This is a genomic window from Reichenbachiella faecimaris (assembly GCF_900176375.1).
In the GTDB taxonomy this organism is placed as follows: domain Bacteria; phylum Bacteroidota; class Bacteroidia; order Cytophagales; family Cyclobacteriaceae; genus Reichenbachiella; species Reichenbachiella faecimaris.
In genome coordinates, this window is sequence record NZ_FWYF01000005.1 from 1 (window position 1) to 57,671 (window position 57,671).

The 57,671-nt window shown below is 39.8% G+C and carries 52 protein-coding genes (1 of these 52 running past the window's edge); 28 read left to right on the forward strand and 24 right to left on the reverse strand.

Going from position 1 to position 57,671, the window contains the following annotated elements:
* Together B9A58_RS18795 and B9A58_RS20570 are read right to left on the reverse strand one after the other, a co-directional pair.
* Nucleotides 1–3,329, reverse strand: a 3,329-nt coding sequence (locus B9A58_RS18795; protein ID WP_176214845.1) for a M4 family metallopeptidase, incomplete at its 3' end; no start/stop codon positions are given.
* Between the two features lie 426 nt (nucleotides 3,330–3,755).
* Complete coding sequence (locus B9A58_RS20570) at nucleotides 3,756–4,163, reverse strand: integrase core domain-containing protein (protein ID WP_084374434.1); 408 nt, start codon at nucleotides 4,161–4,163, stop codon at nucleotides 3,756–3,758.
* On the opposite strand from B9A58_RS20570, the gene B9A58_RS18805 reads away from it, so the two are divergent.
* Entirely contained in the window at nucleotides 4,149–4,418 is a 270-nt protein-coding gene (locus B9A58_RS18805) for a helix-turn-helix transcriptional regulator (protein ID WP_176214846.1), read from the forward strand. The two genes, B9A58_RS20570 and B9A58_RS18805, sit on opposite strands and share 15 nt — an antisense overlap.
* A 167-nt stretch (nucleotides 4,419–4,585) precedes the next feature.
* Nucleotides 4,586–5,050, forward strand: a complete 465-nt coding sequence (locus tag B9A58_RS18810; RefSeq protein WP_139793981.1) for a hypothetical protein — start codon at nucleotides 4,586–4,588, stop codon at nucleotides 5,048–5,050.
* A gap of 18 nt (nucleotides 5,051–5,068) precedes the next feature.
* Here B9A58_RS18810 and B9A58_RS18815 read toward each other — a convergent pair whose 3' ends face one another.
* A complete protein-coding gene (locus B9A58_RS18815) occupies nucleotides 5,069–5,566 on the reverse strand; it encodes a hypothetical protein (protein WP_139793982.1) in 498 nt (165 codons plus the stop codon).
* A 139-nt stretch (nucleotides 5,567–5,705) separates the two neighbouring features.
* On the opposite strand from B9A58_RS18815, the gene B9A58_RS18820 reads away from it, so the two are divergent.
* Both B9A58_RS18820 and B9A58_RS18825 read left to right on the forward strand, forming a co-directional pair.
* The gene (locus B9A58_RS18820; protein WP_084374801.1) at nucleotides 5,706–5,918 is read left to right on the forward strand and encodes an RNA-binding S4 domain-containing protein; all 213 of its coding nucleotides are present in this window, start codon (nucleotides 5,706–5,708) and stop codon (nucleotides 5,916–5,918) included.
* Between the two features lies 1 nt (nucleotide 5,919).
* On the forward strand, nucleotides 5,920–6,228 hold the full coding sequence (locus B9A58_RS18825) for a DUF3817 domain-containing protein (protein WP_084374438.1): 309 nt from the start codon (nucleotides 5,920–5,922) through the stop codon (nucleotides 6,226–6,228).
* A 51-nt stretch (nucleotides 6,229–6,279) separates the two neighbouring features.
* On the opposite strand, the gene B9A58_RS18830 is transcribed toward B9A58_RS18825, so the two are convergent.
* From B9A58_RS18830 to B9A58_RS18845, 4 genes are read right to left on the reverse strand one after another with little or no spacing between them, the layout of a single operon-like run.
* Complete coding sequence (locus tag B9A58_RS18830; protein WP_084374439.1) at nucleotides 6,280–6,882, reverse strand: gluconate 2-dehydrogenase subunit 3 family protein; 603 nt, start codon at nucleotides 6,880–6,882, stop codon at nucleotides 6,280–6,282.
* Nucleotides 6,883–6,885: 3 nt separating this feature from the next.
* Nucleotides 6,886–8,604, reverse strand: a complete 1,719-nt coding sequence (locus B9A58_RS18835; RefSeq protein WP_221407884.1) for a GMC oxidoreductase — start codon at nucleotides 8,602–8,604, stop codon at nucleotides 6,886–6,888.
* Between the two features lie 27 nt (nucleotides 8,605–8,631).
* Nucleotides 8,632–9,573: a sugar phosphate isomerase/epimerase family protein gene (locus tag B9A58_RS18840; RefSeq protein WP_084374440.1), complete on the reverse strand. Its 942-nt coding sequence runs from the start codon at nucleotides 9,571–9,573 to the stop codon at nucleotides 8,632–8,634.
* 19 nt (nucleotides 9,574–9,592) lie between these two features.
* On the reverse strand, nucleotides 9,593–9,949 hold the full coding sequence (locus B9A58_RS18845; protein WP_084374441.1) for a c-type cytochrome: 357 nt from the start codon (nucleotides 9,947–9,949) through the stop codon (nucleotides 9,593–9,595).
* 578 nt (nucleotides 9,950–10,527) lie between these two features.
* Here B9A58_RS18845 and B9A58_RS18850 point away from each other — a divergent pair.
* The 3 genes from B9A58_RS18850 (at nucleotide 10,528) to B9A58_RS18860 (ending at nucleotide 13,837) form a co-directional block, all read left to right on the forward strand.
* On the forward strand, nucleotides 10,528–10,932 hold the full coding sequence (locus tag B9A58_RS18850) for an ATPase (RefSeq protein ID WP_245827119.1): 405 nt from the start codon (nucleotides 10,528–10,530) through the stop codon (nucleotides 10,930–10,932).
* On the forward strand, nucleotides 10,922–11,107 hold the full coding sequence (locus tag B9A58_RS18855; RefSeq protein ID WP_084374442.1) for a hypothetical protein: 186 nt from the start codon (nucleotides 10,922–10,924) through the stop codon (nucleotides 11,105–11,107). The genes B9A58_RS18850 and B9A58_RS18855 overlap by 11 nt, the downstream gene beginning before the upstream one ends.
* A gap of 561 nt (nucleotides 11,108–11,668) precedes the next feature.
* Complete coding sequence (locus B9A58_RS18860; protein ID WP_084374443.1) at nucleotides 11,669–13,837, forward strand: molybdopterin-containing oxidoreductase family protein; 2,169 nt, start codon at nucleotides 11,669–11,671, stop codon at nucleotides 13,835–13,837.
* Nucleotides 13,838–14,044: 207 nt separating this feature from the next.
* On the opposite strand, the gene B9A58_RS18865 is transcribed toward B9A58_RS18860, so the two are convergent.
* Nucleotides 14,045–15,070: an AraC family transcriptional regulator gene (locus B9A58_RS18865; RefSeq protein ID WP_084374444.1), complete on the reverse strand. Its 1,026-nt coding sequence runs from the start codon at nucleotides 15,068–15,070 to the stop codon at nucleotides 14,045–14,047.
* Between the two features lie 119 nt (nucleotides 15,071–15,189).
* Between B9A58_RS18865 and B9A58_RS18870 the strand changes: the two genes are divergently transcribed.
* The 5 genes from B9A58_RS18870 (at nucleotide 15,190) to B9A58_RS18890 (ending at nucleotide 20,202) form a co-directional block, all read left to right on the forward strand.
* Nucleotides 15,190–16,422, forward strand: coding sequence for a nucleoside permease (locus B9A58_RS18870; RefSeq protein WP_084374445.1), 1,233 nt, complete (start codon nucleotides 15,190–15,192; stop codon nucleotides 16,420–16,422).
* 2 nt (nucleotides 16,423–16,424) lie between these two features.
* A complete protein-coding gene (locus B9A58_RS18875) occupies nucleotides 16,425–17,558 on the forward strand; it encodes a Gfo/Idh/MocA family protein (protein WP_084374446.1) in 1,134 nt (377 codons plus the stop codon).
* A gap of 1 nt (nucleotide 17,559) precedes the next feature.
* Nucleotides 17,560–18,618, forward strand: a complete 1,059-nt coding sequence (locus tag B9A58_RS18880) for a sugar phosphate isomerase/epimerase family protein (protein WP_084374447.1) — start codon at nucleotides 17,560–17,562, stop codon at nucleotides 18,616–18,618.
* 34 nt (nucleotides 18,619–18,652) lie between these two features.
* Complete coding sequence (locus B9A58_RS18885; RefSeq protein WP_245827120.1) at nucleotides 18,653–19,462, forward strand: tRNA pseudouridine synthase A; 810 nt, start codon at nucleotides 18,653–18,655, stop codon at nucleotides 19,460–19,462.
* Nucleotides 19,463–19,524: 62 nt separating this feature from the next.
* Nucleotides 19,525–20,202: a hypothetical protein gene (locus B9A58_RS18890; RefSeq protein WP_084374449.1), complete on the forward strand. Its 678-nt coding sequence runs from the start codon at nucleotides 19,525–19,527 to the stop codon at nucleotides 20,200–20,202.
* Between the two features lie 161 nt (nucleotides 20,203–20,363).
* On the opposite strand, the gene B9A58_RS18895 is transcribed toward B9A58_RS18890, so the two are convergent.
* The 4 genes from B9A58_RS18895 to B9A58_RS18910 all read right to left on the reverse strand — a co-directional run bounded on the left by B9A58_RS18895 (nucleotide 20,364) and on the right by B9A58_RS18910 (nucleotide 25,281).
* Nucleotides 20,364–21,371 carry an SAM-dependent methyltransferase gene (locus B9A58_RS18895; protein ID WP_084374450.1) on the reverse strand — a complete coding sequence of 336 codons (1,008 nt, stop codon included), beginning with the start codon at nucleotides 21,369–21,371 and terminating at the stop codon, nucleotides 20,364–20,366.
* Nucleotides 21,372–21,630: 259 nt separating this feature from the next.
* Nucleotides 21,631–22,338: a hypothetical protein gene (locus B9A58_RS18900; RefSeq protein ID WP_084374451.1), complete on the reverse strand. Its 708-nt coding sequence runs from the start codon at nucleotides 22,336–22,338 to the stop codon at nucleotides 21,631–21,633.
* A gap of 44 nt (nucleotides 22,339–22,382) precedes the next feature.
* Nucleotides 22,383–23,273 carry a hypothetical protein gene (locus tag B9A58_RS18905; RefSeq protein ID WP_084374452.1) on the reverse strand — a complete coding sequence of 297 codons (891 nt, stop codon included), beginning with the start codon at nucleotides 23,271–23,273 and terminating at the stop codon, nucleotides 22,383–22,385.
* A 94-nt stretch (nucleotides 23,274–23,367) separates the two neighbouring features.
* The gene (locus tag B9A58_RS18910) at nucleotides 23,368–25,281 is read right to left on the reverse strand and encodes an ABC-F family ATP-binding cassette domain-containing protein (protein ID WP_084374453.1); all 1,914 of its coding nucleotides are present in this window, start codon (nucleotides 25,279–25,281) and stop codon (nucleotides 23,368–23,370) included.
* A gap of 101 nt (nucleotides 25,282–25,382) precedes the next feature.
* Between B9A58_RS18910 and B9A58_RS18915 the strand changes: the two genes are divergently transcribed.
* The 6 genes from B9A58_RS18915 to B9A58_RS18940 all read left to right on the forward strand — a co-directional run bounded on the left by B9A58_RS18915 (nucleotide 25,383) and on the right by B9A58_RS18940 (nucleotide 31,705).
* A complete protein-coding gene (locus B9A58_RS18915; protein WP_084374454.1) occupies nucleotides 25,383–26,555 on the forward strand; it encodes a PQQ-dependent sugar dehydrogenase in 1,173 nt (390 codons plus the stop codon).
* Nucleotides 26,555–27,214: an alpha/beta hydrolase gene (locus B9A58_RS18920; RefSeq protein WP_084374455.1), complete on the forward strand. Its 660-nt coding sequence runs from the start codon at nucleotides 26,555–26,557 to the stop codon at nucleotides 27,212–27,214. The genes B9A58_RS18915 and B9A58_RS18920 overlap by 1 nt, the downstream gene beginning before the upstream one ends.
* A gap of 135 nt (nucleotides 27,215–27,349) precedes the next feature.
* Entirely contained in the window at nucleotides 27,350–29,188 is a 1,839-nt protein-coding gene (locus B9A58_RS18925) for a M1 family metallopeptidase (protein WP_084374456.1), read from the forward strand.
* A 34-nt stretch (nucleotides 29,189–29,222) separates the two neighbouring features.
* On the forward strand, nucleotides 29,223–30,440 hold the full coding sequence (locus B9A58_RS18930) for a DEAD/DEAH box helicase (protein WP_084374457.1): 1,218 nt from the start codon (nucleotides 29,223–29,225) through the stop codon (nucleotides 30,438–30,440).
* A 139-nt stretch (nucleotides 30,441–30,579) separates the two neighbouring features.
* Entirely contained in the window at nucleotides 30,580–30,861 is a 282-nt protein-coding gene (locus tag B9A58_RS18935) for a hypothetical protein (RefSeq protein ID WP_139793983.1), read from the forward strand.
* 52 nt (nucleotides 30,862–30,913) lie between these two features.
* The gene (locus tag B9A58_RS18940; RefSeq protein WP_084374805.1) at nucleotides 30,914–31,705 is read left to right on the forward strand and encodes an XRE family transcriptional regulator; all 792 of its coding nucleotides are present in this window, start codon (nucleotides 30,914–30,916) and stop codon (nucleotides 31,703–31,705) included.
* A 59-nt stretch (nucleotides 31,706–31,764) separates the two neighbouring features.
* Here B9A58_RS18940 and B9A58_RS18945 read toward each other — a convergent pair whose 3' ends face one another.
* Nucleotides 31,765–32,958 (reverse strand): porin, encoded by a 1,194-nt coding sequence (locus B9A58_RS18945; RefSeq protein ID WP_084374459.1) that lies wholly within the window; start codon nucleotides 32,956–32,958, stop codon nucleotides 31,765–31,767.
* A gap of 116 nt (nucleotides 32,959–33,074) precedes the next feature.
* Complete coding sequence (locus tag B9A58_RS18950) at nucleotides 33,075–34,184, reverse strand: Na/Pi symporter (protein WP_084374460.1); 1,110 nt, start codon at nucleotides 34,182–34,184, stop codon at nucleotides 33,075–33,077.
* Nucleotides 34,185–34,365: 181 nt separating this feature from the next.
* Here B9A58_RS18950 and B9A58_RS18955 point away from each other — a divergent pair, with 181 nt between their 5' ends.
* Nucleotides 34,366–36,075: a Na/Pi cotransporter family protein gene (locus tag B9A58_RS18955; protein ID WP_084374461.1), complete on the forward strand. Its 1,710-nt coding sequence runs from the start codon at nucleotides 34,366–34,368 to the stop codon at nucleotides 36,073–36,075.
* A 91-nt stretch (nucleotides 36,076–36,166) separates the two neighbouring features.
* Here B9A58_RS18955 and dnaE read toward each other — a convergent pair whose 3' ends face one another.
* Both dnaE and B9A58_RS18965 read right to left on the reverse strand, forming a co-directional pair.
* The gene (gene dnaE / locus B9A58_RS18960) at nucleotides 36,167–40,381 is read right to left on the reverse strand and encodes a DNA polymerase III subunit alpha (RefSeq protein ID WP_084374462.1); all 4,215 of its coding nucleotides are present in this window, start codon (nucleotides 40,379–40,381) and stop codon (nucleotides 36,167–36,169) included.
* A 316-nt stretch (nucleotides 40,382–40,697) separates the two neighbouring features.
* Nucleotides 40,698–41,702, reverse strand: coding sequence for a glycosyltransferase family 2 protein (locus B9A58_RS18965; protein WP_176214847.1), 1,005 nt, complete (start codon nucleotides 41,700–41,702; stop codon nucleotides 40,698–40,700).
* Nucleotides 41,703–41,818: 116 nt separating this feature from the next.
* Here B9A58_RS18965 and B9A58_RS18970 point away from each other — a divergent pair, with 116 nt between their 5' ends.
* The gene (locus B9A58_RS18970; protein WP_139793984.1) at nucleotides 41,819–42,115 is read left to right on the forward strand and encodes a hypothetical protein; all 297 of its coding nucleotides are present in this window, start codon (nucleotides 41,819–41,821) and stop codon (nucleotides 42,113–42,115) included.
* A gap of 53 nt (nucleotides 42,116–42,168) precedes the next feature.
* On the opposite strand, the gene B9A58_RS18975 is transcribed toward B9A58_RS18970, so the two are convergent.
* Genes B9A58_RS18975 through B9A58_RS18985 form a run of 3 tightly spaced genes read right to left on the reverse strand, consistent with a single transcriptional unit; the run spans nucleotide 42,169 to nucleotide 45,568 of the window.
* Nucleotides 42,169–42,921: a succinate dehydrogenase/fumarate reductase iron-sulfur subunit gene (locus B9A58_RS18975; protein ID WP_084374465.1), complete on the reverse strand. Its 753-nt coding sequence runs from the start codon at nucleotides 42,919–42,921 to the stop codon at nucleotides 42,169–42,171.
* 8 nt (nucleotides 42,922–42,929) lie between these two features.
* On the reverse strand, nucleotides 42,930–44,852 hold the full coding sequence (locus B9A58_RS18980) for a fumarate reductase/succinate dehydrogenase flavoprotein subunit (RefSeq protein WP_084374466.1): 1,923 nt from the start codon (nucleotides 44,850–44,852) through the stop codon (nucleotides 42,930–42,932).
* 29 nt (nucleotides 44,853–44,881) lie between these two features.
* Nucleotides 44,882–45,568, reverse strand: coding sequence for a succinate dehydrogenase cytochrome b subunit (locus B9A58_RS18985; RefSeq protein WP_084374467.1), 687 nt, complete (start codon nucleotides 45,566–45,568; stop codon nucleotides 44,882–44,884).
* Between the two features lie 318 nt (nucleotides 45,569–45,886).
* Here B9A58_RS18985 and B9A58_RS18990 point away from each other — a divergent pair, with 318 nt between their 5' ends.
* From B9A58_RS18990 to fabD, 3 genes are read left to right on the forward strand one after another with little or no spacing between them, the layout of a single operon-like run.
* Entirely contained in the window at nucleotides 45,887–48,814 is a 2,928-nt protein-coding gene (locus tag B9A58_RS18990) for a T9SS type B sorting domain-containing protein (protein ID WP_084374468.1), read from the forward strand.
* Nucleotides 48,793–49,206: a thiol-disulfide oxidoreductase DCC family protein gene (locus B9A58_RS18995; protein WP_084374469.1), complete on the forward strand. Its 414-nt coding sequence runs from the start codon at nucleotides 48,793–48,795 to the stop codon at nucleotides 49,204–49,206. The genes B9A58_RS18990 and B9A58_RS18995 overlap by 22 nt, the downstream gene beginning before the upstream one ends.
* A 45-nt stretch (nucleotides 49,207–49,251) precedes the next feature.
* Nucleotides 49,252–50,124 carry an ACP S-malonyltransferase gene (fabD, locus tag B9A58_RS19000; RefSeq protein WP_084374470.1) on the forward strand — a complete coding sequence of 291 codons (873 nt, stop codon included), beginning with the start codon at nucleotides 49,252–49,254 and terminating at the stop codon, nucleotides 50,122–50,124.
* On the opposite strand, the gene B9A58_RS19005 is transcribed toward fabD, so the two are convergent.
* From B9A58_RS19005 to B9A58_RS19025, 5 genes are all read right to left on the reverse strand, one after another.
* On the reverse strand, nucleotides 50,121–50,912 hold the full coding sequence (locus tag B9A58_RS19005; RefSeq protein ID WP_084374471.1) for a M48 family metallopeptidase: 792 nt from the start codon (nucleotides 50,910–50,912) through the stop codon (nucleotides 50,121–50,123). The genes fabD and B9A58_RS19005 overlap by 4 nt on opposite strands.
* Complete coding sequence (locus B9A58_RS19010; protein ID WP_084374472.1) at nucleotides 50,909–51,400, reverse strand: DUF4870 domain-containing protein; 492 nt, start codon at nucleotides 51,398–51,400, stop codon at nucleotides 50,909–50,911. Before B9A58_RS19010 ends, B9A58_RS19005 begins: the two co-directional genes overlap by 4 nt.
* Nucleotides 51,401–51,402: 2 nt before the next feature.
* Complete coding sequence (locus B9A58_RS19015) at nucleotides 51,403–51,984, reverse strand: DUF4389 domain-containing protein (RefSeq protein WP_084374473.1); 582 nt, start codon at nucleotides 51,982–51,984, stop codon at nucleotides 51,403–51,405.
* 93 nt (nucleotides 51,985–52,077) lie between these two features.
* Complete coding sequence (locus tag B9A58_RS19020; protein WP_084374474.1) at nucleotides 52,078–52,500, reverse strand: RidA family protein; 423 nt, start codon at nucleotides 52,498–52,500, stop codon at nucleotides 52,078–52,080.
* 13 nt (nucleotides 52,501–52,513) lie between these two features.
* Nucleotides 52,514–53,803, reverse strand: coding sequence for an aminopeptidase P family protein (locus B9A58_RS19025; RefSeq protein ID WP_084374475.1), 1,290 nt, complete (start codon nucleotides 53,801–53,803; stop codon nucleotides 52,514–52,516).
* A gap of 151 nt (nucleotides 53,804–53,954) precedes the next feature.
* Between B9A58_RS19025 and B9A58_RS19030 the strand changes: the two genes are divergently transcribed.
* From B9A58_RS19030 to B9A58_RS19050, 5 genes are all read left to right on the forward strand, one after another.
* A complete protein-coding gene (locus B9A58_RS19030) occupies nucleotides 53,955–54,341 on the forward strand; it encodes an SRPBCC domain-containing protein (protein WP_084374476.1) in 387 nt (128 codons plus the stop codon).
* A gap of 17 nt (nucleotides 54,342–54,358) precedes the next feature.
* The gene (locus B9A58_RS19035; protein ID WP_084374477.1) at nucleotides 54,359–54,706 is read left to right on the forward strand and encodes a YciI family protein; all 348 of its coding nucleotides are present in this window, start codon (nucleotides 54,359–54,361) and stop codon (nucleotides 54,704–54,706) included.
* Nucleotides 54,707–54,788: 82 nt separating this feature from the next.
* Nucleotides 54,789–56,048, forward strand: coding sequence for an RNA polymerase sigma factor (locus tag B9A58_RS19040; RefSeq protein WP_084374478.1), 1,260 nt, complete (start codon nucleotides 54,789–54,791; stop codon nucleotides 56,046–56,048).
* A 70-nt stretch (nucleotides 56,049–56,118) separates the two neighbouring features.
* The gene (locus B9A58_RS19045) at nucleotides 56,119–57,351 is read left to right on the forward strand and encodes a M16 family metallopeptidase (protein WP_084374479.1); all 1,233 of its coding nucleotides are present in this window, start codon (nucleotides 56,119–56,121) and stop codon (nucleotides 57,349–57,351) included.
* Between the two features lie 66 nt (nucleotides 57,352–57,417).
* On the forward strand, nucleotides 57,418–57,671 hold the 5' portion of the coding sequence (locus tag B9A58_RS19050) for an EVE domain-containing protein (protein WP_084374480.1). Its footprint extends 154 nt past the window's final position; only the first 254 of its 408 coding nucleotides appear in the window; its start codon is at nucleotides 57,418–57,420; its stop codon lies beyond the right edge, outside the window.

Below are 57,671 nucleotides of genomic sequence, written 5' to 3' on the forward strand. Positions count from 1 at the left end.
GTATTGTCGATTTCGATAGCGTGATTGGAAGACTCACCTGTGTAAAGGTCATCGGAAATACTCTCTGGGGAAACGGAAATAACAGGAGGTTCAACAGCATTGCCAGTCAGCGCTACAATAAGCTCGGGATCTCCCGCATCATTGCTCAAAATGGTGAGTTGTTCACTATGTGTACCTACAGATTCTGGAAGATATGTGATAGTCACTTCTATTGATTCTGATGGATCAAGGCTAAATGTTGTTAAATCTGTGGTGAATACTTCATTGCTCGAATTTATTGCAGTCACGTCCAGCTGATCGGTGCCATTGTTACTGATATTGATGGTTAGATGGTTTTCTATGTTCACGTAGGCATCCACGAAATCAATTTCGTCAGTATCTAATTCAATGTTAGGTGCTCCAGTAACTTCAAGCGTATATGGAATGTTAATGGAAGGATTTTCTGGGTCATTACTTTCTACAACAATATCTACAGTATAGGTACCTCCATAGAGGTCAGCTGCATCAGCTACTACCACAATTTCTTGGGATTCACCAGCAGCAATGGAGCCACTTGAAATGTCAATATCCAACCAGGCTGGTGAGCCACCATATTGTACAGCATTTGAAATGATCTTGGCTGCGTCGTCGTCATACGCATAGAAGTCATAGCCTACGTAAATGAAATTTCCATTATCAATTGCTTTGCTGAGAACCGCCACATAGGATCCATATTCAACAGCTACTATGGCATCTTCGTCTGTAGTACTGACAAGGAATGTTGCGTCTTGCGCAATGATCGTAGACTCAAGATCAAGAGTGAGCGGATTCGTCGCATCTAAAACTGACATGCTTTCACCACTGATTATATCTTCTATAGACATTTCAATGAATTGACTAAAGATGAGATGAGCGCCAGTGCCGGTCCCACATAGAACAATATTTCCACCTCCATTTACGAATGTTTCTAAAGCACTTGCCCATGCTGTGCCTAAGTTTTCATAAAAACTGGTTGATCCACTTTCTTGTTCAGGTAATAAAAAGACGTCTTTATCAGCTAATAACGCTTCCAGTTCTGAAGCATCTGTAACATCAGTTTCGGTAATGGTATAGTCTTCATAATACTGGCTTATGGCATTTAGGGTATTTGGGTATTCTGTAGACATATCTGCATAATACGTCCAAACAAGTATTTCTGTATTACCTGTCATGGAAGCCATTGTGGTCATGGGAATTGGGCCATTGCTGCGATTGCCCTGATTGTGTTCATCCTCGAAATAACTGTAGCCTGCAAATTGTTTGTTGGCTTTGTAGGTTGCTGTTTCACCATATTCACCTACACTCATTTGCCATGTCAAAGAGCTAGTTCCAGTATTTTCAATGGTCAGAGTTTGTTCAGAGGTTTCTCCACTGAACAAATCAGCTTCTAAGCTCTCTGGTGTGACAGATATGACAGGAGGTTCTACACCTGTCCCAGAAATACTAATTACAGCATCTCCACCATTGCTTGTAATAGTGGCTTCAGCGTTAATTTCGCCTAGTTCTGATGGAGTAAATCCAAATTCAAGTGTTGTTGATTCCAAACTACCAAGTGAAAGGGTGGTTTCCGAAGTGCTGAAATCAGCATGATTAAATTCAATATTGTTGATGGTTAAAAGGCCATTTCCTTGATTTAAAATATCGACTTCAATAATTTGGGTATACCCTAATGGGACATCATTATAGGCGATATCATCTGTTACAGAAAGCACAGGATCAGCACTGGGTACGCCTACAGCATTCCAGGCCTCGACCACACTTTCGTATTCAGTACTTTCTTCTCCATATAAATCAATCGCAGCTTGCTCTGCGCCCGCTCTGGCGTCGATATATTGAGATGTAGAAGTTAGATAAGTGGTAAGATTTCTATAGGCAATTTGCTGTGCAGCCTCAAGTCCAATGGCAGAAACGTCATAGGTGTATCCTATATCATTGGTGCCTGTTCCTCCTTCAACTATTAAATAATACCAGAAATTTTGCACGCCACTGTTGTAGTGTACACCACCATTATCCCCAGACCCACTGTACCATAGGTCACCAAGATAAGTATCAGGTTGGCCTTGATCATTTGGGTTGCTCATGGAACGAATCATGCTTGTTCCGTCTGTATAAATTTGATCGGCCAAATTCCAGCTTGCAGTTTCAGGAAAATTTTCAAATTCAATGGATTGTCCGAAAATATCACTGAATGATTCGTTTAAAGCTCCCGACTCGTAGGAGTAGACCAATCCAGCACTATGCTCAGTGACTGCGTGGGCTATTTCGTGTCCCACTATGTCCAGAGAAACAAGGGCAGTAGCACTCACGCCATCTCCATCACCATAGGTCATTCTTGAGCCATCCCAAAAGGCATTAAAATAACCACTAGAATAGTGCACGTAAGAGTATATGCTGGCATCATCATCATCATAACTGTCTCTTCCGAAATTATTAAAAAAGTAATCATAAGTAGCAGCTGCCCCAAACTGCGCGCTTACACCTGCTTGGTTATCAGATTCGTTGACAAAATTGTCGTCTTCAGAAATCAAAACCGCAGAACTGTAATTGGTGCCATTCATTAAATCAAAAGTGTAAATGCCACCACCTCTTGAATTGTCGGCTAGACCATAGGCAGAGCCATCTAAATCTAAGGTAAGATCAACTACCCCGTCGTACAATGATTGCCCTGTTCCAGAAGCTTCAGTGGTGTGAATTCTACTTATATCATTCACTACCTCACCACTATGAGCATCTACTTCTACAAGTCTTCTTGACAGTGGGACAGAGGCATAAATGTCAAATTGATAGACTAGTTTCTCGGACTCTTCATTTTTATAATTTTTGCTGCTTATTGCCAAGGTGCCTTTAGGATAAAAAGTTGCCTTTTGGTCTCTTTTTTCATTCTTAATGAATTTCTCAGAATCAGATGATTGCCACATGTACTGTGTAGCATTTACGTGCTTAAGTGCATTTTGTAAGGCTGTGGTCTCTGAAATGGCAGGTTGAGTAGATACACTGATTGATGATCGAATCTTTCCGTTTGCGGATATCAATTGATTGCCTTTTTGATGAACAATATATTGGCTGCCTAATACTTCAAGTCCCTCATAGGTTTCCTGCAGCCGTATATGCTGATATCCTAGCTTGTCTTTGAATGATTTTTTTTGAATTAATTGTTTATGGGTAGGCAATCCAAGAATCTTGTCAAATGAATCATTCGAATTTATTCTCGTTCCTTTTTCAAAACTTATTTTAACTGGCAGATCATTTTTGTCGAGTCTAACTTCAGTTGCATTTGCTATTCTTTTTTTTGCTGCTTGATTTTTTAGCACTTTTTGATTTTGTGCTAAAACTGAAACAGGATCTAGTAAATAAAATAGGGAAAAGAGGAGTGCTAAGGCTGGTTTTGCAAAAAGCTTGAACATATAGTGTATCAAAAAAAAGTTTGTTTCTCTGCTGCAAATATTAACTCAGTAAAAATGTAAAAATTTAACTCGTTAATATGCCGACAAAATAAGTGATTTATTTGATATATAATTCCCTATTTAGGAGAAAACATAGAAAAGAATTAGTTTCCCAAGCTATTGGTTAATCAAATGTACGAGTGGTTTTTTCTGGAAATAGATGCTCTGAAAACTAACAGTTGATGGTTGTTTGATCATCCCCCAATGTATAGGACAGGTTTAGCTCTGATTTAAGTTCTGCAATAGTGTTGAATATTTCTTTCATTAACAATAAAACCAAAAATGAACAGTTCATCAGGCGGCCTGTTTTTGGGAGTGATAATATAGCTGGTGAGGTATCTGATCCTCTATGCCAGTATGCCTTCTTTCCATGTTGTAGTAGTTAAAGTATTCTGCCAAGAGTAGGTAGAGATTCGTGCCGTCCTTTGGTGGGTTTAAGTACAGTTTTTCGTACTTGACACTTCTCCACAACCGCTCGATAAAAGCATTATCAATAGCTCTTCCTTTTCCATCCATACTCAACTTTATGCCTTGTGATAAAACGTCATAGGTGTATCCTATGTCATTGGTGCCTGTTCCTCCTTCAACTATTAAATAATACCAGAAATTTTGCACGCCACTGTTGTAGTGTACACCACCATTATCCCCAGACCCACTGTACCATAGGTCTCCAAGATAAGTATCAATTTGGCCATTCTCAATTCAAGTAAAGAATACGAGACGATTCAATATGATAAAAAGAATGTGGAGCGACTCAAAACATTGACCAAAAGAGAACAAGAAATATTGTTTGTGTTTGCATTCGGAAAGTTGAGCAAAGAAACAGGCGATGTATTAAACATAGCTACTTCGACAGTGGAAAAACATAAGCAAAATATCAAGGAAAAGCTCAATCTCAAGACCATAGGTGAACTTGTCAATTTTGCACTATCAACTAAGACGATCAGTATGGATTAGTTGAGAGTTTGATTAGAAAAGTAGTTGTCCCTGAAATCTATCCGACCATAAAATTGAATTTCAGTAGGTCGTAATTGGTTGATTGTATAGGTGCACCAGTATGAGCTTGAAGTAAGGGATAATTCCTTTGTAGCTGTTTATAAAGCTCATACAAGCAGATACAATCTATGCAGTTATATAAAATACTAGGCGTGATAGTAATTTCCGCAATTATTATGTCATGTGATGATAGCTCAGATTCCAAAGAAATGGAAGATGAAATAGATGATCTAATATTAGCAGAAGGAAATTATAGAGGATCATGGACTTCTGAAACGGAATCTGCCTCATTCAATGGGTTGGCAATTAGTGCCAGAATTACAAAAACAAGCAACAATTCTTTCTCTGGAGAGTTTTTTATTAGTTCTAATTACACCTCATGCTGTGGAAGTGGTGATAATGATGGTACAATTGTATTTAAAGTAGCGGAGGAGAAAATAAATGACTTCGCCTGGTATGATATTATTCCTAGCTGCAATGGTCTATTTGAAGGTGCTGGTGAAATCACATCTTATAATAAATTTAGAATAGAATTTACGGGCTCAGATTGTGATGGCGACCATGTAGGTTGGCTTACCTTAAGTCATATATAGAGATTTGATTGAGCTTTGTTACAAGTTTTCTCTTCTAAAGTTTATCCCTTGAATAATGACGGCAATAGCATAAGCAAATAGCAAGTAACCAAGGTAATTTTGGGAGATCTCAAAAAATTGACAATTACAAATTTCTGAAATGGGACTAGTCTTTCTGATAAAGGCGGAAAAACTGAACTCCAATGCCTGAGTGAAGGGCAATTCAGTCACTTGATTGATAGTACCAAAATAGACCGCACCAAACAAAAAAATACTGGTCAGTGGGCTGGCGACACCCCATAAAATCAAACCTGGTAATCGAATGTACTTGCTACTGGAGGCTTTTGCCATGTTGAGTAGCATCCAAATGATGATGAATACAGCTAGTACGAAGCAAATCCAAATGACTGAATGGATATAAAAGAATCGTGGATAGACCTGGCTAATAAAAATAACAGCCAGAGGAACAGATATGCCAATCGCTAAATTAAGTATGGTGTACTTCTGTAAGAGTTTCTTTTGATTTGAATTAGGCAATTTGTCTGGTAGTGAAAGTGATGACTAAGTCGACACAGTTCTAAGATAAGAAAATATCTGAATACAACTATGGAATTAGACTGGGTATGCACCATTGTCGATTCTAAAATGATACTTTTGCAGCTCAAAAGAAATGAAAATGGAATCATTCAAATTACGATCAGACGAAGATTATATAGAGCTAAATAATTTGCTAAAGGCCTTTGGCTGGGTAGCTACAGGCGGCGAAGCCAAGATTAGAATCGACAATGGTGAGGTGAATGTGAATGATGAAGTAGAAACCCGCAGAAGAAAGAAAATAAAAGTAGGGGATGTGGTGACTTTTGAAGGGCAAACAGGCAAAGTAGAATAAAATGGAACTGAAAACACCAATAGGCAGATTAAGATTATTAGCAATACTCGAAGGGATTAGTTACTTACTCTTCGCGATTACCATGCCACTCAAATACATGATGGACATTCGCGAACCCAATTTTTATGTAGGTATGGCACATGGCTGGCTTTTTATTCTATATGGTATCTTTTGCCTTCAAAATATTTATATACACAAGTGGGGAATGAAGACTTCAGCTTTTGCGTTGGTTGCTTCTTTGATTCCATTTGGAACCTTCTATGCAGATACTAAAATTTTCAAAAGCGTGGATAAAAAAGAGGTAGACTAAATCATTTTTGATCCAATCTACCTTGCTTCACTAATCCGTATTTTTTTAACCTTATACCTTCCTAAGTGCTGTACCAGGATTCTGTTTCCAGTACATAGGTTTGGTGTCAGTTGTTGCAGGTACACAACCTTCATATTTGCCAGGGATAGGCAAATAGTTGAAACTGTTTTTTGCCACCAACTCTGAAGATAAATAAGCCCAAACAGACAATTGTTTAATCATGATATATGCTGGCCTTGTTTCAAAAGATTCACTCGTTTCCTGATTTGTGAAGGTGTAAATAGGGTTTTTATCCACATTCTTTTCTTCTTTCAATAAGTGGGCTTCTTTTTCTTTCAGTGTCAATGAATCGAAATCCATTTCCTTGTACTTAGCCAATGCTTCTAAGAATACTTGTTGCTCCTGACTAGTGTAAAAATCACTGACAATTCTGTTCATAAAAGCACCTACTTTGGCATCTTTAGCGCCTGGTGACTTTTCTGTATGTGGCAAGATCATCTCAGCTATTTCTTCTAGTAGCTGGATTTGGTCGTTGGATAATAGCCCCACTTGCTCCTCAGAGAAGGTACAACCACTTAGAAGAAATGAATCCGCTCCTATGACTGTACCACCAACTATTAATCCCACAGATTTTAATATCTCACGTCTATTCATGGCTTATAGGTTTCCTTTTTTCAATTCATCTACTGCATAATTGGCTGCCCGTGCCGTGATTGCCATATAAGTCAAGGATGGATTCTGACAGGCAGAAGAAGTCATACAAGCGCCATCACCTACAAATACATTCTTAGCATGGTGCACTTGGTTGTATTTATTGAGTATAGAGTCTTTTGGACTATGCCCCATTCGCGCAGTGCCCATTTCATGAATGCCCAGACCTACGTTCCATTCTGGGTTTTTGAATGCTTGAATGTCTTTAGCGCCAATAGCTTCGAGCATTTCTGAAGCACTATTCAAGGCATCGTCTAGCATAACATCTTCATTCTTTTTGAATTCTGCGTCTACCTCAATGAGTGGTACACCCCAGTCATCTGTCTGATCTGTATTCAAAGTTATTCTGTTTTCTTCGTAGGGCAGTTGCTCGCCCATGGGGCCAAATCTGACGCTCCAAGAGCCAAATTCAGTCAATTTATCCTTGAAGTCGGCTCCAAATTTTGGATCTTCTGATTTTAGATTTCCTGCACCCTTTCCAGCGCTCAATTGATAGGCATATCCCCTGAGAAAATCTGATTGCTTGTCTTTCTTGAAGTTTCTAAACCTTGGCATGTATAACCCAGTGGGTCTATGCCCACTGTAGTAGGTGTCTTCATAGCCTTCAATTCTGCCAGATACATTTCCTCTGAAGTCATGATCCATCAGGTAGCGACCCAGGATGTCATTTTCATTGCCCAGTCCTTCCTGGAATCTGTTAGATTTAGAATTGAGCATGATGGCTGTGGTGTTCACAGTACCTGCATTTAAGAAAATCACACGACTGAAGTATTCAGTCACTTCTTTAGTGTTGGCATCAATGACACGCACGCCTGTGGCTTTTTCTTTTGCATCATCATAGATGATGGAATGTACCACTGAGTGTGGACGCAAGGTCATAAATCCAGTCTTCTTAGCCGCAGGAAGCGTGGAACTATTAGAACTGTAATACCCACCAAAAGGGCAGCCTCTCGCGCATCTGTTCCTGGCCATGCAGGGCCCTCTTTCATTGTGACGTTGTGTAATGTTAGCTGATCGCCCTATGACCACGTTTCTAAAAGGGTAGGTGCCTTCGATTGTTTTTTTAATGTCTTTCTCTACACAATTCATATCAAATGGAGCTAGAAATTCCCCGTCAGGGATTTGATCCAGCCCATCTCTATTGCCACTGATACCAATGAACTTTTCCACATAGCTGTACCAGGGCGCTAAATCTGCATAACGTATGGGCCAGTCTATGCCATGACCGTCTTTAGCATTAGCCTCAAAGTCTAAGTCACTCCATCTCTGGACTTGTCTCGCCCACATGAGCGACTTGCCACCTACCTGATAGCCTCTGATCCAGTCAAAAGGTTTGATTTGAATGTATGGGTGTTCTTTGTCCTTGACGAAGTGGTGCTCATGTTCTTTGGTAAAAGCATAACACTTTCCAACCACTGGATTTTCTGCAATCACTTTTGGATCCATGGCCATGCCGTGTGGATCTGTCCAGGGTTCCATGCTGGCCGTAGGGTAGTCGCCATGTTCGATATTTCTTCCCCGTTCCAAAACGAGGGTGTTAAATCCCTTTTCGGTAAATTCTTTGGCTGCCCAGCCACCACTCATACCAGAACCAACCACAATGGCGTCAAAATGATTGGCCTTGTTTGAGTTGATATTGAAGGCACTATTATTTTCTTGGATCATTTTTATTGCATTAAGTGTTAAATGGTATTACAAGGAAGCGATCGTGCGATCCAACAGCGCTTTGGTGGCTTTGATGCCTTCGTATTCGCTGAGTTTTTCGCCTTCATATTCTACGCCTATATAACCTTTGAATCCAGCGCTCTTTACGATCTTCAGCATTTTGGCGAAGTCAGAATGAATCTCATTGCCCTCCTTATCAAAATCATGTGATTTGGCGCTCACGCCTTTGGCGAATGGCATGATGTCTTTCATACCTTGGTAGCGATCATAGTCTTCCAGACAGTTCCAGTTTTCGTCTCGGGTGATGCAGAAGTTTCCAAAATCGGGTAACGTACCACAGTTGTTCATGTCCACGGTAGAGATGACCTTGTTCAGCCATTGGCCATTTGAAGAATACCCACCATGATTTTCTACAATCACGTTGATGTCATAGTCTTTGGCGAATGTGGACAAGCTCCTTAATCCTTCAATGGCGTTTTGTTGAACTTCTTCTGCAGTGCCTAGTCCTGCTGCATTCACTCGGATAGAATGACAGTCTAACTGTTGGGCTGCTTCAATCCACTGATAGTGATTCTCAACAGCTTGAGTTCTTTTGGCTGTGTCATTGTCTCCCAATTCACCTTCACCATCTACCATAATCAACAAACTTTTTACACCATGGTCTGCAGCGATTTGTTTCATTTGATTGATGTAATCTTTGTCCTTGGCTTTGTCCTTGAAGAATTGACTCACATACTCTACGGCTGAAATTCCGAACTCTTTTTTTGCTACTTTGGCAAAATCCAAATGGCTCATTTTACCAGCAAACAGCGTTTTGTGTAAGGACCATTGGGCTAAAGAAATTTTAAAATCGACCGTTTTCATGGCGTTTGAACACGCACTCAATAAGGGTGAAGAAGCAATGGTAAGGCTTCCGGCTAATAGACCAGATTGTTTGATGAAGCTTCTTCTTGTAGTATTTGTTTTCATTTTTGTATCCTGTTTATGCTCAATTCAAGGAATTGATCCAATGAGCAATTTCTAATAATTCTTTTTGATCAAGGTGGGGTAATGCTACCATTGGTGCAGGGTATTCTGGCCAATTCTCTGGTTCAGGCTTATAAATGAGCTCCACGATGCGCTCATCACTATAGCTTCTCTTGGCAATCTCTGAATAGGAGGGACCAACCAATTTCTCGTCTTGCTTATGGCAGGCAAAGCAGGTGTTTTTCTCCAGGAGTTGTTTGATTTTGAATTTGTTTGCTACTGGTGTTTGTTCAGTGGATTGTTTGTTTGTTTTTCCTGATCCACAGCTTATGATGGCTAGACTCAAACAGCACAATATGAGGTGTTGTAGTATTTTCATTTAATCGTTGATAAAGTAGTATGACTAAGTGTATAAATTCTATCAACTGATAATTGATAGCATTCTATTTCATACAAAACTTTACCTAAAATATAGGATATGAATAAATGACTTGTTTAAAATCATTCAATGAATGAAATTGTACATCCGTGAGATGTCCGTCATTACTCGGCTCGACAATAGGAGAGTCCGGGTAATCTGTCAGAGTAGACTACAGCACTCATGATGTCTATAGTAGATCGTCTTTGATCTCATTCGAAAATGTCTTAACCCTGAGCAGTATCATTTCTTAGATTTTTTAATCATATAATTCTAGAAATGATACAGTGCAAATAAAGTGCACTGTGCACAAATGTTGTAGGGAATTAGGCAGGTGGTAACTGAACTGAATACTACTATATTTGCCACGTGAAAAAAATGTACATCATAGCAGGACCAAATGGGGCAGGTAAAACCACTTTGTCATAACTATTTTACCTGAAATTTTCGACTGTGAAGAATTTGTTAACGCAGATGAAATTGCACGAGGCATTTCTCCTCTCAATCCTGATAAAGCGGGGATTAAAGCTGGTCGTTTAATGCTAGAACGGCTTCAGGAACTGGTTTCACATGGAGAGTCATTTGCCTTTGAAACTACTCTTTCAACAAAGTCATATCGTGGATTTATTGATCGAGTCATGGAATTAGGATATGAAACCATCTTGCTATTCCTTACACTAGATTCGATCGAACTTGCAAAGCAAAGAGTTCAAACAAGAGTGCAGGAAGGTGGTCATAACATACCAATTCAAACTAGAGAAAGAAGATATTCGAGTGGACTTGTTAACTTTTTCAAAATTTATAAGTCAATTGTCAGCAGATGGATCGTAGTTGACAACTCAAGCGAGAGTTTTGAATTTATTGCCGAAGGATCCGGTTCTGACCTGATCGTTAGAAGCAAAAAATTGTGGTCTCAATTAAACGAAAAGTACAATGGAAATTAAGGAACAATTACGTGAACTAGAAGAGAAGGTAGGTTTAGGACTCAAAGAAGCTTATCGTAAAATGGCTGAATTTAAGAAAAAAAACAATAGCCCATTGATAGTGTCTCGAAATGGAAAAGAGGTATCTATTCCTGCTAGTGAAATACTCCCCACAACAAACGCCAAAAACCCATAGGCCAATCTACTACTTACAAAGGGTCATTGAGTCTGATACTTTTAAATATGCAAACAAACCGTCAGCCTACGGATTTCAGCTGATCGTTATGATCAACTAAATTTAGTGTCACTTATGCCTTGGGGTAAAATATCATGGAAGATGATTTATGGCTATAGATGGAGTAAACCTGACACTATGGATTTCTACCTTTTTCAGATGGCCTAAGGAAAGACCTTATAAATTCTTTTCGATAAGCAACTCAGCTACAAATCGTAGCTCCTCCTCATTTTTAGGACTTATGACTATTGAACTCATAAAGTAAAGATACAAAATTGATCATAACAAGCTGTATAGGTTACCCCAAGCTCTCTTGCCTAATCCATCCCAGAAACAGCACCACCGCTCCACGCTGAATCTTTAGAATAGCGATAACGCATTCGTGGTTTCCTTGCCAGTCTAAATCTAGGCTAATGGCTAAATAGATTTTTGTGGTTGTTCGCGGATCGGTTATCTTTCTGCCTTAATCAAGCTGTGAGGGCACATCGTCCTACAGGCGTTGAACATCATTAAGCATGGTGTATGAGACCAAAGAAAAATAACGGCATTGATCGAAGAGATTTTTTAGAAATTACCAGTAAAACTGCTGTTGGCATAGGTCTGACTTCTTTACCCTTTATCACGTCCTCTTGTAGCGAAAACATCGCCACAAAGACTACACAAGGTGCATGCTATCACGATTGCCCTGACAGGTGTAGTTGGAAAGTAACGACGACTAATAATAAGGTAGTTGGTTTTGAAGCAAGCCAAAACCCTTATACAGCAGGGAAATTGTGTAATAAAATGGAAGCATTCCCCAATGATGTGACCTACCACCCAAACCGCATTTTAACTCCGCTAAAAAGAACAGGCTTAAAAGGAAAAGGGGAATTTGAAAAAATCAGTTGGGAGCAAGCCATAAGTGAGGTGGCTTCTAAACTCCAGTCTATTATTGAGGAAAAAGGTGGGGAGTCAATTCTCCCGTATAGTTTTGGCGGTAATCAAGGCAAAGTCCAAGGCAAAGCAATCCCCAATCGATTTTTCGCACATATTGGAGCTAGCCAACTAGAAAGAACAATTTGCGGTAATGCCGCGGTAGAGGGAATTTTGGCAACAAACGGACAAACAACAGGTGTATTGCCCGAAGATTGCGTACACAGCAGATTCATCATTTTATGGGGAACTAACCCGGTACTTTCTAACCAACATCTCTGGCCATTTATTCAAAAAGCCAAAGACAATGGGGCTACAATTGTTGTGGTCGATCCTTTCAAGTCTGCTACGGCTGAAAAAGCCGACTGGCACGTTCAACCATATCCGGGTACTGATACGGCACTTGCTTTGGGGCTGATGCATGTGATATTAAAAGAAAATTTGCATGATCAGGAGTATGTTGATCTATATACTATTGGGATCGAAGAATTAACGGAACATGTCCAACAGTATGATCCAATTTCAGTTTCTCAAATTACAGGACTGGAAAAGGAAACAATCATTTCACTAGCTAAAACTTATGCACAGAGCGCTCCTTCCCTTATTCGAGTGCTTATTGGTATGGAACATCAGGTAAATGGAGCAAGTGCCTTTAGGGCTGTAGCCATGTTGCCAGCATTGACAGGTGCCTGGCGGCATTTTGGAGGTGGGTTGATGCACATGACCTATGAGTTGTTTGGAGCATCACTGAATTGGGAAAGCATAAACTTACCTAAAGAGTTGGCAAACAGGGAAACTCGGTCTATCAATATGATAGAGTTAGGGAAAGTCTTGACTAGCAAGGATCTAAATCTTGGTGTAGATGCATTATTTGTGTTTAATTCGAACCCGGCAGTTACTACACCCAATCAAAATCTGATTCTTAAGGGATTGGAAAGGGAAGACTTATTGACCATAGTATCAGAGCATTTTATTACCGATACAGCACGATACGCTGACTATGTTTTTCCTGCAACAAGCGTTCTTGAAAATTGGGACATTCTAGATTCATGGGGCTCTGCATATATAAACATCAACGAACCAGCTATTGAACCATTAGGTGAATCAAAACCCAACTCAGAGTTTTTTCGATTACTTGCTAGGGAAATGGGATTCTCGGAATCGTACCTATACGAATCTGATATTGACATTGTAAAGAAAACATTGCACAGTGATCACGAATATTTGAAGGGTATCACTTTTGAATCGTTAAGAAAAACGGGGGGACAAAGATTAAATCTGCCAGATAAATGGATGCCTCATGCTAAAGGTAATTTCAAGACCAAAACAGGAAAATGTCATTTCTACGATGAGAATATTGAACCTAGTCTTCCAACTTATATTCCCAAGGAGTATAATAAAACAGACAAGGAGAATTATCCATTGCATTTATTAACAATTAAAACACCTAAACATCTACTGAATAGTAGTCATGCAAATATCGACCATATTCTAAAAAAGGAAGGGGAGCCCTATTTGGAGGTAAACCCTGATGATGCATCTTATAGAAATATAGCCGATGGTGATGAGTTGAAAGTATATAATCAGAGAGGTAGAGTTTTTATAACCGCACGAATTAGTAACAAAGTACAACAGGGAATTGTGTGCATGCCACAAGGATTCTGGCCTTCGTTGTTTAAAGGTGGATCTTCAGCCAATGCACTCACTGATCATCTCTTAACAGATATGGGGCGTGGAGGCGCTATTCAAGAAGTGAAAGTTGAAATAATAAAGGCATAAATACGAACATCAACAAAAACTAAAATGAATATACAAACTGAACCATTTGATACGGTATTGCAAACTGCAAGCCGTGGTACTTCTAGTCATTGGGGCGTAACTCATTTTAGCTGGTTGACATTAATCTACTGGCGCGCTTTTCCAAAAGCGTGACCAACCTACTTAAGCATTTTCAATACGTTGAAATCCACCACATAACCTACCTTCTTAAACGACTTCTACCTTAATTTTTACCCGATACTCTTGAGGAGAACACTTTTCTTGTTTCTTAAATACTGTAGAGAAATATTGGCTTGTCGCAAATCCACAGGTGTAGGCGATTTGAGTGGCACTTTGATTTGGGTTTTCTACCAGCAACCTTTTCGACCAGTTGATTCGCTTTTTGGTCAGAAGCTGCATAGGAGTCAGATTAGTGAGTTGCTTGCAATGGTGGGTGAATCTTGTAGCTCCTAGTCCAGATGAAGCTGCCATTTCTTCTATAGTCCAGGGATGCGAAAGATTGTTTGATAATTCGGATATGAACTGCTTGGCAGATCTCATACTGTCTGTCAATGATTCATTGAGAACCATATTTCCTTTGTCAAACATGTCCAGTAGATGAATCAAAAGCTCATTGATATGAAGCCTGAGTTTGGATGCAGAAGAGCCGTTTACATCCTGATGAATGGTTTGATTGATTTGCTTAAAACAGGTCTTGATCTTCGCTGTAGCTTTCCACACGGGTTGCTCGTTTTGTCTGAGTAGGAGATTTAGACGATTGAGATCATCATCAGACAATACAATCCAATCTGGCCATGTCCATGATTGGTGTGGTCGTCGAACACCTACGTCAATGATCACCCAATAAAATTTTCCAACGCCCACATGAGGATTGCCCACTTTGTGCTGTTGCCAGGGACGTGTAATGGTGAAGTCTCCTGGAAACAATTCAGTCTCTGTAGTTTCTACTGCGTATGGCATGTGTCCTGATTCCAAAAAGTGAAATTCTACCCCTTCATTTCTATGCCAGTCTAGTCCCCAATCCTGGGCTTCATGCGCACTCCAATACCCAATGGTATTCAGCCCTTTAGTATCGTCATTCAAACGATCTCCAGGGTAGGTGTGTCGCGCCAGCGCTTTGAATTCCACTTTTTCCCTTTGTATGGCATCTACAAGCGGAAGACAAGTGTCTGCATAATAGATGGATCCATTCTCCTCCTTGAAAGGCACAATGCCTTGTTTAATATTATTCATTGAAATATTTTAAACAGGTAAAACTTTAATAAAAGCTACTTTACTTTATTCAATCCAGCTTTGGGAAATGGATTTGATTGTATTGAACAAATTTATACAACAATTATTAATTGAATTAAATGAAAAAATCAACTCAAATACAACTCTCAGTGATGATGTTCCTGGAGTTTTTTATCTGGGGAGGGTGGTTTGTCACTTTAGGAACTTTCATGGGAAACAACCTGCATGCCACAGGTGCTGAAACTGGCATGGCCTATTCCACACAGTCTTGGGGTGCCATCATTGCCCCATTTATCATTGGACTGATTGCTGATCGTTTTTTTAATGCCGAGAGAATTTTAGGGGTTTTGCATCTAGCAGGAGCAGTGCTTATGTTTCAAATGTCACAAACCACTGACTTTGGGTCATTTTATCCCTACATCCTAGGGTACATGATTATGTACATGCCTACATTGGCTCTGGTCAATTCTGTTTCGTTCAATCAAATGACGGATCCTGCCAAAGAATTTTCTTACATCAGGGTTTGGGGAACGATAGGATGGATTGTAGCAGGTTTGGCCATCAGTTATGTATTTAGTTGGGATTCGAGTGCAGGCATTCAGAAAGGACTCTTGCAAAATACTTTCCTAATGACAGCCTTTGCTTCTGGAATATTGGGGCTCTTTAGTTTTAGTTTGCCAAAGACTCCACCAAGAGCAAATGAAAGTGAAAAAGTCACATTATCTGATATGCTTGGCTTAGATGCGATCAAACTATTGAAGGACAAGAATTTTTTAATATTCTTCCTGTCATCTGTCTTGATATGCATTCCATTGGCCTTTTATTACCAAAATGCCAATCCTTTTCTTGCTGAAATTGGAGTAGATAACCCAACGGGTAAAATGACCATTGGTCAGGCCTCGGAGGTATTGTTTATGTTGTTGCTTCCAATCTTTTTCAAAAAATTCGGTTTCAAAAAAACTATTCTTCTTGGGATGTTGGCTTGGGCTATTCGATACTTACTATTTGCCTTTGGAAATGCAGATGAACTCACTTTTATGTTGATTTTGGGGATTGCACTACATGGCATTTGTTATGACTTCTTTTTTGTATCAGGGCAGATCTATACAGATACTAAAGCAGGAGAGCATCATAAAAGTGCTGCGCAAGGATTGATAACCTTGGCTACCTATGGTGTGGGTATGTTAATCGGGTTTTGGGTAGCAGGTCAAATCTCTGACCGTTTTATCAATGCCGAAGGACTTCACAGCTGGAAAGAAATCTGGTGGTTTCCTGCTGGATTTGCTGCCTTAATCATGTTGATTTTTGCAATAAGCTTCAAAGACGAAAAGATTGAATATAAAGCCTCATAAAGATGAATAAAGGTAGAATAAAATGGGGAATGCTCGGAGGCGGGCAGGGTGCTTTTATTGGCATTGCACATCGTATAGCAGCCTATATGGGCGAGCGATATGAATTAGTTGGAGGAGCTTTTGATGTAGATTATGATCGGGGAGTAGCTTTTGCCAAAGCACTTGAATTGGACACAGATCGGGTTTATGCTAGTGTAGAGGCATTGATCAAAGAGGAAAATAAACTACCTAAGTCAGAACGAATGGAAGTGGTATCTATTGTCACACCAAACTTTCTTCATTACCCTATGGCTAAAAGCCTGCTGGAAGGAGGCTTTCATGTGATTTGTGAAAAGCCCATGACCATGACGGCTGCTGAAGCAGAAGAATTGCAAGAGCTTGTCCAGCAGACTGACAGACATTTTTGCCTGACACATACTTATACGGGTTACCCCATGGTGCGTCAAATGAAAACCATGATTGCTGACGGTGAAATTGGGGAAATCCAGCGTGTAGATGTCCAATATTATCAAGGATGGATCAATCCATTCATTCATGAAAAAGAAAAGAGAAAATCAGTGTGGCGATTAGATCCTGCCAAGTCAGGAGTTTCTTGCTGCATGGGAGATATAGGTTTGCACGCGTTCAACTTAGCCGAATATACTACTGGGCTGCAGGTGGATAGACTGCTGTCAGATCTGAATTATCTCTATGAAGACAACAACTTGGATGTAGATGGAACGGTACTCATTCGCATGGGAAAGGCCAAAGGCGTGATCCGATCCAGTCAGATTGCTACTGGTGAGGAGAACAATCTGACGATTCAGGTCTACGGAAAAGATGGGGGACTGAAGTGGTGTCAAGAGCACCCAACAGTGCTCACATTGCTGAAAGAGGGGAAACCACTTCAAGTATTCAAGCCTGGAAATCCCTATAATGCTCAACTGACCATGGATAGTACTAAAATGGCTCCAGGACACCCAGAAGGAATTTTTGATGCTATGGGTAATATCTATAAAGGCATGGCCAAAGCTATTCGCGAGGAGCAAGCTTTTGAAGGAGAATATCCAACAGTGCAGGATGGGGTCAGAGGCATGCAGTTCATAGAAAAAGTAGTGCAATCAAACCGTGACGGAAACGTCTGGATAAATCTCTAATATGAAAACAATCAAAGGACCTGCAATATTTTTAGCGCAATTTTTAGGAGAAGAAGCACCCTTCAACAATCTGAAAGACATTTGCAGGTGGTCAGCAGCCATGGGCTATAAAGCTGTGCAAATTCCCGCGTGGGACAAGCGAGTCATTGACATAGAGAAAGCAGCAGAAAGCAAGTCGTATTGTGATGAAATCAAAGGTATTGTTAGTGAAGCTGGTTTGGAAATATCAGAGTTGGCGACCCATCTACTGGGTCAACTGGTGGCTTCTCATCCAGCCTATGATACCATGTTTGATACTTTTGCTCCTTCTGAATGGCATAACAACCCTGTGGCAAGATCAGAATGGGCTGTTAGTCAGATGAGAGCTGCTGCCAAGGCCAGCCATCATTTAGGCTTGCATGTGATGGGTTCTTTTTCTGGCTCCTTGCTCTTTCACACCATGTACCCATGGCCACAGCGACCCAAGGGGCTAGTCAAGGCTGGATTTGAGGAATTGGCCAAGAGATGGGTGCCTATCTTGGATCATTGCAAAGACTTGGGGGTTGAAGTATGCTACGAATTGCACCCAGGAGAAGACTTGCATGACGGCGTTACTTTTGAGCGATTTCTGGAGATGACCAATCACCATCCAAGTGCAAAAATCTTGTACGACCCCAGTCATTTCGTTTTACAGCAAATGGATTATTTACAGTTTATAGATATCTATCATGAGCATATTCGTATGTTTCATGTCAAGGATGCTGAATTCCATCCCAATGGAAAATCAGGCGTATATGGCGGCTATCAGGACTGGGTGGATCGTCCTGGAAGATTCAGATCATTGGGAGATGGCCAGGTGGATTTTAAGCAGATTTTCAGCAAACTGAGTCAATACGGATATGATGGATGGGCAGTGTTGGAATGGGAATGTTGTATCAAGTCTGCAGAACAGGGGGCAAGGGAAGGAGCGCCATTTATAGCTGACCATATTATAGAAGTGACTCAGAAAGCTTTTGACGATTTTGCAGGAGGTGAGATAGATCAAGTAAAGCTGAATCAAATATTAGGATTGAAAAAGTAAGGATGTATTTCATCTGATTTCATTCTTGCTAGCTTTGCAGCTAATAAGAAAAGGTCTCAATTATATGCAAGCCAATCATTTCTATCTGATAGAAGTTCAATATTTAGGTTTTCGATATCATGGCTGGCAGCGTCAGCCTGGGGTGAAGACTGTTCAGGAAATGATCGAACGCACCCTCAAATATATTTTGGCTGATAAGCCCTTCAAAATACTGGGCGCCAGTCGAACGGATGCTATGGTTTCAGCAACTCAAGCTGCTTTCGAATTATTTCTGGAGCATCCTGAAGACCTGGAGGCACTCATGGCCGATTTCAATGAAAACTTGCCTGCTGATATTCGAGCTATAAACATAAAAAAGGTTGATAAGAAGTTTAATGTAATCCAGCATGCAAAAGAAAAGGAGTACTTGTATTTGTTTTCTTTTGGCGAGAAAAATCATCCTTTTGCAGCACCATACATTACCTATATCCGCGAAGCGCTGGATGTCGAATTGATGATGGAAGGCGCGAGGCTTTTTCAAGGTGTCCACAACTTTCAAGAGTATTGCTACAAACCCAATGAAGGGACTCAGTTTGAACGGGAAATCACTTGCAGTGAAATTATTGAGAATGAGATCTGGACGGCTAACTTCTTTCCCGAACAGAGTTTTGTTTATCGAGTGAAGGGCATGGGCTTTATGCGCAACCAAATACGTTTGTTTATGGGTCGATTGTTTAGATTGGGTAAACATGAAATCAGTTTGTCCGACATTCAGCAGTCACTGGATAATCCCTCAGATTCACCTGAGTATTATATTGCACCAGCTTCCGGATTGATGTTGCATCAAATGAAGTTCAAAAAATAGGATTTGATAACTAGGGAATATTTTGTATTATTGACCGCCCACGCAAAGAATAGAAGTAAATAATGAGTCTAGAACAATTGATAAACGAGCGAAACGAAGCCATCTTGAAGGTGGATGAGTATGGTTTGCTCTGTATGACCACTCCTTATTTGCCGCCAGAAGGCGAACAGGAACCTAGTACTGAATTGCTCTATACTTCTAAGCAGGCATATATGTGGGTGCCAATCCTGGCTTATATTGTAGAAAATGTGAATATCTCTGAAGAGGACATGAAGATTTTCTTGGAGATGTCGCTGGACTCTTTGACTACACATCATCGTACACGATGGAGCAATCGTGCTGAGGCACTTGAAGGCATGCTCGAAATGCTCAATTCCATGCTGTTTTATACCACTCGTAAAAAACTCGAAGACCCAATTTTTGAGTATGCTTCACTATTTGGGAGTTCTATTGAAGATATTCTCGACAGATTGGAGGGATTAGGCTTGGTAGAAGAACATTATGTAGAGCCAATGGGAGGTAAGCAAGTCGCTATGATGGGCTTTGTGCCTTTTGGATTTACCAAAAGAACCAGACTGGGAGAGGAGCTTTATGCTAAACTCAACAGCCTGATGCTTTTTTATGCACAGAAGAATCTGGTAGAAGATTCAGATTTCAAAATTCATTATAAATTTTATCGTGCCTGGGAAATCTTCAAATCCATTGTCATGAAAATGGACAAGCCGCTGGAGAAGAAGTAGGTATAGATATTTTTATGAGAAATAAAGTAGCCATTGTTTTCGGGTTCTACGGCATGATTGACTATATCATATTAACCCTGTGGTTCCAATGAGGATATTCCTTTCATTATTCATCTTATCAGAAACCCATAAGGCTTTCAAAACCTTATAGGTTTAAACTACTATTTCTTTTCAAACACCAATCTAGCATGGCCCATGATTTCACGCTCGAAACAAACACGGTTGGGTCTTACTCTGAGTACAGCCAGCTGGTGACGAAATTCTTTGTCGGTAAATAGTTTTGGGATCAGTGAAGCAAACCATAGATATTTCTCCCAGCTGAACTTGTAAAATAGTTTGGTCCATTCTCTGTTGGTTTTTACATAGTCCAATCTGCCATCTGTGTAATAGACTTCATTGAAGTAGGAAGACGCCGTTTTTACTATTTGCTCCTTGCCATAGGGTACCCAAGAATCTGGATTGTGCTTGAGCAATAGGGCGATGAAGTAGCTATTCGAATCTTTTGGTGCATTGATGTCTATCTCGTCAAATGGGATCATGTTTTTCTCGAATGTCATGCTTTGCATATAGAAACGCCCACCTTGAGGCAAAAGATCATAGATATGCTTAAAGTAGTCTTCATACACTTCTTCTTGCTTTCCATCCAGATATACTTTCACTGAAGACACATGCTCGAAGCTTCCAAAAGCTGTTACTGCATCAAATAGGCCATAGTCTTCAGGTTTTACATATCTGGCATCTTTGATATAGGCTTCTAAGCCTGCTCTGCGGCAAGCTGCGACTTGACTGTCAGATAGGTTTACCCCAATGGCTTCAGCGCCCACTGTGTCTCTAAGATACTTGAGCCAGCCGCCCCATCCACAGCCTAGATCAAGCACACGGCTTCCTTTTTTGATGCCCAATTGATCAACTACCATTTCATACTTTCTCATTTGTGCCTCATCGAGTGTGAGGGAAAAGTCGCCTTCATAGAGTGCATTGCTGAAATGTGTATTTTCTCCTAGGCTTGTGGTGATGAACTTATCAATGTTGGAATAAGTGAAATCCATTTCCTTTTTCTTATCCCATGCCTGACCGTCACGTTCACTTACGCTAGATCCAAGCCATTTGTCACTTAGATGTTCGGGGTTGAGTTCTTCATTTTTTAGTTGTTCTGGTGCTATGCTCATGGTATTCAGAAGTTTAGATGATGATTTATGTTATCTGAATTTAGCTAAAAGCAAGGAGAATTTATAATGTAGTGATTGGCATAAGGATTTTTTATTAATATCTAGATTTCATAGAGAAAGTTTGGAATCATGTATTGTACCTGTGAAATCGGCTAGATAAATCAGGTATCACGTAGCACTATTGGTTAAGCTAATGGTGCTAAATTTTTTCAATTCTAATTAAGCCTAGTCCTTGACTAATCATTTGTAACGTTGACTATTAACCTTTTTCTATGGCTTTATTGAGCTCTCTGATGGTATATTTAATTTGTCGATGAATAGCTTGATTAATCTCCATCAATCTTCTGGTTTTTAGCTGTGACCATTTGAGGTGATTAATCAGTTTCTGATCAGATGTAATGTCATCGAATTTTTTTGCTACGAGTGGAGCGTAATTCAATTTTTCTAATTCTTCATAATCATAAATGAGCTCATCAACTAGGCCATAATTGCACATAATTGGCCAAAGGTTTGAGGTGGAATATTCGCCAATGTCATTAGTGTAGATTTCATGTTCAGCCAAAAGACTTTCCATGTAGCTTAGATATTGTAGTATCTTTTTATTTCGATTGAGGATGAGCAAATGATCTGCCGAAGAAAACCCATGAATAAAAGAGGAGATACTCTTCAATCTATAATTCGAAATATTTTCCATCAAATCGTATGACAGGTCAATTACTTCCTCTCTTTGAATTTCACCAGAGTATAGAAATTTTTGAATAGCTGAATCTATTTCTAAGTAGCTGATGTCTACCTCTAATATAAACTCATGATTTCGCTCAAGCTCTATTACCATTGACTGCATGATTTCAATAGTCTTGTCATCCTTCTCTTGATTTTGTCGCCATTCTTCGAATAGAAAAGAAGATGTAATACCAATGAATATCACAATGACCTCAAAGGCATACTTGCTCATGATGTCTTTCATTTTCAATTAGACTTACTGTAGATGAAGAGAGGAGTTGCTCTGAATTATTCCACGATCCACTGTCGAATTCGTTTAATTTCAAGATCAATATCAACAAGCATGTGCTTTTTGATCTTAAAGTTTGGATCAGCTTTCATTTTCTCATCGATTTCTTTAAGTCCTCCTTTAAAGAGTATATCCAGGATTTGTAATTCCGTCACAATCGTACTTATGGCATCGTCGTTTGGCAAGTCATTTAACACCTGAATGACTTCCTTCAAAGCTGGCTCCTGATCTAATACTACTTTGACCAAAGGTCTTAACAACTCTTCATTTTTTTCTGTAGGCGAATACTTGTCTATCGTAACGACCGCCTGATATAAACCTTCAATAAAACTGCCTGCGAGTGCCAATCCTGCCATGTTGAGGTGGTGGCCTTCTTCCATTTGGATACTGGTAGTAATAAAAAGTTCGCTTAGCAGTTTAGATATCTCCTGCTGATTTTGATTCTTGATATGACCCATCCAGTTTTCCAAATGAGTATCGTCGTAGATGGTGGAATCACCAAGCACTTTTGCCATGTTGTGCGACATCTTGAGATAATTTAAGCATTGATCTTCTAAGCCGTATGCTGCTAAATAGCTAACATCAGAAGCAAACACGCCCATATTCATGGCCATTTTGTCAGAATTGCCTTTATATTTTTCAACATTGTCCAGATTATTGATGAGATCATTGTCAAATCCGGCATTCACTGACTTGAGCGTGAATGGAACAAGTGAGGGCGTGGGCAGATCCTTGAGTAATTGATCTATATCATGAATGGTTTTTGTCTCAGCTTTATCAGCGAGCATTTGATCTATATTTTTTCTATCTTCCGAGTTTGATCCGCTACCACAGCTATAGGTGAATACGACAACAATAAGAATAGTGAACAGTGCTGGTATATGTTTCATGGCTTAAAGGGAATTTTAAGGTTTAAAAGTAGTAAATGACTGGGAGAACTAAATGATCTTTCAATAAAGATCAATAAGGCAAGTACCAGATTGATTAACCTTCCAGTTCCTCAATCTGCTCAACCAGTTGCTCCCAGGCTTGATCTTTCATTTTTAGAGATTCACCATTGGTCTCATAGGATTGGTTGATCTTGGCAATTTTTTCGGCATCATTGAAGTTTGCGGGATCGGCCAAGTCGGCTTCGAGCTTCGTTTTCTCTGCTTCGAGTTTTTCCAGTTCTGCTTCTACTTTGCTGAGCTCTTTTTTGAGCCTTGAAAGTTCCTTTTGATCAATGTCTATTTCTTTTTGTTTCTTTTCCTTTTTAGGCTTATCCTCTTTGACTACAGTCGGTTTGAAAGTGTCTTTGGGTTTATTGTTTTTGTCACACCAGTAAGTGTATTCTTCATAAGTGCCTAAGTATTCCTTGATTTGATGATCCTCAATCCACCAGATTTTATTGGCAACTTGTGTTACGAAATACCTATCGTGAGAGACAAGGATGAAAGACCCTTGGTACTGCTGCAATGCCTGAATCAATATATTGACTGATTGAATATCCAGGTGATTGGTAGGCTCATCAAGTAGCAGGAAGTTAGCCTCAGAAATTAAGGTCTTCGCCAAGGCTACTCTGGATTTTTCCCCACCAGAAAGCACTTTGATTTTTTTGAATACATCTTCATCAGAAAACAAAAAACAACCCAAAACCCCACGGAGCTCTTGTTCAGACTTTCCTGAGCCAAACTGCTTCAATTCTTCCAAAAGGTCGTTTTCTACGTTCAATGACTCCAACTGGTGCTGGGCATAAAAAGAAGGGTTTACATTGAAACCCATTTTGGCTTTACCCTCGATTTTTTCATCACCATCTATGATTCTGAGTACAGTAGACTTGCCTTTCCCATTTGCGCCTATCAGTGCTATTTTGTCCCCCCGTTCGATATGTGCACTGGCCTTCTTGAGAATGTCAATTTCAGGATAGGATTTAGATACATCTTCCAGCGTACACACGTGTCGTCCGGATTGCTTATTGAAATTGAATTTGAAGTTGACTGCTGCATTGTCTTGAATCACATCTTCCACACGATCCATTCGATCCAAAGCTTTTACTCTGGACTGCACCTGACGAGCCTTGGTCGCCTTGGCACGAAACCGCTCCACAAAACGTTCCGTCTGACGGATTTTGGCTTGTTGATTTTCAAAAGCATTTTTTTGCAGTTCGTTTCTTAATTCCTTTTCTTCCAGATAGTTAGAATAGTTTCCAGGGTAAGAAATCAAGTCTTGATTGCTGACTTCGACTATTTTATTTACCGTATTATTTAAAAACTGTCTATCGTGAGATACTACAATTACGGCTCCTTCGTACGTTTTGAGATAGTTTTCAATCCATTGAATGGAAGGTAAATCCAAGTGGTTGGTGGGTTCATCCAGCATGAGGATAGAAGGTTTCTCTAAGAGCATCTTGGCCAGAATGACTCTCATTCTCCAACCTCCAGAAAATTCTTTTAATGGACGTTGCAGATCGGCCGTATTAAACCCTATCCCCTCTAAAACCTCTTCGGCTTTACTTTGCAAAACATATCCTTCATTGGCTTCAAATTCATCTTGCAAGCGAGTCAGCTTATCTACCAGTTTATCTTCATAGGCGGTTTCCATCTTTTTAAGCACTTTGTCGATCTTGTGCTGAATAGCTATCACATCCGCAAATGCTTCCATGGCCACAGATAAAATAGATTCATCTGATTGAAAGGAGAGAAGGTCCTGATTCAAGAACCCAATCGTACATTCCTTAGCCATACTGATGTCACCACTGTCTTTTTGGAGCTGACCAGTGATCAATTTCAACAAAGTCGATTTGCCCGTACCGTTAAGTCCAATTAGTCCAATTTTATCTTTTGGTTTGATGTGAAGGGAAGCATTCTCAAAGAGGGCTCTGCTGCCCAGGTAGTACGATAAATTATTGATTGAAATCATGCCGCAAATATGCAAAGGATCATAAGCAATTAAAACTCTCAGAACATTTGATATTGGGTATCATCCCATGTAATTTTAGATGAACAATTCATTAGAGAAATATGCGCTATTTTCAATTATTAGTTCTGCTGATCCTCAGTGCTTTTTCATTTTATCAATGTGAATCAACTCCAAAGAGTGATAACCCCGCCACAGAAGTGGAAGAATCTTTGGAAGACGCGACATTGACTGAGGCTTTGAAGAAAATCAAGCTGCCAGATGGCTTTTCAATCAGTCTTTACTCAGATAATGTTCCAAATGCACGATCCATGACACTGAGCCCGAGTGGGGTATTATACGTGGGTACAAGACAAGATGACAAAGTATATGCGCTGGAAGATACTAATGGAGATCATGTCGCAGATACGAAATACATTATTGCAGAAAACATGAATACACCAAATGGTGTCGCCTTCAATGATGGGGACCTATATGTGGCTGAGATCAACAAAATCTGGAAGTTTGTAGATATAGAATCTAATCTAAACAAGATAAAAAAACCTGTGCTTATCTCAGATGAATTTCCAAGCGATAAGCACCACGGTTGGAAGTATATAGCTTTTGGCCCTGATGACAAACTCTATGTACCAGTAGGCGCACCTTGCAATATCTGTGAAAGTAAGAAAGAGATTTATGCTTCTATTACACGAATGAATAAGGACGGTTCAGCGTTTGAGATATTTGCTAATGGGGTGAGAAATACTGTGGGTTTCACCTGGCATCCGGAAACCAAAGAAATGTGGTTTACAGACAATGGGCGTGATTTGATGGGAGACGACATGCCACCCTGTGAATTGAATCATGCACCCAAAGCAGGCATGCACTTTGGGTATCCATATTGTCATGGGGGAGATATTGCTGATCCTACGCATGGAGGTGAATACAGTTGTACAGATTTTACAGCACCAGCGCAAAAATTGGGACCACATGTGGCACCACTTGGGTTGAAATTTTATACAGGCAATATGTTTCCTGAAGAATATAAAAATGATATTTTCATTGCAGAACATGGCTCTTGGAATAGAAGTAGTAAGATTGGCTATCGTATCATGCGTATAAAAATGGTGGATGGTAAAGCTTCTGGTTATGAACCGTTTGTTTATGGATGGCTAGACGAAGAGGCACAAGAGGCTTTTGGGCGCCCTGTAGATGTGCTCGTCATGCCAGACGGCGCCATGCTGGTCTCTGATGATCGAGCAGGTGTGATTTATCGAATTACTTACTCAGCCGATTGATGGAACATCACATTGATTTTAGTTTTTCGGCACCTTATTACACACTCAACGAATTGACTGATAAGACCACTGATATATGGATAGCTTGCCCAGGTTATGGCCAACTGGGTAAATATTTTATCAGACGATTCGATGTATTTGATTCAGAAAAATATTTTGTCATTGCGCTGCAAGGGCTGTCCAAATTTTATCTTCCAGATCAAAAAAATGTAGGCGCCAGTTGGATGACCAAAGAAGGGCGAGAAACGGATATGCAAAATCAGAAGTCTTATTTTGATGCGGTAATCAATGAGTTATTTGGAGGCAAATCCCTTAGTAATTTTAATGTGCATTTGATGGGATTTTCTCAAGGAGTGTCCATGATGAGCCGTATGGCGGCCTATTCAAAAATCAATTTTAAAACCTTAGTATTATGGGCAGGGGGATTTCCCCCTGAATTAGAACCTGGAGATTTCAATCATGTTAGCTCAAACGCGAATCTAAAGGTGGTCATTGGCTCCAATGATGAATTTTATGCTTTGGACAAAAACTACCAACCTGAAGTGGATAAAATGGAAGCTACCATTGGCTTGAAGCCTGAAATCATTGTGTTCGACGGCATTCATGAAGTCAAACGAGAGGTGCTGGCTTCCTGTTTGTCTTCAGCAATCAAGTCTTAAATTTTGAACATTGAATTTCAAGTCTTGAATTAAAATCACCGCCAACCACGTCATATCTCTATCCATCACAAAATCCTGTCTGCCTCCAAACGTTGTGATTAAATTGCGAGTTGAATATAAATAAAGAAAGGAAATATGTTGACAAGGGGAATACTTGGATTGAGTTTAGTGATTTTGGGATTTACAGCTCTTGCACAGCCGGATAGATGGCAGCAGCAAGTGGAGTATAAAATGAATATTGATATGGATGTAGAAACCAATCAATTTACGGGTTTTCAAAAACTCAAATATTATAATAACTCCCCTGATACACTAGACAAAGTGTTCTATCATCTTTATTTCAATGCTTTCCAGCCTGGAAGTATGATGGACGTGCGTAGTAGAACGCATACTGATGCTCGAAGGGGAGTAAATGATAGAATCTTCAAATTAGAAGCAGATGAAATTGGTTATCATAAAATTAAAAGCTTCAAGCAAAACGGGAAAAATGTGAATACATCAGTTGATGGTACCATTATGACGGCTCGGCTCTCTTCACCCATTTTGCCTGGAGAGACTGTAGTGTTTGACATGGAGTTTGAAAGTCAGGTGCCTATCCAAATCAGAAGGAATGGTAGGGACAATGCTGAGGGCATCAGGTATTCTATGGGACAGTGGTTTCCTAAAATTGCCGAGTACGATTATTCTGGTTGGCATCCGCACGATTATATCGCCAGAGAGTTTTATAGCCCCTGGGGAGACTATGATGTCACGATCAATATAGACAGCGATTATGTGGTAGGGGCTTCAGGAGTTTTACAGAGTACGGAAGTATCAAAGAATGATAAAAAGACCGCTCACAGGTACTTGGCTGAAAATGTTCATGATTTTGCCTGGGGTGCTGATCCAGACTATACGCATGATGTGGTAAATATTAGAGAGGGGCTAGATGTTCATATTTACTACCAGACAGATACTTTAAAAGAGCAATGGCAGCAATTGGGTGAATACATGAAAAAGGCTGTGCCTTTTATAGAATCAAAGTGCGGGAAATATCCATACCCAGTTTACAAAATTATACAGGGAGGAGATGGCGGCATGGAGTATCCTATGGCTACTCTGATGATCGGGCATAAGTCTTTGAAGTCGCTTGTAGGAACTGCTGTTCACGAAATTATTCATAGCTGGTATCAGTTGGTCTTGGGTACAAACGAAAGTTATCTCTATTGGATGGATGAAGGCTTTGATCAGTACTATGACGAAATGACCATGAGCTACTTGTTTGATGAAAATTATGAATCAAGAAAACCAATGTCTGGCTACTATAGATATTACAAAGGTGTAGTTGAATCTGGAAAGGAAGAGCCTCTTACCACTCATGCAGATCATTTTGAGAACCATCGTGCTTATGGTATGGCTGCTTATGGCAAAGGTGCATTAGCCTTGCAAAATTTGGAATACATCATGGGCAGAGCAGTATTCGATAGAGCCATGTTGCGCTATTATGATACCTGGAAATTCAAACATCCTAATGCAGTAGATTTTGAGGTGATTATGGAGAAGGAAAGCGGACTGGAATTGAGTTGGTTTTTTGACTACTGGGTGAAAACCACAAAGACCATTGATTATGCCATATCAAATGTGAATACTGTAAAAGCAGGTGTAGAGATATCAATGGAAAGAATGGGTCTTATGCCCATGCCTCTGGATGTGGTGCTTACTAAGAAGGATGGAACTATACAGCAATATTACATCCCTTTAGGGATGATGAGAGGTCATAGGGAACTATCCCAAAATGAAACATTGATGACACCATGGAAATGGGTCAACCCTTATTATTCGTTCGTAATTGACATTGAAGAAGACGAAATTAAGTCCATAGAGATTGATCCATCACGTCGTATGATAGATATAAATTATGATAATAATGAGTACCCAAATCGTAATAGTGAGTTAGAAATTAAGGGGAAGTCCGACAAACTGGAGAATAACTAGTAGATTTGGGAACGATCAAATAAGAATAATAAATTTGAAATTTAAAGAAGTTGGTATTCACCCTCCAGTATTAGATGGAGTGGACGCCATGGGTTTTGAAAATACTACTCCTATCCAGGAGAAAGCTATTCCCATCATTTTAGAAAACAAAGACCTCATAGCCTGCGCACAAACAGGTACAGGTAAAACAGCTGCTTTTTTACTTCCTACTATGCAGCAGATTCACGATCAATCAGATCATGGGAGTATAGATGCGCTGGTAGTGGTGCCTACCAGAGAATTAGCAGTTCAAATCGATCAGCAGATTCAAGGTTTGGGCTATTTCGTAGAAACTAGTTCTTTAGCAGTCTATGGTGGTGGTGACGGCATGAGCTGGGATGTACAAAAGAAGGCCTTACTCAAAGGAGCTAATATCATTATTGCTACTCCAGGTAGGATGATTGCACATCTCAATCAAGAGTATGTGGACTTGTCCAAGGTGAAGCACTTTATTTTGGATGAAGCCGATCGAATGCTCGATATGGGTTTTTACGATGATCTGAAAAAAATCATGAAGTTCATCCCTCAAGATTGTCAACGTTTGATGTTTTCAGCTACCATGCCACCAAAAATCAGGAAGTTGGCTAAAGAGATTCTGAATGAACCAGAAGAAATCAACATTGCAATTTCCAAACCCTCAGAAAACATTTTGCAGGGAGCATTTATGATTTATGATGGACAGAAACCCGAACTGATCAAGCACATTTTCTCTGCCAAGAAGATGGACAGTGTCATTGTTTTCTTATCCAGAAAAAGCGAGGTGGATAAGATTGCCAGAGAAATCAGCAAACTAGGCATTAATGCTGCACCTATCCATTCTGGCCTTGAGCAGTCCAAACGAGAATCAGTTCTTCAAGACTTTATCAATAAGAAAATCAATGTACTTGTGGCTACAGATGTCATGAGTAGAGGGATAGATATCAAAGGTATTGACATGGTCATTAATTACAATGTACCAGGTGACGCAGCTGACTATGTGCATAGAATTGGCCGTACAGGTAGGGCAGATGCCAATGGTGTAGCCTTCACATTCGTGAATGAAGAAGACATGTATAATTTTTCCAATATTGAGGAATTGATAGGTAAAGAAGTACAGAAAATCAAGATTCCAGAGCACATAGGAGAGGGGCCGGCATACAATCCTAAATTCCGAGCAGCCAAGCCCAGAAGAAATGGCAACAGTCAAGGCAAGGGACGTTTCAATAAAAGATAATGGTCATTTTCATTAATATACTAAAATAATTAGTAATTAATTTTGCTGGTAAGTTTTATAATACTAATTTTATTGTCATTAGCGCTAATTAATTGATCAATTAATAGGTTTAATTAATTTAATGATAAAATATTTAGTAATGAAAACGTATACTGTAGGAGGTGAATACAGATTGAAGCTGACGTCTAAGAAATTAAAGTCAGGAAAATGCCAGGTGAAATTTCATGCATCTGTTCAAAAAACAAAAAAGATGTATGGGTATGTACTGGCGGATTCAGGAGAGACCTTAAAACATGTAGTAGAAAAGATCATCAAAAAACTGGATCAACTAAAAAACCGCGAAAATTTTCATCATATCAACTTGTACTCGATTGGCAAACACGCCACGAGCGACACGGGTATGGTGCTATTTGATGCCTGATATTGGAATAAAGAAAGGTTCTGTTAAGTTTGTTATCAATTTAAAATTGAACATGGAAGTAGCTAAGGTAAACGACAACATTAAGTTCTTAAGAAAGAAGTTCGGATATACGCAAGAGACTTTTGCTGAAGCCATTGGGATCAAGAGGTCTCTGGTAGGGGCGTACGAGGAGGGTAGAGCAGACCCACGTCTGAATAATTTGCTGCGTATGTCTGAAGTGTTTAATGTCAGTGTTGATACTTTGATTAGCAAAGTAGTGAGTGAACTGTCTGACGACGAACTGCATGAGCAAGATGAAGGAGCTGCAAGAGTACTGGCGATCACAGTAGATAAGGATGATAACGAAAATATTGAACTCATTCCACAGAAGGCCTCTGCTGGATATATGAATGGCTATGCGGATCCTACCTATATAGAAAGCATGCCCAAATTTCAACTACCCATGTTGCCCAAAAGTGCGACTTATCGAGCGTTTGAGATTTCAGGAGATTCTATGCTGCCATTACAGCCTGGAACTGTCATCATAGGTGAGTACATTGAGAATATATCAAATATCAAAAATGGAAAAACCTATGTGCTTTTGAGTAAAGAGGAAGGGGTGGTTTATAAGAGGGTGTTCAACTATGTGGAGGAGAATGGTAAACTGTTTCTCGTTTCTGACAATAAATCTTACGCCCCTTATCAGGTGGATGCCAAGGACATCATAGAGGTATGGGAATCAAAGGCATTCATCAGCATAGATTTCCCAGACGCCAATGGTAAGAATGATTTATCTATGGAGGAACTATCTGGCATTGTCAAAAACTTGCAAAACGAAATCATCAAACTCAAGGACTCCAAATAAAATACCCCATAAAGAAGATTTGCTTCCTTATGGGGTGATTTTTTTTTCAAGGACTTGCTTTAGAAGCCTATTTCCAACTGTGCAGAGTAAATCATTGCATCAATTTTCACATCCCTGTCGCTATAAGCCACACTTCCTTGTAATTTGAGTGTGTGTCCTACGATATACTTGCCAAAACCAATTTCATATCTTCTTTCTACATCGTCAATTTCAGCACGTTCTGGTTGTACATCAGTAAATCTCAGATCTACAGACATATTGTTTTTGAACAGGTAGCCGGCCTGAACATTGAAAGCCTGCCCTGTATAGAAGTATATTTCACTTCCACTGGTCGTGAATCCTCCTAATGCCCCATCTGCCACTCTCTTGTGTGCGTATTCTGACATCACGCTAAATCCGTTGTATTTGAACATCATATCTACAAATATGGTGGCGAGGTCACTGTGAATAAAGTTACTGTCTTCATCAGTCGACTCATAGATGAATCTGCCAAGTTGTCCACGTTGCCTAGAGGTTCCAAAATTGTGATCATAGGTAGCACCAATCGAGAGTTTTGGAGATTGCTCTCTGGCTAAGTCCTCTCCGAAATAATCCCCCTTATTTGTAAATTTCCCAAAAGGCAAAATCTCACCTCTGAAAGTATAATCATATCCAGCCTCAAGCGACTCTGTAATGTTTCTTCCTTCTCCCTTGGTAAGAGCAATAATCTGTCTAAAAACTACATTGCCCACTTTGTGCTCATGGTGTAGCCATAGCCCCTTGTCACGATCAATATTGAATCTGCTGTTCAATCTACTCCGATCCACCATTTGCAAGGCTCCTGAGGATATGACACGCTCTCTGTTGCCTGGGAGTTTGGTTTGCCCAACCCAAAGTTGCCATCCAGGATGAAACTTCCATTTCAATACTGCATCTAACACAATACTGGCTGCACCATTGTGTTCAGCAAAGAAGTCACCTTGATCACGGTTGGACAGAGCCAACTCTATTTTGTAATTGATGTTTGGATGATACAGATGACCTTTGAATTTGAGTCTAAACCTACGAATAGTAAATGCATCTGCAAACTCATCTGTTTCTAAATCTTGCGCTCCTATGTACTGCGTTTGAAACCTATTGTTCCACTGCATACTAAACGAGGAGTCCTTGGCCATAAAACGAATACCTTTCCCCATTTTACTGCCGTCGAAGGATTGAGCTTGAGCCATGACGGCACAGGTAGCCAAAGCTAAAGTGATGTAAATAAATCTCATATTTTCTGAATATAAGCCGCGAAGATATGTTGCTTGCTATGGCAACAGGTTAAAGTGAAATTACTTTAATGTTAAGTAATTGTTAACTAAAGAAAAAATATGCGCTTGAGCTTTGGTTACAGTTTGTTTAAGAAGATCAAAGCCAAGGGCAAAATGAAGAATACGAAAAGGATATAGAAGAAACCAATGACCTTGTACTGCATAGTCATCATGCCAAATTTTCGAGCATATTGAACTGGAAGTCGTTTGAGATAGGGGATAAATAAAAAGATGAGAGTCCCAATCAAATTGAATAGAAAGTGAACCAGTGCTATACTTACCGCAGCTTCTGATTTATTAAATGCTGCGATTAGAGCTGTAATGGTAGTGCCAATATTGGCTCCTACGATGTAGGGGAAAATTTTACCAAGGTGTATTTTGCCTGTTGCGCCCAGTGGAACAATGATCGAAGTGGTAATGGAGCTAGATTGAATGCCAGCAGTTAGCATGGTTCCCAGACCGAAAGAATTTAGAGTGTTCTTAAAAAACACTTCTTGAAATTTTTCGTCTGAGGCTCCGATCATTCGCTTTGAAATTATTTTTGAAATGATCTTAATTGACGCAAATAGTGCAATGCAAGACAATAGAACCAATACGACTTTATTATTTATGGAATCAGTAAGAAACCCATTCATAATATCAAATAATCCGTCACTAGAGTCTTGACCAGTTTTTGTTGGGAGGGAGGATAGATTGAAAATAGAAGCTACGGAAATCGATAGTTTAGATAGTAGGTGATAGTAATATTCCAGTGGGAATAGTATTATCACAGTCATAATATTGAAAAAATCGTGCATTACACCTGTGGCAATGGCATTTTTAAATTCCTTATTGTCTGTAATATAGCTTAGTGATACGATAGTGCTTGTCAGTGTAGTGCCTATGTTGGCTCCCATAATCATGGGAACTGCATTTTCCAAAGTCATGCCACCTGAAGCTACAACTGCCACGATCAGTGAGGTGCTAGTCGAGCTGCTCTGAATCACAGCGGTAATAAACAAGCCAATGAAGAGGCTTATGAATGGATTGGAGGTGATTGAAAGTACTTTAATTACGGTCTCATTGCCGATAACATGAAATGTACTGGTCATCAAATCTAATGACCATAAAAAAACAAAAAGAGCAATAGAAATGCTCAGAATGAATTGGGTTACATTAAGTTGTTTTTGTTTTGTATTACCTTCCATAATTCCGGCTGCAAAATTAGAGTAGTTTGCCTTTTTATATATTACTAAATTGTTAACATATCGAAGGTATATTGATGACTTTTGGGTTTATCCTTAACATTTATTTAAAATTGAACTTCTTTAATATTTATAGCTTTGCAAGCATTTTAAAATCAATTCAGAAAAATAAAATAACGATCTCGTGGAATACGGAATTTTAGACATTTTAAAACTAATAGGAGCGCTCGGTTTCTTCATTTATGGAATGAAAGTAATGAGTGAGTCTATTCAGAAGGTAGCGGGGGATTCTTTGAGATCTGTCATGAGTATCATTACTTCAAATAGAGTAAGTGGTGTTTTTACAGGCTTTTTGACTACCGCCATTATACAGTCTTCTTCAGCTACTACTGTAATGGTTGTGAGCTTTGTAAACGCTGGTCTGCTTAAACTCAGGCAGGCAATTGGCGTGATTATGGGTGCCAATATTGGTACGACTATTACTGGCGTATTGATCTTGGTATTTGGGTTCTCAAAATTTAGTATTTCGCACTACACACTACCCATCATTGCCATAGGTTTTCCTTTGATGTTCGCTAAGAAAGTTGAACTGAAATATTGGGGAGAGTTTCTAATTGGTTTCGCACTTCTATTTATGGGATTGAGCGAATTGAAAGGCGCTGTACCAGATTTGAAGCACAACCCAGAAATCTTGGAATGGATAGCTGATATTAACAATCTTGGCTTCTTATCAGTAATTATATCAGTATTAATAGGTACGATTCTAACGGTTGTCGTTCAATCATCGAGTGCAGCTATGACCATAACCTTAATTATGTGTCATAATGGATGGATTCCCTTTGATATGGCTGCAGGTATTGTGCTTGGTGAAAATATTGGAACAACCATAACTGCAAACTTGGCGGCATTGGTAGGAAATGTACATGCTAAACGTGCAGCCCTTTCTCATTTCATGTTCAATGTATTTGGGGTCGTTTGGATGCTGTTGATTTTCTATTTTTATATTGGAGCGATAGATTCTGTAATGGTCTACATGGGTTGGGGGTCTCCACTCAATGAAACAGAATCTATTAATTGGGGCCTGATTACTTTTCATACAAGTTTTAACATCATCAATACCTTAATTATGATTTGGTTTGTTCCTCAAATAGAGCAAATAGTGACCAAAATGATTTCATCCAAGGTCGATGAAGATGAAGAGTTCCATTTGGAATTCATTGGTACACAATTGATGAGAACGGCGGAATTGTCTCTGATGGAAGCTAGGAAGGAAGTGGCTAAATTCAGTAAGCACGTAGTGAAAATGAGCAAATTCGTCCAAGAACTAATCGAATCAGATGATAGTAAAAGAATTGAGCAATTGACTGAAAAGATCTCCAAGTATGAGGATCGAACAGATGAATTAGAGATGGAAATTGACGATTACTTGGTGAAAGTTTCAGAAGGAAGGTTAAGTACTGCTACTTCTGAGGAGATTCGAGCAATTATGAGTATTACAAGTGACCTTGAAAGAACTGCAGATATATTCATGCGGATGTCTCGCGAAATCAATAGAAAAAACAGGCATAATTTAACGTTTACCGAGGGTCAAGTGCTTAATATCAAAAAAATATTTGGACTAGTGGATGAATCACTAGTAGTGATGCATGCCAATTTGAAATCTGAATATTCTGAGGTGGAACTAGAGGGCGCGATGTCAAAGGAAACAGCTATTAATAAGCTTAAGAAAGAGTTGAGTAAGAAACATTGGAAAAGTGTGGAAGAGAATCACTATGACGTGCAAACAGGAATCGTTTATCGAGATATCATTTTCGGTTGTGAACGAATTGGTGATCATATCATCAACGTGACAGAAAGTATTGTTGGAATTGAGGAGCACGTGTCGATATCTTAATTGTCTCAGACGTAATTAATAAGGCCCGATCACATCACTGATGTGATCGGGCCTTATTGCTTTTACAGATTTTTAGACCTTAATTCAAAGATTATGCAATTACCTTATACTGAATCTCATCCATGGCTTCCAACTTATCCAGCAATCCATTGTCAGGCTCAATCTTAACTTTTCTGGAGAGTAAATTTACCTGCATGTTTTCTTCTTCATCCACGATGTCTAGTTTGAGTAAACTGCTGCCAGCATACTCTGATGTTAATTTTTTGATTTCATTGATCAACCCGTCATTGACATCTTGAAGCTTAATTCTCAAATTAAGGCCTTTTGTTTTCTCACCTCGGATTTCCGTTAGAAGATCCATGGACTTCACTTTGAGTTCCAATTCTTCCCCCTTCCAGCGGTTTTGTACTGCACATTGAAAATAGAGAAACCAGCCTGTTTCGAAGTACTCTTTGAACTTCACATAGTCATCAGAAAATAAAAAGAAGGTAAATGAATCAGTGAAATCCTCTAAAGTGATTGTGCCAAAAGGTTTACCTGTTTTGGTGACCCTATGGCCAACTGCCGATACCTGGCCAGCAATTTTTATACTTCCTTTTTTCTGAAGCTCAGACAGGTCAGCATTCAATTCTTTGATTGAGGTATTGGTGAATTGGTCTATTTCGAATTTAAACTGATCCAAAGGATGCCCAGAGATGTAAAGCCCCACTACTTCTTTTTCTATTCTTAGCTTTTCTAATTCGCTGAAGGGTTCTACGTCAGAGACTGTTGGTGTGGGTACAGATACACCTGATTCACCTCCAAACAAGGAAGCTTGAGCACTGGCTTCTTCCTGCTCCATTTTATTGGCGTATTTGATGGCCTTTTCGATCAGGCTAGGTTCGCCGTCATCCGTGATCAAATATTGTCTTCTATGGTAGACCTCGAAGCAATCAAAACCTCCAGATTGAGCTAATGCTTCTAGTGTTTTTTTATTGACTGACCTTAAGTTGATTCGAGTTACAAAGTCGAAGAAGTCTTTGAACTTTCCATTTTCTTCGCGCTCCTCTATGATGGAAATGGCAGCAGCTTCACCTGCTCCTTTGATGGCACCCATTCCGAATCGTATCTTGCCTTCGTCATTCACCTGAAAAAATACGCCAGACTCATTCACATCAGGGCCAAGCACTGGGATTTTCCTTACACGACACTCCTCCATAAAGAAGCTTACTTTTTCAATGTTGTTTTGATTGTGCGTAAGCACAGCCGCCATGTATTCGGCAGGGTAGTGGGCTTTGAGGTAAGCCGTGTGATAGGCTACTACAGAGTAACAGGTAGAGTGAGATTTGTTGAAAGCATAAGCAGCAAATGCTTCCCAGTCCTTCCAGACTTTTTGCACCATCTTTTCATCATGACCTCGCTCTAGACAGCCTTCTACAAACTTAGGTTTGAGCTGATCTAGAATGGCCTGTATTTTCTTACCCATGGCCTTACGAAGCATATCAGCTTCACCTTTGGTAAAGCCTGCCAACTTCTGGGAAAGTCTCATCACTTGCTCCTGATAGACGGTAATACCATACGTTTCCGCTAAGTATTCTTCCATTCCCTTGAGATCATAGACGATCTCCTCAGTACCCATTTTTCGGGCAATAAAGTTAGGGATGTACTCCATTGGCCCGGGACGATAGAGGGCGTTCATGGCAATCAGGTCTTCAAATCTATCTGGTTTCAGCGAACGCAAATGCTTCTGCATACCTGGAGACTCGAACTGGAAAGTGCCATTGGTTTCCCCACGCTGATAGAGTTCATAGGTTTTTTTATCGTCAAGCGGAATATCGTCAGGATTAATCTCAATACCATGACGTTTCTTCACATTGGCGCAAGCCGTCTTGATTATGGACAGGGTTTTTAGACCCAAGAAGTCCATTTTCAACATACCTGCACTTTCCACCACGCTGTTGTCGAATTGTGTGACTAAAAGATCTGAATCTTTTGCCACGCCCACAGGCACATGCATGGTGATGTCACTGGGTGTTATGATCACGCCACAGGCATGAATACCTGTATTTCTGACCGAGCCTTCCAGGACTCTGGCTTGTTGGATCACTTCTGATTTCAATCCATGACCGCTTTCCATGGACTGAAGTTCTTTTACTTCTTTGAACGCTTTTTCCAAACTGATTCCTGGTCTTTCTGGAATCAGTTTAGCAATGGAATCGGTTTCGGGGAGTGGCAGTTCCATGACTCGACCAGAATCACGAATAGAAGATTTGGCTGCCATGGTACCATAAGTAATAATTTGGGCCACTTGGGTTTGGCCGTATTTCTCAATCACATATTGGATGACTTTGTCACGACCTTCGTCGTCAAAATCGATATCAATATCAGGAAGTGATACACGATCAGGATTCAAGAAACGTTCAAAAAGTAGATCGTAGGCGATAGGGTCAACATTCGTGATACCAATACAATAAGCAACGGCTGAGCCTGCTGCTGATCCACGGCCAGGGCCTACGGACACACCCATTTCTCTTGACTTAGTTGTAAAATCTTGAACAATTAAGAAATAACCAGGATAACCTGAATTTTCAATGGTCTTTAATTCAAAATCGAGTCTTTCAGTAATTTCTTCAGTAATCTCACCATAGCGCTTTTTGGCGCCTTCGTAGGTTAGATGGCGTAAGAAGTTGTTTTCACCACGTTTGCCAGCATCTTCTTTGTCTTTTGGGTCTTTAAATTCTTCTGGTATGTCGAAAGCAGGCAGTAGTACATCTCTGGAAAGTCTATATTCCTCGACAGAGTCTATTAATACTTTTATATTCTCAATGGCTTCTGGAATATCGGCAAAGAGGGCTTTCATTTCCTCTTGCGTTTTGAAGTAGTATTGATCATTGGGTAGCGCATCGCGATAGGCTCGTCCGCGTCCAACCTCGTCATTGATGCTCTTGCCATCTTTGATGCAAAGTAATACATCATGGGCCTTGGATTCATCCCTGTCCAGATAATGCACATGGTTGGAGGCAATCATCTTAATGGCATGTTTTTTTGAAAAGCCCTGTAGTATTTCATTCAGGTGATTTTCTTCATCTAGACCATGACGGTTGAGCTCTATGTACAAATCATCACCAAACTGCTCTTTCCACCATAGTAGCGCGTTCTCTGCTTGTTCTTCGCCTTGATTGAGTGCTAGTGAAGGTATTTCACACATCAGTCCACCAGTCAGACAGATCAGGTCATCTTTATACTGAGTGATAAGTTCCTTGTCAATTCTGGGGTAGAATCCGTAAAGCCCCTCCATGTGGCCAAGTGAAGAAAGTTTGGCCAGATTGTGATAGCCTTTTTTGTTTTTGGCCATTAAAACTATTCGGGTCATTCGATCCGGATTGTCCTTGGTGAACTTGAGTGTTTTCCTTTCTTCAGAAAGGAAGAATTCCTGACCTAAAATAGGTTTGATGCCTTCTTTGATGGCGCCTTCAACAAAATGATAACCACCATACATATTACCCAAGTCTGTAAGGCCAACTGCCGGCATACCTAGCTCTTTCGCCTTAGCGATCAGTGGTTTGATTTTAGGGGTAGCTTGTAAAACAGAAAATTGAGAATGGACGTGTAAGTGGCAGAATGGCGCATCAATAGCTTTTGCTGCTTCTGTATCAATGTTTATCCCTTGGTCTTTATCCTTTACGGCAAAATTGGCTGCTGCCAAATCTGGGGCTTCATATTTTATATGCTCCTTAGCCGTATCATCTAAAGGAGAAATAACTCCTTCTGTGAGCAAGCCAAAGAAACATTTGGCTGTAGCATCTACGTCGTAGGCAGCATCGTGCGCATCATCGAAGCCAATCCCAAACAATTTGGTATGGAGTTCGGTCAGTGTGGGCCATTTGAATTTACCACCGCGACCTGGAATAGCTACAAATTCCGTAGACTCGTCCTTGGTGTCAATGGAGTCGACAGTTGCCAAGTCATTGTTTCGCTCTTTTCTAAGGTATTCTGCACCTACGATATTGAGATCGAACTCTACATTGTGGCCAATAACTGCTTTGATACTGGTGAGATCCTCAGAGAATATGCTCAGTACTTCATTTAGATCATGCCCTTCCTCTTCTGCTCTTTTGGTTGATATGCCGTGAATTTTCTGAGCGTTGAAGGGGATGGTATAACCTTCTGGCTTTACGATATAGTTTTTGTCACTTATGAGCGAGCCATCGTTCGCATGTACTTGCCAAGCCAATTGTACCAGTCTGGGCCAGTTGTCCAAGTCTTCCAATGGCGCATTGTAATTCTTAGGTAAGCCAGTGGTTTCGGTATCAAATATTAGGTACATATGTGTTAATCTATTCGCTTTGTCATTTCGAGCGGTAGCGAGAAATCTTAATAGAGCGACTGCCGATAAGGTAGATTTCTCCCTTTGGTCGAAATGACAGACAATTAAAAAAAGGATTCAGGAATCGGACTTTAAAACTAGAAATTTTGCATGGATAAACGATGCTGAAAGGAGGGAAGTTTTCCACATATTCATAGATATGAGATCCATTTCAAAAGGCTGTTACATCTAGCTGTGTCGTAACGTCTGACTTCAACTAGCAGCAAGACGTCGATTGGCTGGGTGGCGTTTCGCTCGGCCTGACAGCTAACTTGATTTACCCAGCAATGATATAATTCAAACCCTCTTTGTACCCTTTTTGATCAAGAAATGCCCGTACCTCATCTCTACGATCTCTATTTGTAATATAGCTGATAATAAAAGGCTGTGATTTAAGCTCAATGTCTTTAAAATGTACACAGGGATAGTTACCTAATTGTTTGCCCTTTTTGATGTCTATATAACCTCTGATTTCAACTCCATGATTCAACAAAAGTTGGCTTCGTTTATACCCAAGTTTACCTGCTCCCCAAATCCAGACTTTATTTTGGCTGAGGCTTAATAAGTGTCTTGCTAAATAATTGGTTTTGATTGCAAAGAAGGCTTCATTGGCGTAGCGCCTATCTGTTCTGGTGAGTCTTGAAGAGCTGTCGTACCAATCGAGGAGACGAACGGGAAGCTTTTCAATTTTATGACCCTTTTCTATCGCTCGTAGAAACCATTCGTAGTCTTCTGGGAAATCACCTTCATCTAAATAGCCTGCACTGTCGAATGTTGATTGGCGAAACATGAGGGTGGGATTGACCAATGGAAATTCAACAAAACGATTTTGATAAATATCGCCCCAAGAATTGAGCTCATTGTTCCAGTCAACAAAGTGAGAAAAGTCGTGCAGTTCTTGGTGCTCAGTTTGATAGTTGACTTGAGTGGCAGAAATGGAAATTTCTGGATTGGATTCGAGATGATGGAGTTGTCTTTCCAGTCTTTCTGGATGAGCCACGTCGTCAGCATCCATACGGGCGATGTATTTTCCGCTAGCAGCTTTTATCCCTGTGTTGGCAGCAAAAACTACACCTTGTTGATTTTCTGATAGAAGTTGGATTCGTGAATCTTGAGTAGCGAAATGAGAGGCTATTTCAAGACTATTATCAGTTGAATTATTATTGATAAGGATCAATTCGAAATCAATGAGCGTTTGTTGTAGTACACTTTGAATGGATCTAGCTAACGTTTGTTTTGCATTGAAGTAGGGAAGGATGATGGAGATAAAAGAGCGGCTCAAAATGTTTTCTAATCTAAGATGGATTGTTGTTGATGAATGAAATCGACAATATTTAGTAGAGAAATGTTTAATTTAATGTACTATCGAAATATGTGTATAATAAACCTTCCCTAGATATGTATATGGCATTCATCTTTTTTGTGTTCCTTTTACTCCTTTTTACTGCACTCTGGCGAACTACATTCGCAGAGGATAAAAAAATCAAAATTTTTGGACACCTTATAGAAACTATTGGATCTGCCTTTATAGGAATATTGATTGTTGCCTATTTTTTGAATAAGATATTACCAGTAGGAGACTGGATAATTAACTTCGGTCAAGATGAAATACTCGCTGGTGACTATACTTACGGCGTAATATGTGTGATAACTGGAGCAATTATTAAATTAATATCATCACTGGATTTAGATTAGCCTGAAAATAAAGAAACCGCCTGAGGGCGGTTTCTTTATTTAATTTCCTTTTTTTATACGTTATCAGAAGAAGCCTTTGCAGCCAAATATTCTCTGTTCAATCGTGCAATGTGCGTCACACTGATTTCCTTTGGACAAACGGCCTCACAAGCTTGTGTATTGGTACAGTTACCAAAACCTTCTTCCTCCATCTGTGCTACCATATTTTCCACTCTACTTTGACGCTCTACTTGTCCTTGTGGTAAAAGAGCCAATTGAGAGACTTTAGCTGCTGTGAAAAGCATGGCAGAAGCATTTTTACATGCCGCCACACAAGCACCACAACCAATACACTGTGCCGCATCCATAGCTTCATCAGCAATTACTTTAGGTATGGCAATTTCATTGGCATCTGGCACACCACCTGTGTTCACATTTACATAACCACCTGCTTGGATGATTCTGTCAAACGAGCTCCTGTCTACTACCAAATCCTTCTGCACAGGGAATGCGGCTGCTCTCCAAGGCTCAATCACTATAATGTCGCCGTCTTTGAACGATCTCATGTGCAATTGACAAGTGGTTACAGCATCCTTTGGTCCGTGAGGTTTGCCATTGATGTACAAAGAGCACATGCCACAGATACCTTCTCTACAGTCGTGATCGAAATGTACGGGATCTTTTCCTTCTCTTGAAAGGTCTTCATTCAATACATCCAGCATTTCAAGAAATGACATGTCTGGTGATACGTCCGAAACATTATATGATTCGAAAGCACCTTGATCTTTAGCGTTTTTCTGTCTCCAGATTTTTAATTTCAGATTCATATCAGTTCTTATTTATAGCTTCTTTGAGTCAATTTCACATTTTCGAATTCTAAAGGCTCTTTGTTGAGTTTTTCCTCCTTGCCCTCGCCCTGGTATTCCCAGGCCGCTACATAAGAGAATTCATCGTCTATCCTTAACGCCTCTCCTTCAGGAGTCTGTGATTCTTCACGAAAGTGACCGCCACATGATTCTTTTCTATTTTGAGCATCATCTATCATCAATTCACCAAGCTCGATAAAATCGGCTACTCTATTGGCTTTTTCGAGAGACATATTCATCTCTTCGTTTTCGCCCAACACCTTTACATTTTTCCAAAATTCTTCTTTCAAAGCTTTGATCTTGCCTTTGGCAATTTTCAAACCTTCTTCGTTTCTGGCCATACCACAATACTCCCACATGATGTGGCCCAGTTCTTTATGGAAATCATCAACTGTTTTCTCTCCATTGATGCTAAGGAGTTTTTCAATTCTTTCCTTTACAGCAGTTTCTGCCTTTTGAAACTCTTGATGATCAGTAGGGATTTTATCATAAGGCATGTCTGCCAAATAATCGCCAATTGTATAAGGTAATACAAAGTAGCCATCAGCCAAACCTTGCATCAATGCACTAGCACCTAATCTATTTGCACCATGATCTGAGAAGTTGGCTTCACCAGCTGCGTACAGCCCAGGAACTGTAGTCATCAGATTGTAATCTACCCAAAGACCACCCATGGTGTAGTGTACTGCTGGATAGATCATCATTGGCATCTCATAAGGGTTGTCTCCAGTGATTTGTTCGTACATGTCGAACAAGTTGCCATACTTACCTTTTACAGTCTCAATGCCGTCGCGTTTGATGGCTTCAGAGAAATCAAGAAATACAGCCAATCCAGTGTTGCCAACGCCACGACCTTCATCGCACATTTGTTTGGCATTTCTAGAAGCTACGTCTCTCGGGACCAAGTTGCCAAAGGCAGGATATTTTCTCTCCAAATAATAATCTCTGTCTTCCTCAGCTATCTTGGCAGCATCTGCTGCTTTCAAGCCTTTTACAGCCGTCTTGGGTACCCAAATTCTCCCATCGTTTCTTAGTGATTCAGACATCAATGTCAATTTGGACTGGTGATCTCCTGATACTGGAATACATGTAGGGTGGATTTGGGTGTAGCAAGGATTTCCGAAGAAGGCTCCTTTTTTATGTGCTCTCCAGGCTGCTGTTACATTTGATCCCATGGCGTTTGTAGAAAGGAAGAATACGTTGCCATAACCACCAGTGGCTAATACCACTGCATGAGCACTGTGCGATTCGATTTTACCAGTGATCAAATTTCTGGTTACAATTCCACGAGCCTGTCCATCCACTATTACCACATCCAACATCTCAGTTCTTGCATGTAGCTGAACTTTCCCAGAGGCTACTTGTCTACTCAAAGCACTGTAGGCGCCCAGAAGTAGTTGTTGTCCTGTTTGGCCTCTGGCGTAGAAAGTACGAGAAACCTGCGCGCCACCAAATGACCTATTGTCCAATAGTCCTCCATAGTCGCGAGCAAAAGGAACACCCTGCGCTACGCATTGGTCAATGATATTAACTGAAACTTCAGCTAGTCTATGGATGTTAGCCTCGCGACCTCTGTAGTCACCACCTTTGATGGTATCATAAAAAAGTCTGAAAACTGAGTCTCCATCATTTTGATAATTTTTGGCAGCATTGATACCACCTTGAGCAGCAATACTGTGTGCCCTTCTTGGGCTGTCTTGAAAGCAGAAGGACTTGACATTGTAACCGAGCTCACCAAATGAAGCAGCAGCAGCAGCTCCTGCCAGACCAGTTCCTACAACAATTACGTCATATTTCCTTTTGTTGGCTGGGTTGACCAGTTTGCTCTTGAATTTGTGTTTCGTCCACTTCTCAGCTAACGGTCCTTCAGGTATTTTTGAATCTAAAGCCATTATATATAGGTCTTAATTTTTTTAATCTATTAAAATGATATATTCAAATACATCAAGATCGGAATAATCGCGAATCCAAATGGAATTAGAATTGAATAAAGTAATCCAAGTTTGGATATGAAAGGGGTGTATTTCTTGTGGTTGAGTCCCATAGACTGAAATGCACTTGAAAAACCATGTGATAAATGAAACCCTAGAAAAATCATGCAGATTACATAAAACCCAACAATTAAAGGATTCGAAAATGTAAAATCAACAATGGCATATCCATCTAGAATTGTCAATGCACCGTAGGTTACTTCCTCTATAGTTTCGCCCTTGAATTCGTACCAGAAGCCTTTTAGATGAGCAATCAGGAATATTAATGTAATAATTCCAAGCAAAGCCATATTCTTAGACGCCCAGCTGCTTTTTGAATCCTTAGTAGGAACTTTGTAACGCACATTTCTAGCTGCTTTGTTTTTCATGGTTAGGATAATTCCATCAATCACATGAACTATGATGAAAAAGAAATTGCCATAGGAGACTACCTTTATAAAAGGATTATTAGCCATGTTGTGAGCGTAGATATTAAATGCTTCACCGTCTGTACCAAATAGAAGCTGCAAATTTCCAGCTAAATGGATAACCAGAAACAAAATTAAAAATAGCCCAGTCAGTGCCATCAAGAGTTTTTTGCCGACGCTGCCTGAAAGTGTTTGTGTAAACCAACTCATACGTATGATTGTTGAAAATTTAGATGCTAAATGATGCCCCAAATATATAGTTGGGGCGCATAGCAAGCAATGGAATGCGAAAATCAGTTTGGGTATTTAGACTAATTATAAATTAGTCGAGTAAGAATGGCGAACATGAAAAATCTTAGACCAAATAATTTCGAGATTGGTAGATGAATTACGGTAACAATGCCGTTTATCTTATATATTTAATGCCAAAGATTCTTTTGTTTCAACTTTATATGGAACAAAAAGGATAGGGAATGAGTTGAAAGAATTGTTTCAACATTGAACTTGAATATTAAACTTTTGATTTGAATGTCATACCACTGGATACTTAGAATATTAGGGTCACTATGCTTTACTCTGATATTTAGTTATGAAAGTGTCTTCGCAACCCATATCAGGGCAGGAGAAATAGTAGCTGTACGTATATCTGATTCCAATCTTACTTATAAGTTTACAGTGATAGGATATACTGATACAGGATCTACTGTGATCTTTGGAGGAGGGGATATAGATTTTGGTGATGGTACAATTCTTAACCTGACGGATAATGCCTCTGCGAGCGGTACAACTCCTTTAGAGGATGAGGTTGCTTACAATTACTTTGAAATCACACATACATTTTCGGCACCTGGAAAATACATTGTACGATATAACGAACGAAATAGAAATGCTGGTATTCAGAATATGTCCAATTCCGTGGATACCCCGTTCTACATTGAGACTAGCATTCTTATAGATCCCTTTATAGGCCTTAATGATACGCCTGTTTTTTTAGTTCCTCCTATAGATAAGGGAGCTGTAGGGGCTGCTTTTTTGCACAATCCAGGAGCTTATGATAGTGATGGAGACAGTCTTTCATATAGGATTACAGAACCCAAACAAGCATTAGATAGGGTTGTTAATAATTACCTGTCGCCAGATGACCCAGAGTTTTATGACAATTATTTAACTGGAAATGAAGATCAGAACGACATACCAACTTTTGAAATTGATGCCATATCAGGAAATGTGCTCTGGGATGCACCAGGAGCACCAGGTGAATATAATATTGCCTTTATAGTGGATGAATGGAGAAAGATAGAAGGTGAATGGTTCTTGCTTGGTTCTTTGACCAGAGATATGCAGGTGATTATCGAGGATACAGATAATGAAAGGCCTGAAATTACTCCTCCACCAGATGTTTGTGTGGAAGCTGGTAACACCGTAAACGAAATGATCACAGCCACAGACCCTGATGGGCATATGGTGAAATTGGAAGCTTTTGGTGGTCCATTTGAACAGGACGTGAACAAGGCCACGCTTACACCTGATGGCATATTTCAGGCATCACCTGCCAGTGCTACTTTTAATTGGCAGACCTCTTGTGAATTAGTGAGACGAAGACCCTACGAAGTGCAATTGAAGGCTACAGATAACCCAGAATTAGGCCCTAAACTTGTAGATTTCAAAACTTGGAACATTACAGTTGTGGCTCCGGCACCCACTGGCTTAAGTGCGGCAATTGAGCCTGGAAGAACCGTAGCGCTGAGTTGGGACTCATACTCAGGATGTGTTGGTGCCAGTCTAATGCAAATTTGGAGACGTGTAGATTCGTATGAGTTTTTAGCTGAAGATTGCAATGTTGGCCTGCCAGAATCAGCAGGTTATCAATTGATTGATACGGTAGATGTAGCTTCAACTACTTATTTGGATGACAACAATGGGGCGAGATTGGCTCCTGGGGCGAATTACTGCTATAGAATTGTGGCGATCTTCCCAGAGCCAGAAGGAGGTGAGAGTTATGCCTCAACTGAAGTCTGTGCTGAAATGGGGCTAACAGCACCAGTAATAATTGAAACGGATGTTGAAAAAACCAATGAAAGTACTGGCCAAATATTTCTCAGATGGCAGCTTCCTATAGACTTAGATCTAGATGATTATGAATACGAAATTGTCAGATTTGAAGGATTGGGAGGTCTTACTAATCCAGATACTATAGCCACAGATATTCAGAGGGTTTCAGGCGTGAATTTCTTGACCTATACTGATACTGGCTTAGATACTAAAACCAATGCTTATCATTATGTTATAAATATGATGTTGATTGGTGAAGATGATCCAATAGATTGGTCGGCACCAGCTTCATCCGTGTGGTTAGAAACCAGTTCTACTACACAAGGAATTGTTTTAAATTGGGAGGCATTGACTCCATGGTCTAATATAGTGCAAGCTATGCCGGGCGATGCAACAGACAAGTATTATCATACAATATATCGGTACGAAGGAGATGGGTTTGTGTCGGAAGATGATTTAACCCAGACTGATTTTGACTCTTTGACAAGCATTGACGCAGCTTTGACTGGATTGTACTTTGAAGATTTGAACGATGAAGACACTAATCCTTTGAATCCTAATTTGGTGTACTACTATTATGTAGAAACAAGAGGTAGTTATGGTAATGACTTAATAATTGATGATCCAATTATTAATAAATCTCAGTTTAACTCTGCGCAATTGGATGATGGGGTTGCGCCTGATTGTACACCCGTACTCAATTTTGATGCTGACTTTAACTGTGCCACATATTTAGCCAATGAAAGGTGTTCTTTTTCGAATTACTTTCGAGATTTGAACTGGACGTATGATTTTGGAGAATGTGATCCTGATGTGAAAGCTTATAGAATCTACTTTTCTGAAGATGGAACAGAAGAAGGATTTGGTGCAATAGGTGAAGACTACGTTGCTGAGGTGCAAGGGACCTCATTCACCCATACAGGATTGAGTTCATTCAAGGGTTGTTACAGAATTACAGCAGTAGATAAAGCGGGAAATGAAGGAGAGTGGGACGAAGAACAAACAGTCTGTGCAGACAATTGTCCAAACTATGTCCTACCTAATGCCTTTTCACCTGACAAGGATAGTCAGTTAAGAAATGAAACTTTCACCCCATATACTGATATATTGAACAATCAGGAAGTACAAAATTTTGACTACGCTCAGTGTCCAAGATTTGTAAGGAGAGTAGAGTTCAAAGTATTTGATAGAGCAGGTGGTATTCTTTTCGATTTTAACTCTGCCAGCTCAGGGGGTGAGGGACAAAGCGTGAATAGTATTCTCATCAATTGGGATGGGAGAACCAATTCGGGTAGAGAGTTGCCAGCAGGTGTATATTATTATGGCGCTGATGTGACATTTGACGTATTGGATGAAGAGGACAGCAAGAAGACGATTAAGGGATGGGTGCAGATAGTGAAATAGACAATTTAGTGCTTTATGATGGCGTATGTACGTTTTGTAATAGCTCTGTAAATTTTATTCTAGATCATGAGCGCCATGCCCAATTGCACTTTACCCCCTTGCAATCTGTGAAAGGTCAGGCTATTCTAAAACAATTTGACTTACCACTTGACTATACGGATAGTTTGCTGTTTTTAAATAAAGGCGCGCTGTATTCTCAGGCAAGGGCAGCGTTCAGAATAGCAGGGTTTCTTGAAATTCCCTGGAACTGGATATCTGTATTCAGATTTCTTCCACCCTTCATTACCAATTTCTTTTATAGGCTGGTAGCCAAACATAGATACAAATTGATGGGGCAGGCAGACGCCTGTATCTTGCCGTCTCCAGGAGTTAGAAATCGGTTTTTAGAATGATCCCATTTCGATTAAGTTTGCCTTCAAATTTTAATTAGAAATAAAATGAAAGCATACGTATTCCCAGGACAGGGCGCTCAGTTTACCGGAATGGGTAAAGATTTATATGAGAGTTCAAGTAAAGCCAAAACCCTTTTTGATAGTGCTAATCAAATCTTAGGATTTGATATTACCAAAATAATGTTTGAAGGTTCTGCTGATGAACTGAAGGAAACTAAAGTTACTCAACCAGCAGTTTTTCTTCATTCAGTGGTGTCTGCCTTGGTCAATGATGATTTCAAGCCTGATATGGTAGCTGGTCATTCTTTAGGTGAATTTTCGGCTTTGGTGGCCAATAGAACCCTAACTTTTGAAGATGGATTGAGGCTGGTTTCTCAACGTGCTCAGGCCATGCAAAAAGCTTGTGAGCTGAATCCTTCAACTATGGCAGCCATTCTTGGTTTAGAAGATGAAAAGGTAGAAGAGATTTGTGCCAGTATTGATGATGTGGTAGTGGCAGCAAACTATAACTGCCCTGGGCAGTTGGTGATTTCTGGATCAAATGCAGGTATTGAATTGGCCTGTGAAAAAATGAAAGAGGCTGGAGCTAAGAGAGCTTTGCCACTGCCAGTAGGAGGAGCTTTTCATTCCCCACTCATGGAGCCCGCACGAGAACAATTGGCTGCAGCTATTGAGGCAACTACTTTTTCGGATCCTATTTGCCCAGTCTATCAAAACGTAGATGCTAAAGCACACAGTAGTGTAGAGGAAATTAAGGACAACTTGATTGCTCAGTTGACAGCACCCGTAAGATGGACTCAGTCCGTTCAGCAAATGGTTGCTGATGGAGCAACAGATTTTGTAGAGTGCGGCCCAGGGAAAGTACTTCAAGGATTAGTGAAGAAAATATACAGAGAAGCAGAAGTGAGTGGTATTTAATTCAGGTATTCCTTCACCACCTCCCAATCCAGGGGAATAGAAACTTCTTCAAAGTCATCAGATATTGCAAAGTCTGATGACTTTTTTATTCTATCATTACTCATGGGGTGAGTGCTGATAAATGCTAATTTTTCTTGTAATGCTGATTGATCCTTGGCCTTCATTTTTAAGAAAAACTGAGCCAATCGTCGAGGGTTGATTTTACTATCGTAAGCCAATTTTAGAGCAAAGTCGTCAGCCTCTTCTTCATTGAGTCTATCAAAAGAAGTGGATAAAGTGATCTTACTGATTTCAGAAATTAAAACAGGATCGCCTCCTGTCATGATACTGAAAAGGGCTTCTATTCCTATTGTTTTAATGAGTTTTTCAACCACGTGTTTATTTTCAGCGTGACCTATTTCGTGCGCAAGAATTAGTGCCAACTCTTCAGCAGACGACACTTCATCAATAAGCCCACTGAAAATGTAAATATTACCATCCAACGTGGTGAAAGCATTGGCTTCAGGTTCGTTTATGATATGAAATTTGTATGCATACTGAGGCGAGTCTAAATTGGACAATAGCCGATTTGTAATAATCTGAATAGAAGAATCTAATGACTGATCATGAATAAACTCAAAATCTGTCATTAGATGTTTGGTCATAAACTCAGATAACTCAGCTTCCTTTTCTAGCGAGATTGAAAATAGGTTTTCTATCTTGTCATAATTGTAATAAGAAAATCCAGCCCATACTGCCGCAAAAATGGCAATGAGAATAGCTAGTTCTTTAAGGGCACCCCATCTCATAATTTTGGCGGAAGGTTTACATTATCTGCGTCACTATTGACATCATCTCTGATTTGATATACTTGGTGGTAGCATATTTTACCAAAGAAAAGAAAATAGTACATTTTTCCATTCCTGGCTTTTACTGCCCCTACAATGCTAAAAGCAAAGTAGGCCAGATTCAATATCACGAGCATAATGAGATAGCCATAATACATATCTGAAGTTTTCAGATTGTCAAACAGAAAAATTTGGAGTGTCCAGTACATGGCTCCCGCATTAATCAGTGTGGTGGGGATTTGACTCCAAAGCGATTGCAAACTGTGAAACCGTACGAAACGGGTATTTTTCTTTTGAACAAAATAGTATATCACAGACGCAATTAAATTGATAATAGGCAAAGGAAGGCCAGCCCCCATGGCAGCAAACATCATGAGGTAAGCCCCCATAGCGTCTTCCTTTTCCTTCTTAGTGAGCTCGTCTGGTTGTTCGAGGTCGTAATATTCCATATTTATTTCCCTGAAAATGGAGGATAGTCATCAGTCATGTATCCCATATAGAGTTGAACTCTAAGACCCCATCGCATAGTACCTACGATAAACTCATGCCAAGATTCAGGAAATTTTCCAGTAAATAATACGACCCACCATCCAAGAATCCATAGGAACATAGTAGCAATGCCTCTAAAAAGAAGTAAAATACCGTGAGGTAGTATGACATAAAAAGCACCAAAAAGTAATTTGATCAATTGGGTCGAGCGACTTAATGTCTCTGGATAGGGAATTTCTAAGGTAAAGGCAGGATCTTCGCTTTCTAACCCAAAAGCAGGGTAACCATCAGCCAAATTGTAAATTCTTAAATTAACTCTAGTCGACCATTTCATTAACTTGATTTGATACTCAAAAAAACTCTCCGGGTAGCTGCCAGTAAACATGATGATAATCCAAGAAATGAAAGACAAAATAGAGCCCCATAAGCCTAAAAACATAAGGATAAAGGCATGTGGCAATACTATATAGAAGTAGCCGAAAATAGATCTTAGGAGCAATTCCCCTCTGGAATATGACTCTTGATGTGTTACGTTAAATGTCATAGTAGTTTATTGTTTGGTTGTAAAACAGAATTCACAATATACTTTGAAATTCTGTTTGTACCAATTACAATCATTAAAGACCCCACTTTTAGATTAATCTATCGTAGCCACACACTTCAATTCAATGGCAATTGGTGTGGGGAGGCAGTTGATCTCCACAGTAGTTCTGCATGGTTGATTGTCCTTGAAGTATTCTGCATAGATTTCATTATAAATTTTGAAATCGTCTTTCATATTCGTAAGAAAAACGGTCACGTCTATCAACTGATCCCATGATGAACCAGAGGCTTCTAGAATTAGTTTTATGTTTTTGAAAACAGAATGGCATTGATCTGCAATGTTGTAGGATATTATTTCGCCGTTTTGATTCAGTTCTACACCAGGTATTTTTTTGGTGCCTTTTTCCCTTGGGCCTACTCCTGATAAGTAAAGTATATTCCCAACCTTTCTGGCATGAGGGTAAAGCCCAACTGGCTCGGGAGCTTCATTTGAGTTTTTTATGGATTCATTATTCATTTCTGGGATGTATTTATGCGTTCATCAAACTTTCTATTTCTTCGGCATGAATAGGAATGTTCTTCATCAAATTGATGTGTCCATTTTTGGTGATGGCGACATTGTCTTCTAGTCGTATGCCAATATTTTCTTCTGGGATATAAATGCCTGGTTCTACTGTAAAGACCATGCCTGCTTCAAATTTTTTGTAAAGGCTAGCTACATCGTGCACATTAAGACCCAGATGGTGAGAGGTACCATGCATAAAGTATTTTTTATATGCTGGCCAATTGGGATCTTGCTTGTCAATGTCCATTTTGCTGATTAGTCCAAGAGCCAGCAGTTCCCTTTCCATTATTTCACCTACTGCTTTGTGGTACTCGGGTATGGTATTGCCTGGTGTTAGCAATTCTGTAGCTTCATTTTTCACTCTTAGGACGGCATCATAGATTTGTCTTTGTCTTTTTGTAAATCGACCATTTGCAGGAATCACTCGTGTCATGTCTGCATTATAGTTGGCATATTCAGCACCTATATCAAACAAGATAATGTCTCCGTCCTTACATTGTTGACTATTTTCTATATAGTGTAGCACGCATGAATTGCCTCCAGAAGCCACTATAGGGTCGTAGGCAAATCGAGTGGCTCGATTTCGTAAAAACTCATAGGAGAATTCAGCTTCTAGTTCATATTCCCAAACACCAGGCTTGGTGAATTCAAGTATTCTTCTGAATCCAATTTCTGTAATATCACAGGCATGTTGGATGAGCTCTATTTCACGTTGTTCTTTTATACACCTAAGATCATAAATCAAAGGAGCAATCCGTTGATATTCGTGTAGGGGGTAGTGTTTTTGACACCACTTGACAAATCGATCTGACCTAGTCTCTACACTAGACCCATTTCTAATATGCTCGTTTGAATCTAGGTAAATATGTTCTGTCTCGGCCAATACAGTGTTGAGTACAGATTCAAATTCATCGAGCCATTTCACAGTACTTACACCTGACGTGTTCTCGGCTTCTTCTTTAGTGTACTTATGACCTTCCCATACAGCTATTTCCTCATTGGTCTCTCTGAGAAACAAGATTTCTCTAAATCTCTCATCAGGAAAATCAGGTGCCAGAAGTAGGATAGACTCTTCTTGATCTATGCCAGATAGATAGAAAATATTCGCGTCTTGTTTGAACGGCAGGGTGCCATCAGCAGATGTAGGCATGATATCACTTGAGTTGAAAATAGCCACAGAGTTAGTCTTAAGCTTCTTGCAAAATTTCGCTCGATTAGAAATGAACAACTCCTGCTCAATAGGTAAATACTTCATGGTGATATGGTTTAATAATCAAACAGGTAGCCCTATTTGCTGTGGTAAATCTAGCGCTTCTTTCGAACGATTACTGACACAGAAAACATTTTTTCTATTACTTGTCCAAATCCAATTGCTTCATTCGTCATCTTATCAAAACAGCAAATAAATGAAAAGATTAGAGAAAAAATATCTGGTCAAGACAAATGAAAAGCTATTTTATGAAGCCTTGACAAATCAAGCAAATGTAAGTCAGTGGTCTGGAGCATCAGCCATAATGCATGAGGAGGCCGGGACAGCGTTTTCTTTATGGGGGGGAAGCATAGTTGGAATCAACACAAAAGTTGCTCGGAACCAACTGGTGCAACAATGGAAAGAAAAAAATTGGGCAAACTACTCTAAGGTTTCATTTGAATGGAAAGCTGGAGAAGAAGGTCTAGAGGTGTACCTCATACATACGGATATTCCGGATGGCTCCTTCCAAAATATTAAGAGAGGGTGGGACGAACATTATATGAATCCCTTGATTACTTGGTTAGAATCTAATAATTTATAAACTAAAACATAAGACAGATGAAAGAGTATCTTTTTTTATTCAGAGGTGGTGATGCCGCCAGAACAGATCAGACACCAGAGGAAATGCAAGCACACATGGCTAAATGGGGTGCCTGGATGCAAGGCTTGGCTCAAGACAACAAGTTGGTTGGTGGATTGCCACTTGATAAAGGAGGTAAGGTTGTTCGAAATGCCGGTGCGGTGATTACTGATGGTCCATTTGCAGAAGGAAAAGAAGTAGTGGGCGGTTATTTGATCGTGAAATCAAACACCCTGGATGGCGCAGTAGAAATTTCTAAGCAATGCCCAATTTTTGAGCATAACGGATTTGTGGAAGTCCGCGAGCTGCTACCAATGGATCTTTAAAAAAATAGAATATATATTAGAAGGAGAGTAAAATAAATGACTCTCCTTTTTTGCTATTAATGGCTTTCTAAAGAAACTTTAAATGTCAGGTAAAGGCAATACTCAGCAAATTGTAGATCACTTATTTAGAAATGAATATGGTAAGATTGTATCCTTGCTGGTAAGTAAATATGGGGCTAATCATCTAACATTAACTGAAGATGTAGTGCAAGAGGCCATGTACAAGGCTATGCAAACCTGGCCTTATGGAGAGGTTCCTGCCAATCCTGCTGGTTGGATTTATCGCGTGTCCAACAATCAAATGATTGATCAGTTGCGACGATTATCAAAACAAGATTACACTGAGGAAAGCCATTTGGATTTGCACCAAGCATCTTTTGAGACAGATATTAATCCAGATGACGTACTCAAGGATGAACTGCTGAAAATGCTGTTTGCATGTTGTCATCCTGAACTGCATATTGAATTTCAAATCATCTTAGCACTAAAAGTACTTTGTGGGTTGGGTGTGAAGGAAATTGCCGCCTGTTTACTCAAGTCGGAAGCTGCCGTTGCCAAAAGCTATACCCGCTCAAGACAAAAGCTTATTGAAGTGAATGCTAGCTTTGATTTGCCACCTGCCGGCGAGCTGAAGAATAGACTTTCAGTGGTATTAAAAGTGATTTATCTCCTGTTTAATGAAGGTTATAAACCAAGTCAGGGTAAAAAAATATTAAATGTGGATTTGTGCATAGAAGCCCTTCGGCTAAACAAATTATTGCTTGATGCTGAGATTGGAAACTTGCCTGAAACCAATGCACTAGAGGCATTGATGTACTTTCATTTGGCCAGATCAGAATCACGAATGAGTGAAGGAGGGTTTATCATTTCATTAGAAGATCAAGATCGCTCCACCTGGGATCAGGAAATGATTCAGACAGGGCACTATTTTTTGAACAGGGCGGTTCAGGAGCCTGTCTATTCTGAGTATCATATTCAAGCAGTAATATCTTCTTTACACTGCGCGGCCAAGTCTTTTGAGGCTACCAACTGGAATGAAATTTTGGCGTTATACGATGCCATGGTGTTGCGCTATCCTTCAGCTGTGGCTCAGCTCAATCGTTTGGTGCCTTTGGCGCAGGTCAAAGGGTGGGAGTCTGCCCTTGTTGAGTTAACTAAAATTGAAGAAACGGGATTTTTGTCCAACTATTATCTGCTCTATTTAGTGAAAGGTCACCTACTTGAGAAAGGAAAGAAAATCAAACCTGCAGTAAAGGCTTATAAAGAAGGGCTAGAACTCATCGAAAATGAGCTGGAAAAAAAATACATTGCAATGAAGATCCAAAGACTCTCAAAAGTATAAGTATTCATTTCTACCATTCCATATATCCGACACTCAAAATGTATAACTTTGCGCCTTCGAATGGAGTAATATGATGGATTACGAGTTGTGGGAGTTGCCCAATGGAATTAGGGTGGTTCATAGACAAGTTTCAAATACAAAAATAGCCCACTGTGCCTTGATGCTGGATATCGGAAGCAGGGACGAAGGGCCGCACCAGCAAGGAATCGCTCACTTTTGGGAGCACATGGCTTTCAAAGGCACCCAGCGCAGAAAGGCGTTTCATATCATCAATAGATTAGAATCTTTGGGCGGAGAACTAAATGCCTATACAACTAAAGAGAAGATTTGCTTCTATGCCGCAGTTTTAGATAATCATTTGGACAAAGCGGTAGAGTTGCTTACAGATATTACTTTCAATTCTGTATTTCCAGATGCTCAAATCAACAAAGAGCGACAGGTGATTCTAGAGGAGATGTCTATGTATGCAGACAGTCCAGAAGATGCCATTCAAGATCAGTTGGATTGTTTGGTCTTTAAAGACCATCAGTTGGGTAATAACATTCTAGGAACTCAAGAGAGTGTAAAGTCATTTCACCAAACAGACTTTCTTGATTTTGTAAGTGAAAATCTTGATACTGAACGAATGGTATTCTCTTCAGTAGGAAATTATTCCTTAAAAAAGCTAAAAAAAATTGTTGAGAAAAACCTCCTGCAGTTCGAACGAATTTCATGTGAAAGGGAACGCAAGTTAGTGAATGGTTATGCCCCTCAGCTTGACAGTAAAAAGAAGGATATTACGCAAGCTCATGTTGGTATTGGATGCCGGGCTTTTAATATTTATTCAGATCAAAAAGTGCCTTTCTTTGTCTTAAATAATATTTTGGGAGGCAACGCCATGAATTCGAGGCTCAATCTGAGTCTTCGGGAAAACCATGGCATGGTGTACAATATAGAGTCTAATTTTCAAGCCTTTACAGATACGGGCTTGTTCTCTATTTTTTATGCCACAGAACCTACCAATTTAGAAAAGTCCTTGCTGCTTGTCCAGAAAGAAATAATAAAGCTGATGGAGGTGGAACTTGGCTCCAAGCAACTTCAAACTGCAAAAAATCAAATCAAGGGTCAGCTGGCTATGTCAGAAGAAAATAATCAAAACTTTATGCTCATGATGGCCAAAAGTATTTTGGATCATGGTAAGATTGAAGGATTAGATGTTGTGTTTGATAAGGTAGATCGTGTCACCAGATCACAGCTTAGAAGACTTGCCAATGAGTGTTTGAATTTTGATCAAATGAGCATATTGAAATATTTGCCATTATAGTACAGAGACCGTTTGTATTGCTCTCATAAATCTTTAAATTTCAATAATAAATTGAAAGAAAGATTTATGCAATATTGGCTAATCAAATCTGAACCTAATACCTATTCTTGGGATGACTTTGTGGAATTAGGAAGAGACCATTGGGATGGTGTCCGAAACTATGCCGCCCGTATGCACATGATGAATATGAAAGTGGATGATTTGGCGCTATTTTATCACAGTGTTAATGAAAAATGTGTAGTAGGCGTAGCCAAGATAGTGAAAGAACATTATCCAGACCCTACTACTGATGACGAGAGGTGGGTGGTGGTAGATCTAGT

Bases quoted from the DNA above. Each gene is read 5' to 3' on its own strand.
- B9A58_RS18810 (WP_139793981.1), top strand. From the start codon at position 4,586: ATGCAGTTATATAAAATACTAGGCGTGATAGTAATTTCCGCAATTATT.
- B9A58_RS18820 (WP_084374801.1), top strand. From the start codon at position 5,706: ATGGAATCATTCAAATTACGATCAGACGAAGATTATATAGAGCTAAAT.
- B9A58_RS18825 (WP_084374438.1), top strand. From the start codon at position 5,920: ATGGAACTGAAAACACCAATAGGCAGATTAAGATTATTAGCAATACTC.
- B9A58_RS18830 (WP_084374439.1), bottom strand. From the start codon at position 6,882: ATGAATAGACGTGAGATATTAAAATCTGTGGGATTAATAGTTGGTGGT.
- B9A58_RS18835 (WP_221407884.1), bottom strand. From the start codon at position 8,604: ATGATCCAAGAAAATAATAGTGCCTTCAATATCAACTCAAACAAGGCC.
- B9A58_RS18840 (WP_084374440.1), bottom strand. From the start codon at position 9,573: ATGAAAACAAATACTACAAGAAGAAGCTTCATCAAACAATCTGGTCTA.
- B9A58_RS18845 (WP_084374441.1), bottom strand. From the start codon at position 9,949: ATGAAAATACTACAACACCTCATATTGTGCTGTTTGAGTCTAGCCATC.
- B9A58_RS18850 (WP_245827119.1), top strand. From the start codon at position 10,528: ATGCTAGAACGGCTTCAGGAACTGGTTTCACATGGAGAGTCATTTGCC.
- B9A58_RS18855 (WP_084374442.1), top strand. From the start codon at position 10,922: ATGGAAATTAAGGAACAATTACGTGAACTAGAAGAGAAGGTAGGTTTA.
- B9A58_RS18860 (WP_084374443.1), top strand. From the start codon at position 11,669: ATGAGACCAAAGAAAAATAACGGCATTGATCGAAGAGATTTTTTAGAA.
- B9A58_RS18865 (WP_084374444.1), bottom strand. From the start codon at position 15,070: ATGAATAATATTAAACAAGGCATTGTGCCTTTCAAGGAGGAGAATGGA.
- B9A58_RS18870 (WP_084374445.1), top strand. From the start codon at position 15,190: ATGAAAAAATCAACTCAAATACAACTCTCAGTGATGATGTTCCTGGAG.
- B9A58_RS18875 (WP_084374446.1), top strand. From the start codon at position 16,425: ATGAATAAAGGTAGAATAAAATGGGGAATGCTCGGAGGCGGGCAGGGT.
- B9A58_RS18880 (WP_084374447.1), top strand. From the start codon at position 17,560: ATGAAAACAATCAAAGGACCTGCAATATTTTTAGCGCAATTTTTAGGA.
- B9A58_RS18890 (WP_084374449.1), top strand. From the start codon at position 19,525: ATGAGTCTAGAACAATTGATAAACGAGCGAAACGAAGCCATCTTGAAG.
- B9A58_RS18895 (WP_084374450.1), bottom strand. From the start codon at position 21,371: ATGAGCATAGCACCAGAACAACTAAAAAATGAAGAACTCAACCCCGAA.
- B9A58_RS18900 (WP_084374451.1), bottom strand. From the start codon at position 22,338: ATGAAAGACATCATGAGCAAGTATGCCTTTGAGGTCATTGTGATATTC.
- B9A58_RS18905 (WP_084374452.1), bottom strand. From the start codon at position 23,273: ATGAAACATATACCAGCACTGTTCACTATTCTTATTGTTGTCGTATTC.
- B9A58_RS18910 (WP_084374453.1), bottom strand. From the start codon at position 25,281: ATGATTTCAATCAATAATTTATCGTACTACCTGGGCAGCAGAGCCCTC.
- B9A58_RS18915 (WP_084374454.1), top strand. From the start codon at position 25,383: ATGCGCTATTTTCAATTATTAGTTCTGCTGATCCTCAGTGCTTTTTCA.
- B9A58_RS18920 (WP_084374455.1), top strand. From the start codon at position 26,555: ATGGAACATCACATTGATTTTAGTTTTTCGGCACCTTATTACACACTC.
- B9A58_RS18925 (WP_084374456.1), top strand. From the start codon at position 27,350: ATGTTGACAAGGGGAATACTTGGATTGAGTTTAGTGATTTTGGGATTT.
- B9A58_RS18935 (WP_139793983.1), top strand. From the start codon at position 30,580: ATGAAAACGTATACTGTAGGAGGTGAATACAGATTGAAGCTGACGTCT.
- B9A58_RS18940 (WP_084374805.1), top strand. From the start codon at position 30,914: ATGGAAGTAGCTAAGGTAAACGACAACATTAAGTTCTTAAGAAAGAAG.
- B9A58_RS18945 (WP_084374459.1), bottom strand. From the start codon at position 32,958: ATGAGATTTATTTACATCACTTTAGCTTTGGCTACCTGTGCCGTCATG.
- B9A58_RS18950 (WP_084374460.1), bottom strand. From the start codon at position 34,184: ATGGAAGGTAATACAAAACAAAAACAACTTAATGTAACCCAATTCATT.
- dnaE (WP_084374462.1), bottom strand. From the start codon at position 40,381: ATGTACCTAATATTTGATACCGAAACCACTGGCTTACCTAAGAATTAC.
- B9A58_RS18970 (WP_139793984.1), top strand. From the start codon at position 41,819: ATGTATATGGCATTCATCTTTTTTGTGTTCCTTTTACTCCTTTTTACT.
- B9A58_RS18975 (WP_084374465.1), bottom strand. From the start codon at position 42,921: ATGAATCTGAAATTAAAAATCTGGAGACAGAAAAACGCTAAAGATCAA.
- B9A58_RS18980 (WP_084374466.1), bottom strand. From the start codon at position 44,852: ATGGCTTTAGATTCAAAAATACCTGAAGGACCGTTAGCTGAGAAGTGG.
- B9A58_RS18985 (WP_084374467.1), bottom strand. From the start codon at position 45,568: ATGAGTTGGTTTACACAAACACTTTCAGGCAGCGTCGGCAAAAAACTC.
- B9A58_RS18990 (WP_084374468.1), top strand. From the start codon at position 45,887: ATGTCATACCACTGGATACTTAGAATATTAGGGTCACTATGCTTTACT.
- B9A58_RS18995 (WP_084374469.1), top strand. From the start codon at position 48,793: ATGGGTGCAGATAGTGAAATAGACAATTTAGTGCTTTATGATGGCGTA.
- fabD (WP_084374470.1), top strand. From the start codon at position 49,252: ATGAAAGCATACGTATTCCCAGGACAGGGCGCTCAGTTTACCGGAATG.
- B9A58_RS19005 (WP_084374471.1), bottom strand. From the start codon at position 50,912: ATGAGATGGGGTGCCCTTAAAGAACTAGCTATTCTCATTGCCATTTTT.
- B9A58_RS19010 (WP_084374472.1), bottom strand. From the start codon at position 51,400: ATGGAATATTACGACCTCGAACAACCAGACGAGCTCACTAAGAAGGAA.
- B9A58_RS19015 (WP_084374473.1), bottom strand. From the start codon at position 51,984: ATGACATTTAACGTAACACATCAAGAGTCATATTCCAGAGGGGAATTG.
- B9A58_RS19020 (WP_084374474.1), bottom strand. From the start codon at position 52,500: ATGAATAATGAATCCATAAAAAACTCAAATGAAGCTCCCGAGCCAGTT.
- B9A58_RS19025 (WP_084374475.1), bottom strand. From the start codon at position 53,803: ATGAAGTATTTACCTATTGAGCAGGAGTTGTTCATTTCTAATCGAGCG.
- B9A58_RS19030 (WP_084374476.1), top strand. From the start codon at position 53,955: ATGAAAAGATTAGAGAAAAAATATCTGGTCAAGACAAATGAAAAGCTA.
- B9A58_RS19035 (WP_084374477.1), top strand. From the start codon at position 54,359: ATGAAAGAGTATCTTTTTTTATTCAGAGGTGGTGATGCCGCCAGAACA.
- B9A58_RS19040 (WP_084374478.1), top strand. From the start codon at position 54,789: ATGTCAGGTAAAGGCAATACTCAGCAAATTGTAGATCACTTATTTAGA.
- B9A58_RS19045 (WP_084374479.1), top strand. From the start codon at position 56,119: ATGATGGATTACGAGTTGTGGGAGTTGCCCAATGGAATTAGGGTGGTT.